The organism is Corynebacterium guangdongense, from assembly GCF_030408915.1.
Lineage (GTDB): Bacteria > Actinomycetota > Actinomycetes > Mycobacteriales > Mycobacteriaceae > Corynebacterium > Corynebacterium guangdongense.
On record NZ_CP047654.1, the window covers coordinates 2,040,772 to 2,096,675 of the forward strand.

At 68.0% G+C, this 55,904-nt stretch carries 54 protein-coding genes, 1 tRNA gene and 1 pseudogene (2 of these 56 only partly in view); 24 read left to right on the plus strand and 32 right to left on the minus strand.

The window, feature by feature from the left end; all coding sequences use genetic code 11:
* On the plus strand, positions 1-252 hold the final stretch of the coding sequence (locus tag CGUA_RS09600; protein ID WP_290195106.1) for a DUF418 domain-containing protein. The gene continues 1,068 nt to the left of window position 1, outside the view; only the last 252 of its 1,320 coding nucleotides appear in the window; its start codon lies beyond the left edge, outside the window; its stop codon occupies positions 250-252.
* Here the strand turns inward: CGUA_RS09600 and CGUA_RS09605 are convergent, their stop codons facing one another.
* From CGUA_RS09605 to CGUA_RS09625, 5 genes are all read right to left on the minus strand, one after another.
* Positions 253-1,818, minus strand: a complete 1,566-nt coding sequence (locus CGUA_RS09605) for an MDR family MFS transporter (protein ID WP_290195108.1) — start codon at positions 1,816-1,818, stop codon at positions 253-255. It abuts the gene before it with no gap.
* 40 nt (positions 1,819-1,858) lie between these two features.
* The gene (locus CGUA_RS09610; protein WP_290195111.1) at positions 1,859-2,536 is read right to left on the minus strand and encodes a TetR/AcrR family transcriptional regulator; all 678 of its coding nucleotides are present in this window, start codon (positions 2,534-2,536) and stop codon (positions 1,859-1,861) included.
* Positions 2,537-2,713: 177 nt separating this feature from the next.
* Entirely contained in the window at positions 2,714-3,322 is a 609-nt protein-coding gene (locus CGUA_RS09615) for an arsenate reductase/protein-tyrosine-phosphatase family protein (protein ID WP_290195113.1), read from the minus strand.
* Complete coding sequence (locus CGUA_RS09620; RefSeq protein ID WP_290195115.1) at positions 3,312-4,760, minus strand: tyrosine-protein kinase domain-containing protein; 1,449 nt, start codon at positions 4,758-4,760, stop codon at positions 3,312-3,314. The genes CGUA_RS09615 and CGUA_RS09620 overlap by 11 nt, the downstream gene beginning before the upstream one ends.
* Before the next feature lie 291 nt (positions 4,761-5,051).
* Entirely contained in the window at positions 5,052-6,122 is a 1,071-nt protein-coding gene (locus tag CGUA_RS09625) for a YihY/virulence factor BrkB family protein (RefSeq protein ID WP_290195118.1), read from the minus strand.
* A gap of 220 nt (positions 6,123-6,342) precedes the next feature.
* Here CGUA_RS09625 and nrdF point away from each other — a divergent pair, with 220 nt between their 5' ends.
* Positions 6,343-7,329 carry a class 1b ribonucleoside-diphosphate reductase subunit beta gene (gene nrdF, locus CGUA_RS09630; RefSeq protein WP_290195120.1) on the plus strand — a complete coding sequence of 329 codons (987 nt, stop codon included), beginning with the start codon at positions 6,343-6,345 and terminating at the stop codon, positions 7,327-7,329.
* Between the two features lie 39 nt (positions 7,330-7,368).
* Here nrdF and CGUA_RS09635 read toward each other — a convergent pair whose 3' ends face one another.
* Positions 7,369-8,400, minus strand: a complete 1,032-nt coding sequence (locus CGUA_RS09635) for a glycosyltransferase (RefSeq protein ID WP_290195121.1) — start codon at positions 8,398-8,400, stop codon at positions 7,369-7,371.
* Between the two features lie 382 nt (positions 8,401-8,782).
* Here CGUA_RS09635 and CGUA_RS09640 point away from each other — a divergent pair, with 382 nt between their 5' ends.
* Positions 8,783-9,790 (plus strand): hypothetical protein, encoded by a 1,008-nt coding sequence (locus tag CGUA_RS09640; protein ID WP_290195123.1) that lies wholly within the window; start codon positions 8,783-8,785, stop codon positions 9,788-9,790.
* Between the two features lie 44 nt (positions 9,791-9,834).
* Here the strand turns inward: CGUA_RS09640 and CGUA_RS09645 are convergent, their stop codons facing one another.
* The 4 genes from CGUA_RS09645 to paaZ all read right to left on the minus strand — a co-directional run bounded on the left by CGUA_RS09645 (position 9,835) and on the right by paaZ (position 16,107).
* Positions 9,835-11,139 (minus strand): lipopolysaccharide biosynthesis protein, encoded by a 1,305-nt coding sequence (locus CGUA_RS09645; RefSeq protein ID WP_290195125.1) that lies wholly within the window; start codon positions 11,137-11,139, stop codon positions 9,835-9,837.
* A 189-nt stretch (positions 11,140-11,328) separates the two neighbouring features.
* Entirely contained in the window at positions 11,329-12,522 is a 1,194-nt protein-coding gene (locus tag CGUA_RS09650; protein ID WP_290195127.1) for a glycosyltransferase, read from the minus strand.
* 72 nt (positions 12,523-12,594) lie between these two features.
* Positions 12,595-13,716, minus strand: a complete 1,122-nt coding sequence (locus CGUA_RS09655; RefSeq protein WP_290195129.1) for a glycosyltransferase — start codon at positions 13,714-13,716, stop codon at positions 12,595-12,597.
* A gap of 306 nt (positions 13,717-14,022) precedes the next feature.
* Positions 14,023-16,107 (minus strand): phenylacetic acid degradation bifunctional protein PaaZ, encoded by a 2,085-nt coding sequence (gene paaZ, locus CGUA_RS09660; protein WP_290195131.1) that lies wholly within the window; start codon positions 16,105-16,107, stop codon positions 14,023-14,025.
* A gap of 137 nt (positions 16,108-16,244) precedes the next feature.
* On the opposite strand from paaZ, the gene CGUA_RS09665 reads away from it, so the two are divergent.
* Entirely contained in the window at positions 16,245-16,643 is a 399-nt protein-coding gene (locus CGUA_RS09665) for a PaaI family thioesterase (protein ID WP_290195133.1), read from the plus strand.
* Here CGUA_RS09665 and CGUA_RS09670 read toward each other — a convergent pair.
* From CGUA_RS09670 to paaI, 10 genes are all read right to left on the minus strand, one after another.
* Positions 16,640-17,524, minus strand: coding sequence for a 3-hydroxyacyl-CoA dehydrogenase family protein (locus CGUA_RS09670; protein ID WP_290195136.1), 885 nt, complete (start codon positions 17,522-17,524; stop codon positions 16,640-16,642). The two genes, CGUA_RS09665 and CGUA_RS09670, sit on opposite strands and share 4 nt — an antisense overlap.
* A 12-nt stretch (positions 17,525-17,536) precedes the next feature.
* The gene (locus CGUA_RS09675; protein ID WP_290195138.1) at positions 17,537-18,295 is read right to left on the minus strand and encodes an enoyl-CoA hydratase/isomerase family protein; all 759 of its coding nucleotides are present in this window, start codon (positions 18,293-18,295) and stop codon (positions 17,537-17,539) included.
* A gap of 2 nt (positions 18,296-18,297) precedes the next feature.
* On the minus strand, positions 18,298-19,503 hold the full coding sequence (locus tag CGUA_RS09680) for an acetyl-CoA C-acyltransferase (protein WP_290195140.1): 1,206 nt from the start codon (positions 19,501-19,503) through the stop codon (positions 18,298-18,300).
* A gap of 51 nt (positions 19,504-19,554) precedes the next feature.
* Positions 19,555-20,331, minus strand: a complete 777-nt coding sequence (locus tag CGUA_RS09685; protein WP_290195142.1) for an enoyl-CoA hydratase/isomerase family protein — start codon at positions 20,329-20,331, stop codon at positions 19,555-19,557.
* 20 nt (positions 20,332-20,351) lie between these two features.
* Positions 20,352-21,524 (minus strand): 1,2-phenylacetyl-CoA epoxidase subunit PaaE, encoded by a 1,173-nt coding sequence (gene paaE, locus CGUA_RS09690; protein ID WP_290195143.1) that lies wholly within the window; start codon positions 21,522-21,524, stop codon positions 20,352-20,354.
* Positions 21,521-22,075 carry a 1,2-phenylacetyl-CoA epoxidase subunit PaaD gene (gene paaD, locus CGUA_RS09695; RefSeq protein WP_374725041.1) on the minus strand — a complete coding sequence of 185 codons (555 nt, stop codon included), beginning with the start codon at positions 22,073-22,075 and terminating at the stop codon, positions 21,521-21,523. The genes paaE and paaD overlap by 4 nt, the downstream gene beginning before the upstream one ends.
* Complete coding sequence (gene paaC, locus CGUA_RS09700; protein WP_290195146.1) at positions 22,069-22,896, minus strand: 1,2-phenylacetyl-CoA epoxidase subunit PaaC; 828 nt, start codon at positions 22,894-22,896, stop codon at positions 22,069-22,071. Before paaC ends, paaD begins: the two co-directional genes overlap by 7 nt.
* The gene (gene paaB, locus CGUA_RS09705; protein ID WP_290195148.1) at positions 22,893-23,180 is read right to left on the minus strand and encodes a 1,2-phenylacetyl-CoA epoxidase subunit PaaB; all 288 of its coding nucleotides are present in this window, start codon (positions 23,178-23,180) and stop codon (positions 22,893-22,895) included. Before paaB ends, paaC begins: the two co-directional genes overlap by 4 nt.
* Before the next feature lie 31 nt (positions 23,181-23,211).
* Complete coding sequence (paaA, locus tag CGUA_RS09710; RefSeq protein ID WP_290195149.1) at positions 23,212-24,216, minus strand: 1,2-phenylacetyl-CoA epoxidase subunit PaaA; 1,005 nt, start codon at positions 24,214-24,216, stop codon at positions 23,212-23,214.
* 140 nt (positions 24,217-24,356) lie between these two features.
* A complete protein-coding gene (paaI, locus tag CGUA_RS09715; RefSeq protein ID WP_290195151.1) occupies positions 24,357-24,815 on the minus strand; it encodes a hydroxyphenylacetyl-CoA thioesterase PaaI in 459 nt (152 codons plus the stop codon).
* 155 nt (positions 24,816-24,970) lie between these two features.
* On the opposite strand from paaI, the gene CGUA_RS09720 reads away from it, so the two are divergent.
* The 5 genes from CGUA_RS09720 to CGUA_RS09740 all read left to right on the plus strand — a co-directional run bounded on the left by CGUA_RS09720 (position 24,971) and on the right by CGUA_RS09740 (position 30,048).
* The gene (locus tag CGUA_RS09720) at positions 24,971-25,606 is read left to right on the plus strand and encodes a TetR/AcrR family transcriptional regulator (RefSeq protein ID WP_290195153.1); all 636 of its coding nucleotides are present in this window, start codon (positions 24,971-24,973) and stop codon (positions 25,604-25,606) included.
* A 257-nt stretch (positions 25,607-25,863) separates the two neighbouring features.
* Entirely contained in the window at positions 25,864-27,174 is a 1,311-nt protein-coding gene (locus CGUA_RS09725; RefSeq protein WP_290195155.1) for an AMP-binding protein, read from the plus strand.
* 237 nt (positions 27,175-27,411) lie between these two features.
* Complete coding sequence (locus CGUA_RS09730; protein WP_290195157.1) at positions 27,412-28,779, plus strand: MFS transporter; 1,368 nt, start codon at positions 27,412-27,414, stop codon at positions 28,777-28,779.
* Between the two features lie 305 nt (positions 28,780-29,084).
* The gene (locus CGUA_RS09735) at positions 29,085-29,333 is read left to right on the plus strand and encodes a hypothetical protein (protein WP_290195160.1); all 249 of its coding nucleotides are present in this window, start codon (positions 29,085-29,087) and stop codon (positions 29,331-29,333) included.
* Between the two features lie 7 nt (positions 29,334-29,340).
* On the plus strand, positions 29,341-30,048 hold the full coding sequence (locus CGUA_RS09740) for a DUF981 family protein (protein ID WP_290195162.1): 708 nt from the start codon (positions 29,341-29,343) through the stop codon (positions 30,046-30,048).
* An 87-nt stretch (positions 30,049-30,135) separates the two neighbouring features.
* Here the strand turns inward: CGUA_RS09740 and CGUA_RS09745 are convergent, their stop codons facing one another.
* A complete protein-coding gene (locus CGUA_RS09745; protein ID WP_290195163.1) occupies positions 30,136-31,212 on the minus strand; it encodes a helix-turn-helix domain-containing protein in 1,077 nt (358 codons plus the stop codon).
* Positions 31,213-31,481: 269 nt separating this feature from the next.
* On the opposite strand from CGUA_RS09745, the gene CGUA_RS09750 reads away from it, so the two are divergent.
* The 8 genes from CGUA_RS09750 to CGUA_RS09785 all read left to right on the plus strand — a co-directional run bounded on the left by CGUA_RS09750 (position 31,482) and on the right by CGUA_RS09785 (position 39,489).
* Positions 31,482-32,441: an alpha/beta hydrolase gene (locus CGUA_RS09750; protein WP_290195165.1), complete on the plus strand. Its 960-nt coding sequence runs from the start codon at positions 31,482-31,484 to the stop codon at positions 32,439-32,441.
* 9 nt (positions 32,442-32,450) lie between these two features.
* On the plus strand, positions 32,451-34,097 hold the full coding sequence (locus CGUA_RS09755) for a flavin-containing monooxygenase (RefSeq protein ID WP_290195167.1): 1,647 nt from the start codon (positions 32,451-32,453) through the stop codon (positions 34,095-34,097).
* A 224-nt stretch (positions 34,098-34,321) separates the two neighbouring features.
* On the plus strand, positions 34,322-35,440 hold the full coding sequence (locus tag CGUA_RS09760) for a DUF262 domain-containing protein (RefSeq protein ID WP_290195169.1): 1,119 nt from the start codon (positions 34,322-34,324) through the stop codon (positions 35,438-35,440).
* A gap of 30 nt (positions 35,441-35,470) precedes the next feature.
* Positions 35,471-36,346 (plus strand): hypothetical protein, encoded by an 876-nt coding sequence (locus tag CGUA_RS09765; RefSeq protein WP_290195171.1) that lies wholly within the window; start codon positions 35,471-35,473, stop codon positions 36,344-36,346.
* Between the two features lie 98 nt (positions 36,347-36,444).
* A tRNA-Asn gene (locus CGUA_RS09770) sits at positions 36,445-36,517 on the plus strand.
* A gap of 142 nt (positions 36,518-36,659) precedes the next feature.
* Complete coding sequence (locus CGUA_RS09775; RefSeq protein ID WP_290195173.1) at positions 36,660-37,163, plus strand: TspO/MBR family protein; 504 nt, start codon at positions 36,660-36,662, stop codon at positions 37,161-37,163.
* Positions 37,164-37,359: 196 nt separating this feature from the next.
* Positions 37,360-38,862, plus strand: coding sequence for an FAD-dependent oxidoreductase (locus CGUA_RS09780; RefSeq protein ID WP_290195175.1), 1,503 nt, complete (start codon positions 37,360-37,362; stop codon positions 38,860-38,862).
* A gap of 162 nt (positions 38,863-39,024) precedes the next feature.
* On the plus strand, positions 39,025-39,489 hold the full coding sequence (locus CGUA_RS09785; protein ID WP_290195177.1) for a DUF2231 domain-containing protein: 465 nt from the start codon (positions 39,025-39,027) through the stop codon (positions 39,487-39,489).
* Positions 39,490-39,579: 90 nt separating this feature from the next.
* Here CGUA_RS09785 and wecB read toward each other — a convergent pair whose 3' ends face one another.
* The 4 genes from wecB to CGUA_RS09805 form a co-directional block, all read right to left on the minus strand.
* The gene (gene wecB, locus CGUA_RS09790) at positions 39,580-40,794 is read right to left on the minus strand and encodes a non-hydrolyzing UDP-N-acetylglucosamine 2-epimerase (protein ID WP_290195179.1); all 1,215 of its coding nucleotides are present in this window, start codon (positions 40,792-40,794) and stop codon (positions 39,580-39,582) included.
* Positions 40,795-40,935: 141 nt separating this feature from the next.
* Positions 40,936-41,820 carry a YwiC-like family protein gene (locus tag CGUA_RS09795; protein WP_290195181.1) on the minus strand — a complete coding sequence of 295 codons (885 nt, stop codon included), beginning with the start codon at positions 41,818-41,820 and terminating at the stop codon, positions 40,936-40,938.
* A gap of 119 nt (positions 41,821-41,939) precedes the next feature.
* Positions 41,940-42,131 carry a hypothetical protein gene (locus tag CGUA_RS09800; protein ID WP_290195183.1) on the minus strand — a complete coding sequence of 64 codons (192 nt, stop codon included), beginning with the start codon at positions 42,129-42,131 and terminating at the stop codon, positions 41,940-41,942.
* Between the two features lie 97 nt (positions 42,132-42,228).
* On the minus strand, positions 42,229-43,551 hold the full coding sequence (locus CGUA_RS09805; RefSeq protein WP_290195186.1) for a glucose-6-phosphate dehydrogenase: 1,323 nt from the start codon (positions 43,549-43,551) through the stop codon (positions 42,229-42,231).
* 141 nt (positions 43,552-43,692) lie between these two features.
* Between CGUA_RS09805 and CGUA_RS09810 the strand changes: the two genes are divergently transcribed.
* Both CGUA_RS09810 and CGUA_RS09815 read left to right on the plus strand, forming a co-directional pair.
* Positions 43,693-45,567 carry a glycoside hydrolase family 15 protein gene (locus CGUA_RS09810; protein ID WP_290195188.1) on the plus strand — a complete coding sequence of 625 codons (1,875 nt, stop codon included), beginning with the start codon at positions 43,693-43,695 and terminating at the stop codon, positions 45,565-45,567.
* Positions 45,568-45,608: 41 nt separating this feature from the next.
* Entirely contained in the window at positions 45,609-45,884 is a 276-nt protein-coding gene (locus CGUA_RS09815) for a hypothetical protein (RefSeq protein WP_290195190.1), read from the plus strand.
* On the opposite strand, the gene CGUA_RS09820 is transcribed toward CGUA_RS09815, so the two are convergent.
* The 5 genes from CGUA_RS09820 to dnaG all read right to left on the minus strand — a co-directional run bounded on the left by CGUA_RS09820 (position 45,881) and on the right by dnaG (position 51,319).
* On the minus strand, positions 45,881-46,867 hold the full coding sequence (locus CGUA_RS09820; protein ID WP_290195192.1) for an IS481 family transposase: 987 nt from the start codon (positions 46,865-46,867) through the stop codon (positions 45,881-45,883). The two genes, CGUA_RS09815 and CGUA_RS09820, sit on opposite strands and share 4 nt — an antisense overlap.
* Before the next feature lie 243 nt (positions 46,868-47,110).
* Positions 47,111-47,737, minus strand: a complete 627-nt coding sequence (locus tag CGUA_RS09825) for a DUF3618 domain-containing protein (RefSeq protein WP_290195194.1) — start codon at positions 47,735-47,737, stop codon at positions 47,111-47,113.
* Positions 47,734-48,144 carry a phage holin family protein gene (locus CGUA_RS09830; protein WP_290195196.1) on the minus strand — a complete coding sequence of 137 codons (411 nt, stop codon included), beginning with the start codon at positions 48,142-48,144 and terminating at the stop codon, positions 47,734-47,736. Before CGUA_RS09830 ends, CGUA_RS09825 begins: the two co-directional genes overlap by 4 nt.
* A 65-nt stretch (positions 48,145-48,209) precedes the next feature.
* Positions 48,210-48,968, minus strand: a complete 759-nt coding sequence (locus tag CGUA_RS09835; protein WP_290195198.1) for a hypothetical protein — start codon at positions 48,966-48,968, stop codon at positions 48,210-48,212.
* Positions 48,969-49,405: 437 nt separating this feature from the next.
* On the minus strand, positions 49,406-51,319 hold the full coding sequence (gene dnaG, locus CGUA_RS09840; RefSeq protein WP_290195200.1) for a DNA primase: 1,914 nt from the start codon (positions 51,317-51,319) through the stop codon (positions 49,406-49,408).
* Between the two features lie 119 nt (positions 51,320-51,438).
* Here dnaG and CGUA_RS09845 point away from each other — a divergent pair, with 119 nt between their 5' ends.
* The 4 genes and pseudogenes from CGUA_RS09845 to CGUA_RS09860 all read left to right on the plus strand — a co-directional run bounded on the left by CGUA_RS09845 (position 51,439) and on the right by CGUA_RS09860 (position 53,366).
* Positions 51,439-51,915, plus strand: a complete 477-nt coding sequence (locus CGUA_RS09845) for a guanyl-specific ribonuclease (RefSeq protein ID WP_290195202.1) — start codon at positions 51,439-51,441, stop codon at positions 51,913-51,915.
* Positions 51,905-52,150 carry a hypothetical protein gene (locus CGUA_RS09850; protein WP_290195204.1) on the plus strand — a complete coding sequence of 82 codons (246 nt, stop codon included), beginning with the start codon at positions 51,905-51,907 and terminating at the stop codon, positions 52,148-52,150. The genes CGUA_RS09845 and CGUA_RS09850 overlap by 11 nt, the downstream gene beginning before the upstream one ends.
* A gap of 198 nt (positions 52,151-52,348) precedes the next feature.
* Positions 52,349-52,609, plus strand: a pseudogene (locus CGUA_RS13210) (guanyl-specific ribonuclease); the annotation flags it as partial.
* A 91-nt stretch (positions 52,610-52,700) separates the two neighbouring features.
* On the plus strand, positions 52,701-53,366 hold the full coding sequence (locus CGUA_RS09860; RefSeq protein WP_290195207.1) for a hypothetical protein: 666 nt from the start codon (positions 52,701-52,703) through the stop codon (positions 53,364-53,366).
* Positions 53,367-53,504: 138 nt separating this feature from the next.
* On the opposite strand, the gene CGUA_RS09865 is transcribed toward CGUA_RS09860, so the two are convergent.
* Together CGUA_RS09865 and CGUA_RS09870 are read right to left on the minus strand one after the other, a co-directional pair.
* Entirely contained in the window at positions 53,505-54,779 is a 1,275-nt protein-coding gene (locus tag CGUA_RS09865) for a deoxyguanosinetriphosphate triphosphohydrolase (RefSeq protein WP_290195209.1), read from the minus strand.
* On the minus strand, positions 54,776-55,444 hold the full coding sequence (locus CGUA_RS09870) for a YdcF family protein (RefSeq protein WP_290195211.1): 669 nt from the start codon (positions 55,442-55,444) through the stop codon (positions 54,776-54,778). Before CGUA_RS09870 ends, CGUA_RS09865 begins: the two co-directional genes overlap by 4 nt.
* A 37-nt stretch (positions 55,445-55,481) precedes the next feature.
* Here CGUA_RS09870 and CGUA_RS09875 point away from each other — a divergent pair, with 37 nt between their 5' ends.
* Positions 55,482-55,904, plus strand: the 5' end (the start) of a protein-coding gene (locus tag CGUA_RS09875; RefSeq protein WP_290195213.1) for a TPM domain-containing protein. It continues 1,632 nt past the right edge of the window; 423 of the gene's 2,055 nt are visible here — the first part of the coding sequence; it begins with the start codon at positions 55,482-55,484; its stop codon lies beyond the right edge, outside the window.

The following is a 55,904-nucleotide window of genomic DNA, read 5'->3' on the forward strand; positions in this document are numbered from 1 at the left end:
GTCGGCAAGGAGATCGGGGCCTTCGGCCAGTTCCTGCTGGCCCTGTCGGTGTGGTCGGTGACGCTGGGGCTGGCGTGGGCCCTGGAGCTGGCGGGCCGGCCCGGCCCCTTCGAGCAGCTGCACCGTCGTCTGTCCTACGGGCGTGACGGCCTGCCGCAGCAGTGGCCGGAGCGCGAGATCATCGAGGAGCGGCTGCCGGCGCCGGCGCAGCGGGCGTCGGCAAGCATGGTGCCCGAGCGGCCGGAACGCTAGCTACTTCAGCTTCTCGACGTCCTCCGGCGCGAGCGGGTCCAGCGCCCGGGCGGTCGTGGCATCGGTGGGGGCCTCGACGGAGGACTCCGTGATGACTGCCGCGTTGGGGGTCTCCGTGCGCGGGGGCTCGACCTTGGTCTTCACGTTGCCCTCGGTCTCCTCGCCGTGGGAGTTGCGGATGAAGAACCCGCCCACGAAACCGAGCGCGGCGACGGCGGTGGCGACCCAGAAGGCGGTGTTCGCGCCCTGGATGCCACCCTCGAGGCCGGGGCCGGCGGACATGGTCATTACGCTGACCAGGACCGCGGTGCCGACGGAGGCGGCGACCTGGCGGATGGTGTTGTTGACGGCGGTGCCGTGCGGGATCATCCGCGGCGGCAGCTGGTTCAGGGCGGCGGTGGTCGCCGGCATCATCACCATGGAGGTGCCGATCATGCGCAGCGCGTTGACGACGGCGATGTAGGTGAAGGTGGTCCCGGTGGAGAGGTTGGCGAAGGCCGCGCCGGTGCCGGTGATCAGGGCGAAACCGACGACGACCAGCCAGCGGCCGCCGAACCTGTCGAAGAGTCGGCCGGTGATCGGGCTGATCAGGCCCATGATCAGGGCGCCCGGCAGCAGTGCCAGGCCGGACTCGAGGGCGCTGAAGCCGAGCATGGTCTGCATGACCACCGGCAGGATGATCATGCCGCCGATCATCGCGATGAACACGAGCGCGCCGAGGACGGTGTTCAGGGTGAACTGGCGGTTGCGCAGGACGCGCAGCTGCAGCATCGGCTCGTCCAGGCGCAGCTGGCGGCGGATGAACCACACCAGGGCGACCAGGCCGACGGCGAGGGAGACCAGGGTGGCCGGGGCGGTCCAGCCGGCGGTGCCGACCATGGAGAAGCCGAAGAGCAGGCCGCCGAAGCCGAGGGTGGACAGGACGACCGAGAGGACGTCGAGGGTCGGGTCGGTGCGCTCGGTGACGTTCTTGAGCAGGACGGCGGCGATGGTCGCCGAGACCAGGGAGAACGGCAGCATCAGCCAGAACAGGGCGTGCCACGGGTAGTGGTCGACGATCCAGCCGGACAGGGAGGGGCCGATCGCCGGGGCGAAGCCGATGATGAGGCCGAACACACCCATCGCGGAGCCGCGCTTGTTGCGCGGGAAGATGGCGAAGAGGATGGTCTGCATCAGCGGCATGATGATGCCGCCGGCCGCGGCCTGGAGGACACGGCCCAGCAGCAGGATCCAGTAGGCCGGGGCGAGCGCGGCGACCAGCGTGCCCACGGAGAACAGGATCATCGCGCCGATGAAGAGCTGGCGGGTGGAGAACTTGCCGATGAGAAACGCCGTCACCGGAATCATGATGCCGTTGACCAGCATAAACAGCGTGGTCACCCACTGCGCCTCGCCGGCGGTGATGTCGAAGTAGTCCATCAGGTGCGGCAGCGCGGTGTTGAGCAGCGTCTGGTTGAGGATCAGCACAAAGGCGCCGACCAGCAGGACGAAGAGCAGCACGTTGCGCTGCGCCGTGCTCTCGTACATGGATTTCGGCTGGTCGCCGGGGGGCGGTGTCTGGGTCATTGTCGTCCTTGAGTTGGTGGGTTCGTGATCGCTGAAGTTTCTATGTGGCGGGCGGGGGTTCCAGCTCGGCGCGCAGGGCGTCGAAGGCCTCGGCGACCAGCTCGCTGAGCACGGTGTCCTCGTTGCGGGCCCAGTGCCTGACGGCGACCCGGAAATTGGAGCTGACGGCGCTGGCCAGCACCATCGGGCGGAGGTCGGTGACCGGGTCCAGGCCCATGCGCTCGGCGATGACCCCGGCCAGCTCGCGGGTGGCCTGGGCGTCGGCGGCCAGCTGGCGGGCCAGGAGCAGCGGATGTTCCCAGACCAGCTGCTGGCGGGCCCGGGCCCGGGCGCGGTTGGCGCCGGTGAGCTGGAAGAGGTCGTTCTCGGTGAGGATGACCCGCAGGCTGTGTAGGACGGGTTCGCCGGTGGGGCGGGCGTCGAGAAGCGGGCGGATCCTGTCGCCGAGGCCGGCGCTGTCGGTGACCAGCGCGTCCTCCTTGGTTGCGAAGTAGTTGAAGAAGGTGCGCCGGGAGAGGTCGACCTTGTCGGCGATCATCTCGACGGTGAGCTGCTCGAGTCCGTGCTCCATCGCCAGGTCGAGGGCCGCGTGCCGGATGCGCCGGCGCGTCTCGATCTTCTTGCGCTCCCGCAGCCCCGGCGCGGCAGGGTCGTTCTGCGGCGCCGGGCCCGGGGCGGTGCTCGGCGGGATCGCCGAGGGATCAGGGGTTGAGGTCACCTCACTACATTTACTGCAATATTGCACGGCGTGCAAACTTGCGTGAGGCGCGCGGAGGGCGGGGCTTGGGGTGGTGTGGGCCACACGCCCGGAGCGGGGCCCGCCCGGTGCTGGCGGTTCCCGTGGGGGTGGACGGCGCTGCGCCCTCAGGCGGTGGCGGCGGGGCCGGGCCGAGGGTCAGGGCGCCACGCGCAGGGCGCGGGAGAACAGGTCGACCACGGCGTTGGTGGCCTCGACGATCTGCTGGGCGGAGACCGCGTGCACGTCCATCGCTTGCCGGTAAGGATCGACCACGTCGAGCTCCGACGCACGGGTGAGCGGGGTGAGCGCGCCCCGGGCCAGCGCGACCGCCCGCACGACGCCGCGCAGTTTCTCGGCGTCCGACACGTCCGGCCCGCCGATCTCCATCCTGAGGTCCCCGTCGGAGGTCACCGCGGCGAGGCGGGCGAACTCACGCAGCGTGAACACCCGACGGGTGGTGCGGGGGCTGAGTTCCACGACCTGTTTACGTTGCTCCGCGGTCATGACCAGAATGAGATCCGCGGCCTCCAGGTCCGCGGCCGTCAACTGGCGCGCCTTATGCTCCCCGCTGTCCGCCAAGCCATAACGTGCCGCCGTCAGGCGGGTGGCCTCGAACATCCCCTCCCCCACCAGCGCATCGGTGCCGGCGGAGACGAAGCGGATCTCCTGCGTGTCCCGGAACCGGTCCCGGAAGAGGGCTTCGGCGAAGGGCGAGCGGCAGACGTTGCCGGTGCAGACGAGGAGGAGCTGAAAGTCAGTCGACATCTGACACCCCGGTCCCGGCGCGACTCGCCCGCGTGCTGCCCGCGGAGATTTCGGCGAACTCACCGTGCTGGTCCGGGGTCTGCGCCCGGTAGGAGTACCGGCCGTAGGAGTAGGAATTGGGTCCCTTGGCCGGCAGCATCGTCGCCACCACGCCGAGCACGTTGACCCCCGCGGTCTCCAGGGCCTGCAGGGAACCGGTGACGTCCTGCCTGGTGGTGGAACCGGCCGCCACGATCAGCAGCACGCCGGCGCTCTCCTTGCCCAGCACGGCCGCATCGGTCACGGCGAGCACCGGCGGGGCGTCGACGATCACGTAGTCGAACTGCGAGCTGAGCTCCTCCAGCAGGTCGCTCATCTGCTGCGAGCCGAGCAGCTCGCTCGGGTTGGGCGGGATCCTGCCGCCCGGCAGCACGTAGAACTGGGTCCGCCCCCACCGCTGCAGCACGTCGAGGGGCTCGGCGCGCCCGATGAGGACGTCGGTCAGCCCCGCGCCCCCCTCAATACCGAGGTACTCTGAGATCCTGGGTTTGCGCAGGTCGCCCTCCACCACCACCACCCTCGATCCCGTCTGCGACAGGGTCAGCGCCAGGTTCAGTGCCGTGGTGGTCTTTCCCTCCGCCGGCTTCGGGGAGGTCACGACCATCACCGGCTTGTCCACCCCGACGGTGACGAACTGCAGATTGGTGCGCAGCGAACGATAGGCCTCCGCCCGCGGACTCTGCGGATCGGACTGGGCGACCAACGGATTCTTCTTCGCCCGGGGGTCGTGGACGATGCCGCCCAGGACGGGTTCCTCCGTGAGCAGTTCAATGTCCTCCGCGGAATGAACCCGGTTGTCCAGCATCGACCTGAGCACCGCCAACCCGAAGCCGGCGGCGAAACCCACCAGGGCCCCCAGCAGCAGGTTGAGCATCACGTCCGGGCTGACGGGGCCCTCCGGCTCGAGGCCGACCTGGGTCGTCGTCAGCGCCACCGGGCTGGGGCCGGTGCCGTCCTCCGGCTCCAGCTGGGTGCGGACGACCTCCTTGAAACTCTCCCCCACGGTGTTGGCCAGGAGCGCGGCCTCCTCCGGGCTGTAGCCCCGGGCGAAAATGTCGATCAGCGCCGAATCAGACGGCGAGCTCGCGTCCACCCGCCTGGCCAGCTCGGTGCTGGTGATGGGGAGGTCCAGCTCCTCGACCACCGGGTCGAGCACCAGGCCGCTGGTGATGACGTCGACGTAGCTGTTGACGATCTGGCTGGAGTAGCTCGCGCCCTGCACGAGGTCGCTGGCGCTTTCCGTCCCGGCCCTGACCGAGACGTACAACTGGGTCCGGGATTGATATACCGGCGCCGCGAGGGCGGAGGCCGTCGCACCCACCGCGAGCCCCACCATCGTCAGCAACATGATGAGGATCCAGTTTTTCCGGAGAAGCAGTAGATAATCCCGCAGTTCCATCAGGCGCCAGCCCCTCTATGTGTCTTCGGTAAAGAACATCAATTTGACCTTAACAACTAAATGTGCGACAGGTAACCGTTTCTTTATCCCGCTGGCCCTGCCAGCCCAATATCCCGGGCCAGCATTCCCCCGGGAGCCGGGGCCGGCGCCCGGGACGAGCGCCTGACTATCGCCCCTATCCCCCTGGTGGGCCCACCTCCGGCGGCCGGGGACCCGTGCGCGGCGGTGGGCCGTGCCCGATCGAGGCGGCCCAGCCGCCGGGGCGGCAGGGGCCACCCCGGCGGGGCTGGCCTACCCCCGCGGCTCCCCACCCTCCCGCTTCCCAGCCGGCTGTCCCTCCATCGAGGTGCGGATGTCGCGCGCCTGCTCCACCAGGCTCGTGCGCACGCGGTCCTGGAACTCGACGCCCTTGCGGCCGCGCAGGGGCAGATCGAACTCCGACTCGAAGGCGTGCCCCTGGCGCAGCTGGCGCACCCGCTCGGACTCCACGTCGATCATGAGCCCGAAGACGACGATGATGTTCATCGCCCACAACGTGAAGATGACCGCGAGCACCGAGCCGAGCACCCCGTAGGGGCTCAGCCCCGTGAAGTAGCGCAGGTAGACGAAGAAGACGGCGCCGACGGCGGCGATGCCCGTGGTGGCGAAAGCGGAGCCCGTGGACAGCCACCGGATGCGCGGCGCGCGCAGGTTCGGCGTGAAGAAGTAGAGGACGTCGATGAGCAGCACGATGATCACCACCATGACCGGCCAGCGCAGCCAGGCCCAGACGGGCAGGAAGTTCTCGGTCAGGAAATTCACCGCCCCCTGGATGCCCAGCGGGCCGGCCACCGGCCGCAGGAGCGTCTCCACCAGCGGCTCGTTGACGGTGAGCGCGGCGATGACGGCGACCACGCCGATGATCTGCACGGCGGTGACCAGGACCATGCTCCCCCACAGCCGCACCGGGTTGCGGCCCTCGGTAACGCCATAGGCCTGGTTGGCGGTGCGGGCGAAGGCGCGCACGTAACCCGAGGCGGAGAACAGCGACACCGCCACGGAAATGACGAGGCTGATCAGGCCCTCGGTGCGGGTGCCGACCACCATCTCGACGACGTCGCCGGCCAGGTTCCGGTAGTCGGGCGGGACGTAGGTGGCGATGAAGTCCCCGGTGGTCTGGATGACCAGCGCCCAGTTGTTGGCGAGGATGAGCGTGCCGATGGCGTAGATCGCCAGAATCGTCGGCGCGAACGCAAGGATGGAGAAAAACGTCAGCTTCGCCCCGTTGTCGATGCCCGGCCCCAGCCAGAACGACAAAAACGCCCGGCGGAGGATGTACCGGCGGTCCCCGAACGTGAGGCGGGTCTTCTTGCGAACGGTCACCCTCCCAGTCTGGCATATCGGCGGGGTCCCGGACCGCCGCCCGGAAACGGGACGCCGAGCCGGCGCGGGCGGCGCCGGTGAGCACACAGGTTCGCCGAGCGGGCTCTTGGTGGGTAGCATGAGCGGGACAATAATTGGGCGGCGGACGTGCACGGCTGCGGCGATCAGGCGTCGGCAAGCAGGCCCCGCCCTGTCAGGAAGAGGAGAGCAGGACACCCCCATGACTCAGGCCAAGCAGATCAATTCCCCCGCCGACTACCACGACGGCGACGTCGTCGACTCCATCAACTGGAACGAGATCCGCGACGAGGTCGACCTCGACATCTGGAACCGTCTCACGACGAACTTCTGGCTGCCCGAGGCCATCCCGGTGTCCAACGACAAGCAGTCCTGGGAGCGCATCACCGAGGCCCAGCGCGAGGCCACCATGAAGGTCTTCACCGGCCTGACCATGCTGGACACGCTGCAGGGCACCGTCGGCGCGGTCTCGCTCATCCCGGACGCCGCCACCATGCACGAGGAGGCCGTCTACACCAACATCTCCTTCATGGAGTCGGTGCACGCGAAGTCCTACTCCAACATCTTCATGACCCTGGCCTCGACCCCGCGCATCAACAACGCCTTCCGCTGGGGCCGCGAGTCCGAACAGCTGCAGTACAAGGCCCGCCGCATCCTGGCCTACTACCAGGGCGAGGACCCGCTGAAGAAGAAGGTCGCCTCCGTCATGCTGGAGTCCTTCCTCTTCTACTCCGGCTTCTACCTGCCGCTGCGCTTCTCCTCCATGGGCGAGCTGACCAACACAGCCGACATCATCCGCCTGATCATCCGCGACGAGGCCGTCCACGGCTACTACATCGGCTACAAGTTCCAGAAGCAGGCCGGCGAGAAGCACCCGGAGATGCTCGACGAGATCATCGAGCTGCTCATGGACCTCTACGAGAACGAGGCCGCCTACACTGCCGAGATCTACGATCCGATCGGCTGGACCGAGGACGTCCTGGCCTTCCTGCGCTACAACGCCAACAAGGCCCTGATGAACCTCGGCTACGAGGCCCTCTTCCCCGTCGACGACACCAAGTTCAACCCGGGCGTCATGACCTCCCTGGACCCTTCGGCCAACGAGAACCACGACTTCTTCTCCGGCTCGGGCTCCTCCTACGTCATCGGCAAGGTCGAGGAGACCGACGACGACGACTGGGACTTCTAGGACCCGTCTGCTTGCCGGGCATCGCGCCGCTCGCCGGCGTCAGCGCCCCACGAGGGAGGCCGCGACCTCGAGGATCGCGTCAGCGGAGTGGTTCGGGCTGAGCTCCTCGGCCTCGATCAGCGCGACAGCCTCGGGGTCCCCGAACGGGTGCCGGGCGATGAGCTCGGCCAGCGCCCTCGGGGAATCGCCCGGGGCGAGGTTGACCACGGGCAGGCTGCGGGTGCCCTTCACGTCGAAGGCGAACACCGGGCGACCGATCGCCAGGGATTCCAGCCCCACCCGGGGCAGGCCCTCCCAGGTCGAGGTCAACAACAGGGCATGGGAGCGGGCGATGTAGTCGTCGAACCGGGGAACCCGTCCGGCCAGGGTGATGTCCTCGCCCAGTCCCAGTTCCTCGATCTGCTCCTCGGTCTGCGTCAGCAGCGGGCCGTCTCCGCACATGGTCAGGTGGCACGGGGTTCCCAGGCTTCTGAGCTCCGCCATGACCTGGACGGCCAGCTGGGGCCTCTTGCGGTGCGAGAATTCCCCGCCCCAGGCCAGCCGGATCCCGTCTGTGACGGGCGGCATCGGGCTGCGGGGAAATTCGTCCAGGGGGACGCCGACTCCGCTCGGCAGCCGGTGCACCCGCTCCGGGTCGAAATTACGCCGGAACCACTGTTCGTCGTCGTGGTTGATCACCACGACGGCGTCGGTGTTGCGCAGGACCGCCTTCTCCGCCAGCTGCCACATCCGGCTGCTGATCCCCTTGGGGCTGTCCCAGTGCAGGCCGTGGCAGAAGTAGATGACCGGGACACCCACCGGGCGGACCCTGGCGATGAACGACGCCGTCGCCGTGTTCGTGATGACGACGTCCAGATCCCTGGACTTCACCCACCGTGCGACGTCGCGATGTCCCCGCAGGTTCTTGAGGGAGGGCCTGCGCGACAGGTTCTTCAGAATGTCGTGGTTGCCCTGCGCCGGGGTTTCCGCCGCGGTGACGACCTCATGCCCCTTTTCTTCCCACCTGACGATCAACGGGGGGAAGAAAGCGTCGATTGTGGAACCGATGCTGGCTAAGACTCCGATTCTCATGTCAGCGTACTTCCTTAACTCGAAGGTCCCGGACGTAACAGCAATACTAGCTGGATAAGTACGCCCTGAGGGCGGAAACGGATCCAACCTAATAGTGTCCTGAGATTCAGCGCCGTACGGTCGAGGTCCCCCTCGTAGCGCGGGCTCCTTTGATGCAGGACCCGGGACATACGCCCCGGCGGCACCCGTTTTCGGGAATACTGTGCCGCATAACCCCGAAATCGGCTCCCACGGCGGCCGGAAGAAGGAATAGTGGAGCCATGTACCGGCACCGGCCTGAGATGAAGTCACCCGTGACTCGCCTCAGTCCGCCAACTCTCGAAGCCGAGCAGAAGACCCGACCGATTGTCGTCAATGAGTTGCGCGAAGGTGGAGCACGATGGTGACCCTCTCGAAACTGCAGGCCGCTACGGACGCCCCCGGCCCCCGGCCGATCCGCTCCGTGCCGGAGACCGTCGTCGTCTCCGCCGTGTTCACGGTGCTCCTCACCGCCTTTCCCTGGCCGAAAATTTTCGAGTCCATGCAGGGCGCCCCACTCTACGACCGCGGCAACTACCTGGAGCAGATCGAGGACGGCTACCTCACCTACGACTGGTTTTCCTATGACTCGGTCCTGGAATACTTCACCTACGAATACCTCTGGGGGTGGGCCCTGCGCCAGCTGGCGGATCTGGGGATCCCCGGGGAGACCATCCTCAATGCGGTGGCGGTGGCCTTCCTCTTCAGCCTCAGCTGCACCGTGGCGTATTACCTGCCCGTCCCCTACCTGCTGCTGCTGGTCAATCCGCTGGTCCTCACGATGGCGTATTCGCAGTCGCGCTCCGCCACGATGGCCACGCTGCTCTTCCTGGCGGCGATCACGTTCCGGCGCCACAGGATCCTCGCCGTCGCGCTCGTCCTCGTCGCCACCTTCGTGCACACGTCGACGCCGCTGTTTCTGCTGCTCTTCTTTTCCGCGTACTACAAGCGCGACTCCTGGGGACAGCCCAATTCCGTCGTGCCGCCGATCCTCGGCGGCGCCGTCGTCAGTCTGCTGACCGGCCCCCTGATGGGTGACGTCCTCAGCGTCCTGAACGATCGCCGTGCCGAGGAATACGACATGGCCGCGGGATGGCTGTTCCTTTCCTTCTGGGCGTACTGCCTGGTGTTCTGCGTCCTCATGTGGCGGAGGATGGGCCAGCTCCTGCCCGTCCGGCTGGCGGTCGCCGTCTTCTCGCTCGCCGCCTTCAGCATCATCTTCGGCGGCTACCCCTCGCGGTTCATCTCCGTGTTCTTCGCCTGCGTCGTGGTGGCCCTCGCCATCGACTTCGCGACGTACCGGCGCAGCGCTCTCACGCTGAGCCTCTTCACGGTGTATTCGCTGCTCCTGTGGTACCTGCAGATGCGCTGACGCCGGGGCATCCGGCAGGCACCTGACTCAGCGCGCCGGCCGGGTCAGGGCGACTCCTGGTTGGCCCCGTCCGCCCGCTTGGCCGCGATCAACAGCCCCAGTCCGAGAATCAGGTTGCACACCGCCGAGGACACCGCGAAGGCGGCCACCGACGCCTGGGGCTCGCCCCAGATGGTGGCGGAGACGAAGACCGCACCCAGGCTGACCGCCAGCGCGATGATGTTGCCCACCAGGAGGAAATCCTGCCGCCCGATGACGGGGGCCAGTCTGACCGCCGGCACCTGGGCGAAGATGACGGTGGTGGGAATCGCCAGCCACCTGACGTATTCACCGGCCTCGCGCCACTCCTGGCCGAAGAAGAACCCGAACAGGGCCGGCGCGAACATGCTGCCCAGGATGAGCACCGCCCCGGGTCCCACCAGCAGCAGGGTGGACTTGAGGGCGCCCCGGAACACCGGCTCCCTCTGCCTCCAGCGTTCGGCGTAATGGGAGTAGAGCACATTGCCCACGGCGCCACCGACGACGTTGGAGGGAAGCGTCATCGCGGTCAGCGCCAGGGTGAACCAGCCCGCCACCGCCGTCCCGAACGATGAACTCAGCAGAATCACCGGGGCGCCCTGGCCCGCGGCGTAGATGAGGTCGGTGGGCGTGCGCAACAGGGGGAAGTCCTTCCTCGACTTCGCCTCCCGCAGCAGCGCCTTCCAGGACATGTCCCCCTTCCCGGGCTTCTCGTCTGCCGGGACCTTCCGCCTCCGCAGTGACAGCATCGCCGCGTAGAGGCCGGGCCCGAAGGTCGAGATCACCGCCAGGGTGACACCCGTCGGCGAGAATCTTCCCGCTATCGCCCTCGACCCGTTGAGCAGGAGGGCATGCACCGTCGCCACCATGCTCAGGGAACGGAACTGGTTGGCACGGATGGCGCCGTACACCGCGATTTCCTGGCACGCCGTCAGCAGCACCGCGATCGGCAACAGGAGCACCAGCCAGCCCAGTTCCGCCAGGCCGAGCCGGCTCAGTAACTGCTCCGGAGCCAGCACGATGATGAGACCCAGCACGAAGGAGTTGGCTCCGGCCACCAGCAGCGAGAGCCGCCGCACCCGGAAGGCTTCCTGCTCGTCCTCGGCGATGACGATGGCCATGGGATAACGGAACGCGACGATCGGCGAGAGCACGCTGATGGCGGCGAGAAACACCCCCTGGATGCCGTACTGTTCCGGCGAGTAGATACGCGTGATGATGGGGGCGAACGCGATGGTGACCAGCTGCGCCAGGGTGTTTCCGCCCGCCACCATGGCGATCCGGCGCATCAGGGTGTTCTGGATGATTCCGGCGACACTCGGTTTCCTCACTGCTCGTCCGTTCCTTCCCTCGGCCCCCGGGCAGACAACGGCAGGCGATTGCTGGTCCTGTGCCGGGGCACGGGCCCGCCCGGCGGGGAGAACGCACCAGAGTCGGGGCCGGCCGGCGACCCGGACACGTCGCACCTGCCCCCCGCCGAGGGGATCCCCGCCTGCGCCCCCGTGAGGGGAGATCGAGCGTCACTCACCGAAGATGGCGGCTTCATAGCGGGCGGACACACTGTGCAGGGAGTAGCCCTCCACGACGATCTCGCGGAGAGTCTTTCCCTCGCGGTCCAGCTGGGGCTGCGTGGCGCTCAGCTGGCGCAGCATCTCCTGCGCCAGCTGCTCGGCGTCGCCGGGCGGGACCGGGGTGACCGCGCCATTGGTCAGCTGGGCCACGACGCCCACGTCGGTGCTGGCCACCCGGGTCCCCGCCGCCATGGCCTGGATCATCACGTTCGGAAAGGCTTCCGCCTTGGAATGCAGCACGAAAAGGTCGGAGGTGGCCATCAGCTGGGCCAGGTCGTCTCTCGGGCCCAGCAGGAGGACGTCCCTGCCCACCTCGAGTCCGGCGGTCTCGACCTCGTCGACGAGAAGCTCGTTGTCGGCGGTGACGTTGGGGCCGCACAGCAGCGCCACGACGGGCGATTCCAGTTCCCTACGGACGGTGGCGAAGGCGCGCAGGAGGGTCCGGTGGTCCTTGATCGGGTCCCAGCGCCCGGCGGAAATCACCGTCTTCTGCTCCGCCACGTCCACGCCGGTCTGCTCCTTGAGGTACTCGGGGGAACGGGCCTGCGGCGTGTAGACCTCCGTGTCGCACCCGGTCGGGGCGATGCCCTGCGCCCGGGGTCGGAAACCTATGCCCAGGTGCTTCTCCTGGGAGGCCTCGCCGTTGAAGGCGATGGCGTCGGGGACCCGGCTCGCGGCCGCGCACAGACGCATGATCAGCCAGGTCAACGGCTTGTTTGTTTTCCAGGCCAGGTCGGCGTGGTTGATGATCCAGGACAGGCGGGTGGCCCGGCGCAGTTTCGTGAACAGCGAGAGGATGTTCGTGTGGTAGGACCAGGAGCACACGGCGTCGGCGTCGCGCGTCACCTTGGCTAGGGTTTTCAGGGCGGACACCGGCGCGGATTTGGGCTGCAGCTCATAGACGCTGTGGCCGTTGCGGCGCAGCCTCTCGACGAAGTAGTCGCCCTGGCCGAGGGTGACGACGACGTTCTCCGCCTTCCTGCTCTTCTCCCCCTGCGTGACGATGTTGAACAGCATCGTTTCCGCCCCGCCCATACCCAGGCCGTTGATCAGATGGACTACCTTCATCGGACGCTCCTCCTCGCCGCCGGGTGGCATCTGAAGCTCCAGGCCAGCTCGCCAGCGGCGGTCATTGTTCTTCATGAATGTTTCGGGCTACTGCACTCACGCGTATTCGCCGGCGCCGCGACCACCGGGCGCCGGCCGGGACCAGGCTCACAGGGCACGTTCCTCACCCCCGCCCGCCGTGAGCAGGCTCCGGTATTTCCCGACCGCGATCGCGGAGTCGAAGTCGGCGGCGCGCGCCTTCGTGGGAATCCGGTCGTCCCGGGACAACGTCTCCACGATCGCCTCCGCCAGCGCCTCGTGATCGCCGACGTCCACGAGCTTGCCCCACTTCCCGTCCTCCAGGATTTCTCTCGGCCCCGTCTCACAGTCCGTCGACACCACCTGGGTGTCGCAGGCCAGGGCCTCCAGGAGGACGCCGGGCAGCCCCTCCGAGCGGGAGGAGAGCACGAAGACGGCGGCCTTGCCCAGGTAGGCCGGGACGTTGGAGACGAAACCGGGGAAGGAGACGCACTCCTCCAGCCCCAGGGAGGCGACCAGGTCTGTCAGGCGGGAGGACTCCTCCCCCTCGCCCAGGATGACCAGGCGCGCCGGCTGCTTGTCGACGACCAGCGCGAAGGCACGGATCAGGGTCTCGAAGTCCTTGACCGGGACCAGTCGGCCCACCCCCACGATGACGGGCGGGCCGGGCTCGTCGAGCCAGGGATGATGGGCAGGATCGGCCGACCTTCTCGAGATTTCCGCCACCTCCAGCGGGTTGAGGACGGCGCTCACCCGGGCGGGGTCCAGCCCCAGGGAGGTCACCAGCTGGTCTCTGATCCCCTCCGAGACGGTGACCGTGTGGTCGGCCATCATCAGCGCCCGCCGCTCCAGCCGGAGCAGGAACTTTCCGCGGGCGCCGGCATGGGCCGAGGCGGCCATGGAATTGTGCACCGTGAGCACCACCCGGCTGTGTGGGGAGAACAGCCGGGCCAACCAGGCGGTGGCGATGTTCGCGTGACCGAGGGCGGACATCACGCTCCGGGGGCGCCGCCGGTACAGGTAGCGCGCGTACCCGGGGATCGCCGTGAGCAACCGCGAGGATTTGAGGTCCACCACGTTCACGCCGTCCGCCACCAGCTCCCTGTTCGGTCCCGCGGCGTTGACGACCACCAGGTCCACCTGTTCCCCGGCCTCGGCCAGCCCGTTGGCGATCATGACCATGATCCGCTCCGCCCCTCCGCCCTGCAGGTTGGGGACGAACAACGAGATTCGCGAATTGTGCTCAGTCATAGCTTCTCTATCCTGACCTCTGCGAAAATTGATCTGACGGACCATCGTTCTCACGCCCGGAAAGGGTGTTCCGGAGAGCCGGTCGCCTGGCCCCGGATGAACTCCCTGGTGAACGGCTATTTTTGGATGTGTAACCTACATTACATAATGGGAGGGGCCCGCCGCGGGCACTTTCCGCAGATTCGTCCTGGCGCACGCGAATTCTCGGCGCCCTGGCCGGTCCCCGCTACCGCCCATCCCCGGAAACCGGTGACGCCCCCGCCGGAGTCCACCGGTGGGGGCGTGCCGTGCGTGCGCTGTCCGGGCCTACTTGCCCCAGTTGACGTAGGTCTCGCTGACCTGCTCGTTCATGGTGAGCACGTCGTAGGTGGCGACGAGTTCGTCGTCCTGGTTGAACAGGGCGGCGTCCCAGCAGACCTCGGCGTAGTTGTCGGTCACGCGCGGGGTGATGCGCTTGGCGGTCAGTTCGATGCGGACGGTGTCGCCGTAGGTGACCGGCTTGACGAAGCGCAGGTTCTCCAGGCCGTAGTTGGCCAGGACCGGGCCCGGCTCCGGGGAGACGAAGAGTCCGGCGGCCCAGGAGACCAGCAGGTAGCCGTGGGCGACGCGCGCCGGGAAGAAGGGGTTGGCCTGGGCGGCTTCCTCGTCGACGTGGGCGTAGAACTTGTCGCCGGTGGTCTCGGCGAAGTCGAGGATTTCCTCGATGGTGACCTCGCGCGGATCGGAGGCGAACTGGTCACCGATGCGCAGGCTGGTGCCGTCCTTGCGGAAGGGGTGCTCGGCGGTGCCGGCGGTGACCTCGGCGCGGGTGACGCGGTTGACGTCGGCGCCGCGGTACCACTGGCCGGTGATGGCGGTCAGGTGGTTCGGGGTGCCCTGCAGGGCGGTGCGCTGCATGTAGTGCTTGATGGCGCGGACGCCGCCGAGCTCCTCGCCGCCGCCGGCGCGGCCCGGGCCGCCGTGGACCAGGTGCGGCAGCGGGGAGCCGTGGCCGGTGGAGGTCCTGGCGTCGTCGCGGTCGAGGAAGTGCAGGCGGCCGTGGTGGACGGCGATGCCGCGGCCGATCTCGCCGGCGATCTCGTTGTCGTGGGTGATGACGGAGGCGACCAGCGAGCCCTCGCCGCGGGCGGCCAGGCGGACGGCGTCGGCGGTGTCGGTGTAGCCGATGACGGAGACGACCGGGCCGAAGGCCTCGACCGAGTGGACGGCGTCGGTGTCGGCGTCGTCGAAGACCAGGACGGTCGGCTGGAAGAAGGCGCCGTCGGTGGCGGCGCCGCCGGTGATCACGCGGCCGCCGGCGTCGATGAGTTTCTGGGTGGCCTCGGCGACGTCGCGCGCCTGCTCGGTGGAGACCAGCGGGCCCATGGTGGTGCCCTCGGCGCGGGGGTCGCCGGCGGTGACCTTCTCGTTGAGGCGCTGGGCCAGGGCCTCGGCGACGGCGTCGACAAGCGGCGCCGGGACGATGGCGCGGCGCACGGCGGTGCACTTCTGCCCGGCCTTGGCGGTGACCTCGTTGAAGACGGCCTTGACGTAGATGTCGAACTCCGGGGTCTCCGGGGTGACGTCGGCGCCGAGGATGGCGGCGTTGAGGGAGTCGGCCTCGGCGGTGAAGCGCAGGCCGCGCAGGCGCACGGCGTCGTGGGAGCGCAGGGTGGCGGCGGTCCGGGCGGAGCCGGTGAAGGCGACGTGGTCGCGGTAGTCGAGGTGGTCGAGCAGGTCGTGGGCGGAGCCGGAGATCAGCTGCAGGGAGCCCTCCGGGAGCAGGCCGGACTCGAGCATGATGCGCACGCAGGCCTGGGTGATGTAGCCGGTCGGCGTGGCCGGCTTGACCACCGAGGGCATGCCGGCGATGAAGGCGGGGGCGAATTTCTCGAGCATGCCCCAGACCGGGAAGTTGAAGGCGTTGATCTGCACGGCCGCGCCGGTCATGGTGGTGTAGACGTGGGTGCCGAGGAAGCTGCCGTCGCGGGAGAGGATCTCGGTGTTGCCGTCGATGATGACGGTGGAGTTCGGCAGCTCCCGGCGCGCCTTGGAGGAGAAGACGAACATCGTGGTGATGCCGCCGTCGACGTCGACGCCGTTGTCGCGGCCGGTGGCGCCGGCCTTGGCGGCGAGCTCGTAGAGCTCCTCCTTGTGGTCGTTGAGGTGGGCGGCGAGCTGCTTGATGATGCCGGCGCGCTGGTGGATGGTGAGCTCGCGCAGGTTGGCCTGGCCGACGGTGCGGGCGTAGTCGATGGCGCCGGCGATGTCGAGGCCCTCGGCGCTGACGCGGGCGACGACCTCACCGGTGCTGGCGTCGAGCACCTCCTTGGCGCGGACGTCCTCGGCCGGGCTGATCCACTGGCCGCTGAGGAAGGAGGGGGTGATGGTGTCGATGAGCGAGGCGGTCATGGCGGGTCCTTTTCAAGTAGTGGTTCCTGCCGGGCCGATTAAGTGACCGACCGGACGGTAAGGAATTGTGGTTAGTATAAGGCTCTGGGGAATTAATGGAACCCCCTGAGCGAAACAACGATGAAGGGGTGGTCCTAATGACTGATATGTGGAAGATCGTGCTGGGCGAGCTCGACAAGAAGATGGGCGTGGAGATCGTGGAGGAGTCGGCCGAGCGGGTCGTGGCCACCATGCCCGTCGACGGCAACCGGCAGTCCCTGGGGCTGCTGCACGGCGGGGCGATGGTGTGCCTGGCCGAGGCCGTCGGATCCTGGGCCGCGGTGATTCACGCCAGCACCCTGGGCAAGGTGGCCGTGGGCGTGGACATCAACGCCACCCACCACTCCTCCGGCCTGCAGGGCCAGGTTACCGCCACCGCCACGGCCATCAGGCTGGGGCGGACGCTGACCAGCCACGAGGTGCTCATCACCGACGACGCCGGCAAGCGCCTGTGCACCGCGCGCATCACCAACGCCATCGTCGACAAGCGCGGCTAGCTGTAGTCGTAGAAGCCCTTGCCGGCCTTGCGGCCCAGCTCGCCGCGCTCGACCATGTCGCGCATCAGCTGCGGCGGGGCGAAGCGCTGACCGAGGGTGGACTCGAGGTACTCGGCGATGCCCAGGCGCACGTCGAGGCCGACGATGTCGGTCAGTGCCAGCGGCCCGACCGGGAACTTGTAGCCCAGGACCATCGCGTTGTCGATGTCGCGCGGGCTGGCCACGCCCTCCTCCACCATGCGGATGGCCTCCAGCGCGATGGCCACGCCCAGGCGCGAGGAGGCGAAGCCCGGGGCGTCGTTGACGACGATGGGGGTCTTGCCCAGGCCGCTGACCCACTCGCGGGCCTGCTCGACCAGGCCGGCCGGGGTGGACTCGGCGACGACGATCTCGACCAGCTTGGAGGCCGGGACCGGGTTGAAGAAGTGCAGGCCGATGACGTCGTTGTCGACGCTCAGCGCCAGGTCGGAGACCGAGAGCGAGGAGGTGTTGGTCGCGATGACCGCCTCCGGGGCGAACTCGGCGATGGTGGCGAAGGAGGCGGCCTTGAGCTCCAGGGACTCCGGCACCGCCTCCACCACCAGCGGCAGGCCGGCGAAGGCGGCGTGGTCGGTGGTGACGCTCAGGCGGGAGAGCCACTCGTCGAGGCTGCCCTGCGCGCCGCGCTTGAAGGAGCCCTCGGAGTCGCGGGTGATGCGCTCGCGGGCCGCCTCGATGGCGGCGTCGTTGATGTCGACGACGGTGACGTGCGCTCCGGCGGCAAGGAAGGAGTGGGCGATGCCGGCGCCCATGCGGCCGCCGCCGAGGACGCCGACGCGGGCGGGGACGGAGCCCTCGTTGGCCTGGATGAGGTTCTGGGACTGGGTCTGGGTCTGAGGCATGATTGCGATGTCCTATCGGTTCTTCTTGCGGTCGAGGAAGGCCTGCATGCGGTCGAACTTGGCCTCGGACTCGAAGAGCACGGCCTGGGCGATGTTGTCGACCGAGGGGTGGGCGGATTCGGGCAGGGCCATGACGGCCTTGGAGATGCGCACGGCCAGCGGGTCCTGCGCGGCGATGCGGTCGGCGAAGGCCTGCGCGGCGTCGTCAAGCTGCTCGGGCGCGTGCAGCTCGTTGATGAGGCTGGCCTCGCGCGCCTCGGCGCCGTCGAGGATCCGCCCGGCCAGGAGGATCTCCTTGGCCAGGGACTCCCCGACGAGCTTGCGCAGGCGCCAGAGGCCGCCGGCGGCGGCGATGATGCCCAGGCCGGTCTCCGGCTGGCCGAACTTGGCGCGTTCGGTGGCCACCCGGAAGTCGGCGGCCAGGGCCAGCTCCAGTCCCCCGCCGAGGGCGTAGCCGTCGATGGCGGCGATGACCGGGGCCGGGAGGGTGGCGATGCGGTTGAAGATGGTGTTGTTGATGCCGCGCAGGGCGTCGTCTCGGCGGCGCTGGCGCAGCTGGCCGATGTCGGCGCCGGAGACGAAGATGCCCCTGCCCTCATGCTCGCAGCCGGTGAGGATGAGGATCTTCGGGTCGTTCTCCAGGCGGGCGCAGACCTCGTGGAGCTCGGCGACCATGGTCTCGTCGATGGCGTTGCGCACCTCGGGGCGGTTGAGGCGGACGGTGACGCGGTCCCCGCTCTCCTCCCAGATCAGGGTGGTGAATTCTGACATCACTACACCCTCTCGATCGCGATGGCGGAGCCCTGGCCGACGCCGACGCACATGGTCGCCAGGCCCTTCGTGCCGCCCTCGGCTTCCAGGCGGTTGAGCAGGGTGATGGTGATGCGCGAGCCCGAGGAGCCCAGCGGGTGGCCCAGGGCGATGGCCCCGCCCCAGGCGTTGACCTTCTCCGGGTCCAGCTCCAGCTCGCGCATGCAGGCCAGGGACTGGGTGGCGAAGGCCTCGTTGAGCTCGACGGCGTCGAAGTCCCTGATGCTCCAGCCGATACGCTCGGTGAGCTTGCGGGTGGCCGGGACCGGGCCCAGACCCATGACCTCCGGGGCCAGGCCGGCGTTGGCGGCGCCGACGACCCGGGCCCGGGGCTTCAGTCCGTAGCGCTCGACCGCGGCCTCGGAGACCACGAGGATGGCCGAGGCGCCGTCGTTGAGCGAGGAGGAGTTGCCGGCGGTGACGACCTCTCCCCCGGCCACGACCGGGCGCAATTTGCCGAGCACCTCGGTGGTGGTGCCCGGGCGCGGACCCTCGTCGGTGTCGACGATGGTGACGTTGCCCTTGCGGTCGGTGAACTCGACGGGCACGATCTCGGCGTCGAAGCGCCCGGCCTCGATGGCGGCCCGGGCCCGGGCCTGGGACTGCGCGGCGAAGGCGTCGGCGTCGGCGCGGTTGATGTCGCGCACGCGTGCGACCTCCTCGGCGGTCTCCGGCATGGAGTAGGTGGTCTTCTCCTGGTCCTGGAAGATCGGGTTGGTGAAGCGCCAGCCGATGGAGGTGTCGAAGGCCTCCCCCGGCTTGGCGAAGGCCGTGGTCGGCTTCGCCGTCACCCACGGGGCCCGGGACATGGACTCCACGCCGCCGGCGAGGACCACGTCGGCCTCGCCGGACTTGATCATGGCGGCGGCCTGGGCGATCGCGCTCATGCCGGAGGCGCACAGGCGGTTGACGGTGATGCCCGGGACGGTGTCGGGGTAGCCGGCCAGCAGCCAGGCCATGCGGGCGACGTTGCGGTTCTCCTCGCCGGCGCCGTTGGCGTTGCCGAGGATGACCTCATCCACGGCCGCCGGGTCGACGCCGGATTCCTCGATGACCGCGCGGATGGTCAGCGCGGCCAGGTCGTCGGGGCGGACGGAGGACAATGCGCCCCCGTAGCGGCCGACCGGGGTGCGGCGGCCGGACACCAGATAAGCGTTCGGGTTACTCATGAACGGAAACTCTCCTCGCTCGAAAAATCGGACTCTCGAAATGATTGGGGGTCAGCGGCCGGCGAAGGCCGGGGTGCGCTTCTCGTTGAAGGCGGCGAAGCCTTCGGCGTAGTCCTCGGTGCCGCACAGCCGGCCCTGCTCGACGTTCTCGACGTCGATGCTCTCCCACATGCCGGTGGAGCGGTCGCGCAGGTCATGGACCAGGGCGCGGCTGGTGAGGAAGGCCTGGGTGGCGCCGCGGGCGGCGCGGGCGGCGCGCTCGCGGGTGAACTCGAGCAGCTGATCGGCCGGGAGCGCGCGGGAGAAGAGCCCGGCGCGGGCGGCCTCGGCGCCGGACATGAGCTCGCCGGTGATGATCAGGTCCATGGTGCGGTGCGCGCCGAGGCGCTCGTAGAACAGGTGGTGGCCGCCGGAGTCGAGGGTGGCGCCCAGGTTGGCGAAGGGGGAACCGATCTTGGCGTCCTCGGCGACGTAGACGACGTCGGTGGCGATGGCCAGACCCAGGCCCACGCCCAGGCAGGGCCCCTGGACGGCGGCGAAGGTCGGGGCCGGGAACCGGCTCATCTGCTTGAGCACCGGGGTGACCTTGTTGGCCAGGTAGTCGGTGGCGTCGTCGTCGGCGGGCACCACGCCCTTGATGTTGCGGCCGGCGCAGAAGCCCTTGCCCTCGCCGCGCAGGAGGAGGGCGCGGACGCCGGCGCGCTCGGCCTCCATGTAGGCGTCGGCAAGCTCGCTCAGGTCGGCCTCGCTCAGGGCGTTGCGGGCGGCCGGGTTGTTGAGGACGATCTCGGCGACGTTGGTCTCGGTGTCGATGTGGACGTCGATCATGGGCACGGCTCCAATAACTCTTAGGCGTCGTAGTCGACGGTGAGGGTGTCGGTGGTCGGGCGGGTCTGGCAGGTCAGGACGTAACCGGCCTCGACCTCCTCGGGCTCGAGGGCGTAGTTCTCGTCCATCTCGACCTCGCCGGTGATGACCTTGGCGCGGCAGGTGCCGCACACGCCGCCGGCGCAGGCGTAGGGGACGTCCGGGCGCGAGCGCAGGGCCGCGTTGAGGATGGTCTCGTTGGCCGAGACCGGGGACTCGCTGGTGGAGTCGGTGCCGTCGAGGTGGAAGTTGATCGTGTAGGTCTTCTCGTTCGAGTCGATCTGGATCTGGCGGCCGCGCGCCGGGGAGGGCCCGTCGGCCGGGTCGCCGGTGGTGAAGAGCTCGAAGCGGACCTTCTCGGCGGCCACGCCACGGGCGGCGAGGGTGTCGCGAATCATCTGGACGAACTCGAAGGGGCCGCACAGGAACCACTCGTCGACGCGCTCGACGTCGATGACGCGGTCGAGCAGCAGGTCGAGCTTCTCCTGGTCGAGACGGCCGGAGTAGAGCGGGTTGGGGCGGTTCTCCCGGGTGAGGATGTGGTGGGCGGCCAGGCGGGTCGGGTACTTGTCCTTGAGGTCGCCGATCTCCTCGGCGAACATGACGTCGTTCTGGCCCTTGTTTGAGTAGACCAGCTCGACGTCGGCGTCATTGGTGCGCTCCAGGAAGGCCTTGGAGATGGCCATGACCGGGGTGATGCCGGAGCCGGCGGCGAAGGAGACGATGTGCGGCTTGGCGGTGCGCGCACTCTCGGCGTCGACCAGCGCCTCCGGGTTGTTCATGCTGGTCACGTGCACCTTGGAGGTGAACGCGCCCTGCGGGTTCATGACCTCGATGGTCATGCCGGGGGCGAGTTCCTCGTTGGCCCAGGTGGAGAAGAGGCCGCCGAGGTCCTTCTTGATGCCGACGCTGATCGTGCCCGGGTCGGAGACGTCGCAGATGGAGTAGGAGCGGCGCACCTCCTGGCCGTCGAAGTCGCGGCGCAGGGCAACGTACTGGCCGGGCAGGTAGTTGTAGTCCTCGCGCAGCTCCTCCGGGACGTCGAAGGTGACCTCGACGGAGTTCTCGGTCAGCGGGCGGACCGAGGCGACGGTCAGCGCGTGGAACTTCGCGCGGCGGCGGGCCGGGGCGGGGGTCTGGGTTGGGGAGGTCATCGCAGCACCTTGAAGTAGTCGAAGGGCTCATGGCACTCGTTGCAGGAGTACAGGGACTTGCACGAGGTTGAGCCGAAATGGCTGAGTTTGCGGGTGTTGAGCGAGCGGCAGCGCGGGCACGCCACCGGCGGGCTGAGGGTGAGCGGGATCGGGCCGGCCCCACGCCGGGTCTGCTCGGAGGGTGGGGCGATTCCGTACTCCTGGAGCGCGTCGCGCCCCACCGGGGTCATCCAGTCGGTGGTCCATGCCTCGTCGAGGCGCAGTTCCACGACGGCCTCCGGCCAGCCGGCGTCGGCCAGGGCCACCTTCACGTCGGTGGTGATGGTCTCCATCGCCGGGCAGCCGGAGTAGGTCGGGGTGATGGTGAGGACGGGGATTCCCGACTCCATTCGCACGGCGCGGAGGATGCCGAGGTCAGCGATGGAGATCACGGGAATCTCCGGGTCCGGGACGCCGGCGGCGACGTCCCACACCTTCTGCAGCTGCGGCTCGGTGGGTCGGAGCGGGTGCTCCAGGTTCGGCGCCAGCAGCGGATGGGGTTCGGTCACCATGTCGCCCCCGGGTGGCGGCGGGCCAGGGACTGCATCTCGGCGAGGATGTAGCCGCGGTTCTCGCTGTAGACGCCGGTGCGGCGGCCGGACATGACCGGCTTGGTGGTCGGAACCTGCAGGCCGGCCTGGGCGATGATGTCGGTGATGCGCCGGTCGAACTCGGGGCGCAGGCTGGACGGGAGGACGGCGACGCCGGTCAGGGCGGTGTGGACGTCCAGGTCCTCGAAGAGCTCGTCGACGTAGGGCCACATGACGTCGAGGCCGTTCTGCATTCGGGCGTGGGACTCCTCGGTGCCCAGGCCCAGGCGCAGCAGCCACTGGGAGGCGTGGTCGACGTGGTACTCGAGTTCCTTGACCACCTTGGCGGCGATGTTGGCCAGCGTCCGGTCCTCGGAGTCCAGCAGCGCGGTGTAGAGGCCGTAGGCGTAGTAGGAGTAGATCAGGCCGCGGGCGATGGTATGGGCGAAGTCGCCGTTGGGCTGCTCGACCAGCGCCGCGGAGCGGAACTCCTCCTCGTCGCGGAAGTAGGCCAGCTCATCCTCGGTCTTGCCCCAGGCGCTGCCGGCGTAGGTGTAGAGGAAGCGGGCGTGGCCGATCATGTCGAGCGCGATGTTGGCCAGGGCGATGTCCTCCTCCATCTCCGGGGCGCGCGAGATCCACCAGCTCAGGCGCTGGGCGTGCATGAGGGAGTCGTCGGCCAGCGTGAGGGCGTAGTCGGCGACGGCCTCCGGGGCGCGCACGCCCGAGGCGGCGATGTCCTCGGCGGTGATGCCGTCGCCCATCTTCTGCTTGGTCGCGGAGTCGTTGGTCGTGATGCTCACAGGTGCTTCACTCCTTCTGCCTGGCTGTAGTAGGTGGCGTGGCGGTAGTTCTTGCCGGAGGCGGACTCGAAGAAGCCGCCCTTGGAGTCAGGGTCGGAGGAGGTGATGGTCTCGGTCGGGACGACCCAGACGCTCGAGCCCTCGTTGCGGCGGGTGTAGAGGTCGCGGGCGTTGCGCAGGGCCATGGTGTCGTCCGGGGCGTGCAGGGAGCCGGCGTGGACGTGGGAGAGGCCGCGGCCGGTACGGACGAAGACCTCGTAGAGGGGCCAGGTGTTCTCGCTCATGGGTGGGTGCTCCTACTTCTTGGTGGTGGGGTTAGGCGATCAGGGCGCCGGGTTCGGACTGCTCTGCTTGACGACGCACGTAGGCCGCCGCCGCCTCGCGCACCCAGGCGCCCTCCTCGTGGGCCTGGCGGCGGTGCTTCATGCGCTGCTCGTTGCACGGGCCGTTGCCGGAGACGACGGACTTGAACTCGGACCAGTCCAGCTCGCCGAAGTCGTAGTGGCCGCGTTCCTCGTTCCACTTCAGGTCCGGGTCCTCGAAGTGCAGGCCCAGGGCCTCGGCCTGCGGGACGATCATGTCGACGAAGCGCTGGCGCAGCTCGTCGTTGGAGAAGCGCTTGATGTTCCAGGCCATGGACTGCCTCGAGTTCGGGGACTCGTCGTCCGGCGGGCCGAACATCTGCAGGGCCGGGCCGTAGAAGCGGTTGATGGCTTCCTGGGCCATCTGCTTCTGCTCCGGGGTGCCGTTGGCCAGCTCGTAGAGGATTTCCCAGCCCTGGCGCTGGTGGAAGGACTCCTCCTTGCAGATGCGGACCATGGAGCGGGCGTAGGGGCCGTAGGAGGCGCGGCACAGCGGGACCTGGTTGGCGATGGCCGCGCCGTCGACCAGCCAGCCGATGGCGCCGACGTCGGCCCAGGTCCGCGCCGGGTAGTTGAAGATGGAGGAGTACTTCGCCTTGCCGCTGAGCAGCTGCTCGACCAGCTCTTCACGGTCGGTGCCGAGGGTCTCGGCCGCGGAGTACAGGTAGAGGCCGTGGCCGGCCTCGTCCTGGACCTTGGCGATGAGGATGGCCTTGCGCTTGAGGCTCGGGGCGCGGCTGATCCAGTTGGCCTCCGGCTGCATGCCGATGATCTCGGAGTGGGCGTGCTGGGAGACCTGACGGGTCAGGGTCTTCCGGTAGCCCTCGGGCATCCAGTCGGTCGGCTCGACGCGACTGTCGTCGGCGATGAGCTGGTCGAAGTGCTTCTGTCCTGACACGTCGGCGTCCAGGTGCGCTGCGCGCTGGCCGGTGATGTCGGAAGCGAATGTGGTGGTCATCGTTCCTCCTGCGGTCTATCGGTGGGCGGTGTCTGATCGTCGGGCTGAATTACTAACCGATTGGTCGGTCAGTTTATGGATGCGAGCTGGGTCACGTCAAGGGCTGCGACGTGAGGCCGGTGGACCGGGGGTGATTCGGGTTACACCGAAGGGACTACCCGGGAAGTGCCGCGAAACTCCGCCACCAGCTTCCCGCCGCAGGTCACGGCCACATCCGTGACGCCGTTGCGGCCCCACGTCGCGCGGTTGACAGCATGCCCCTCCACGGTGTCGCCCACGCGGGCCGGGGAGACGAAGTGCACCGACAGCTGCGCCGCGACGGCCGGCTGGCCCGGCGCGTTGCACACGCCGGCGAAGAGCGCGTCGGCGAAGGTGGTGATGACCCCGCCCTGGGCGGTGCCGTGCCCGTTGCACATCCACTCCTCGACGACAAAGCGCCCACGCACCTCGGTCTCGCTGAGCTCGGTGACGGAGAGCCCGAGGGACTGGGACATGCGGTCGGACTCGTACATGGCGCGGACGTGGTCGAAGCGCTCCCCCTCCGCGACCCCGGGGGCGAGAATGGCGTGGGCGGTGCCGGTGGCTGCTGTCTCGGTCATGGTTCTCACTTCTCTCTCAGGTGAAGGTAATTACCCACCGCTCGGAAGGTAATGTCGTCAGAGACTACGTTGTCCCGCCCCCGGCGGGGAGGACCTTTCGGACCATTCACCCCCACCGGCGGCCCACCCCGACCCGCCTTAGAGAGGTATCTCCAGTGGCAGCCACACCCCCGCCGACCACCCACTCATCTACCGCCCGGGAGAGCGGCGCGCGCGGGCGCCCCGGCTATTCACGGGAGCAGATCATCCGCATCGCCGTCGCCGAATTCAACGCCCACGGCTACGAGGCGACGTCGATGGGCAAGCTGGCCGACCGCCTCGGCATCTCGAAATCGGCCATCTACCACCACGTTTCCTCCAAGGAGGAGATCCTGGTCGAGGCCACCGACCACGCGCTGAGCGAACTGACCGCCGCGCTTGACGACGCCGCCACCGCCGACGGCGACTCCCGGGAGCAGCTGCGCGCCGCCATCTTCGGCGCCACCACCGTCCTGTGCGCCAACCCCGACGAGGTCACGCTGCTGATTCGCCTGCGCGGCAACACCGAGGTCGAGCAGGAGATCATGGAGCGCCGCCGCAGCATCACCAGAGACTTCATCTCCCACGTCAAGGCCGCCCAGCAGGACGAACTCCTGCGCACCGACATCGACGCCGCCCTGGCCGGCCGACTCACCCTCGGCACGATCAACTCGATCACCGAGTGGTACCGCCCGACGGGACTGCTCCAGCCGGAGGAGCTGGCGACCGCCGTGACCTCGATGGTGATGGAGGGTCTGGCCAATCGCCCCTGACCTGGCGCTTCCTTCGATTGATCACACTAAGTTACGGGTCCGTAAGGGGTGATCGGCAGGGGTGACCGCCGCCCGATATCGAATGAGACCCTTGACCTTCGGCGAGTTCGTTGTAGCCTGTGTCACAACGAACTGACCGATCGGTTGGTTTTGTTCATAAAGTCTCCCCAGCCACGACACACGCTGAACTTCCCGGGTTCCCCACCACCGTCCCGCGGAGCTTCACCAGTCGCCACGGTGCTCAACGAAGGAAAAACATGACTGCCGCAACCGTCACCTCCACCCATCACGGCCCCCAGACCGGCATCGAGTACGCCTCCCGCGACGAAATCACCGCGCTGCAGACCGAGCGCGCCAAGAGCACCCTGCGCCACGCGTACTACAACGTCGAGCACTACCGCCGCGAGTTCGACAAGCTCGGCGTCCACCCGGACGACTTCCGTGACCTCAGCGACCTGTCGAAGTTCCCCTTCACGGAGAAGGAGGACCTCCGCCGCGAGTACCCCTTCGGCATGTTCGCCGTCCCCAGCGACAAGCTGGTCCGCATCCACGCCTCCTCCGGCACCACCGGCCGCCCGACCGTCGTCGGCTACACCCGCAACGACATCGAGATCTGGTCCGACCTCGTCGCCCGCTCCCTGCGCTACGGCGGCGTCCGCGCCGGCGACAAGGTCCAGGTCACCTTCGGTTACGGACTGTTCACCGGCGGCCTGGGCGCCCACTACGGCGTCGAGAAGCTCGGCGCCATCGCCATCCCCACCTCCGGCGGCCAGACCGAGCGCCAGCTCCAGGTCATGCGCGACTTCCAGCCGGATGCCATCCTGGGCACCCCCTCCTACATGCTCAACGTCCTCGACCGCATGCGCGCCGAGGGCCAGGACCCGCGCGACTGCTCGCTGCGCGTCGGCATCATGGGCTCCGAGCCGTGGTCCGAGGGCATGCGCCGCGATCTCGAGCAGGGCTTCGGCATCGACGCCACCGACATCTACGGCCTCTCCGAGGTGCTCGGCCCGGGCGTGGCCCAGGAGTCGGTGGAAACCAAGGACGGCCTGACCTTCTGGGAGGACCACTTCTACCCGGAGATCGTCAACCCGGAGACCGGCGAGCCGGTCCCGGACGGAGAGTACGGCGAGCTCGTCATCTCCTCCCTGACCAAGGAGGCCTTCCCGGTCATCCGCTACCGCACCCACGACCTGACCCGCCTGCTGCCGGGCTCGGCCTGTTCCATGCGCCGCATCGAGCGCATCAGCGCCCGCAACGACGACATGATCATCCTGCGTGGCGTCAACTGCTTCCCGAGCCAGTTCGAGGAGCTCATCGTCAAGGACCCGACCCTGCGCCCGCGCTACCAGTGCGTCCTGTCCAAGAAGGGCCGCATGGACCACCTGACCCTCGTGGTCGAGCAGGCCCCGGGCTTCGCGCAGGCCGACGCCGACATCTCCGCCAACCGCCTGCGCAAGGCCATCAAGGACAACATCGGCGTCAGCGTGGACGTGGAAATCCGCGACTATGTCGACTCCGGTGAAGGCAAGGCCAAGCGCATCGTCGACAACCGACCGCGCGCCTAGCCACACCCCAGGTTCTCCCCCGGCACCAGTACCACCGCCACGTCTCGCGCGTGGTCTGGTGCCGTTGTCGTCCCCATTTACTTTTCACCCTGTTGTTCTGATTGCTTCGCTGATTGCTTCGCCCCTCATTTCTTTGAAACGTCACGTTTCAGCACCCCAAATAGCACCGCCCCCCCTTTGTCCCGCACCATTCCGGCCTGACCCGCCCCAAGGGTCCCCAACAGAAAGTTCACACCGATGACCACTGAAATTGCCTCTGGCCACCGTGTAACTGACACGCCGACTCCCCCGGCCCCGCACGGCGCCCCGGAGTCCGGCACCGTCACCAGCGAGCACCGGAAAGTCCTGGCTGGCGCGCTCGTCGGCACCACCATCGAGTGGTTCGACTTCTTCATCTACGCGCAGGCCGCGGGAATGATCTTCGCCGCCCAGTTCTTCAACCCGGCCACGAACTCCAGCCCCAACCTGGCCCTCATCATTTCCTGGGCGTCGCTGGGCATCAGCTTCCTCTTCCGGCCGCTCGGCGCCATCATCGCCGGCCACCTCGGTGACCGCCTGGGCCGCAAGCCCGTCCTCGTCCTCACCCTGGTCGGCATGGGCGGCGCCACCGCGCTCATCGGCCTCCTGCCGACCTACGCGACCATCGGCATCGCCGCCCCCATCCTGCTGGTGGCGCTGCGCATCCTCCAGGGCCTGTCCGCCGGTGGCGAGTGGGGCGGCGCCGCGCTGATCGCCGTCGAGCACGCACCGACCTCCCGCCGCGGCTTCTTCGGCGCCTTCCCGCAGGTCGGCGTCCCCGCCGGCATGCTGCTGGCCACGCTGTTCATGCTGGTGATGACCACCACCCTCACCCCGGCGCAGTTCGAGGCCTGGGGCTGGCGCGTCCCCTTCCTCTTCAGCATCGTCCTCATCGGCATCGGCTACCTCATCCGCCGCCTGGTCGAGGAGTCCCCCGTCTTCGCCGAGATGGAGCAGCTGAAGAAGAAGTCCTCCGCCCCGCTCTCCGAGCTCTTCCGCAACCACTGGCGCAAGGTCGTCATCGCCGCCGTCATCTTCGCCGGCGTCAACGCCGCCGGTTACCTGGCCATCGCCTACTTCCTGTCCTACGGCACCAAGGTCCTCGAGATGGACCGCACCCTGCTGCTCGGCCTGACCAGCCTCACCGCCGCCGCCTGGATCATCGCCACCCTCTTCTTCGGCGCCGTCTCCGACAAGCTCGGCCGCAAGCGCACCTTCGCCCTCGGCTACCTGGCCATGATCGCCTGGGCCATCCCGACCTGGCTGCTCATCGACACCGCCAACCCGCTCTGGTTCGGCCTCGCCGTCGTCGTCCTCGGCGTCCTGCTCGGCGTCACCTACGGCCCGCAGCCGGCCCTCTACGCCGAGATGTTCCCGGTCGAAATCCGCCTCTCCGGCGTCTCCATCTCCTACGCCATCGGCTCCATCATCGGCGGCGCCTTCGCCCCGATGATCGCCCAGATGCTGCTCGCCGAGACGGGCACCTCCCTGTCCATCGGCGTCTACATCGCCGTCATCTCCCTGCTCTCCCTGCTCGCCGTCCTGGCCGTTCCGGCCGGCATCCAGGGCCGCGACCTGAACAAGTAGCACCGCCCCCGGGCACCGACCCGACCCGGCCTCCACCATCGCGTGGGGGCCGGGTCTTGTTTTCCCCTCATGCATGGCGACCTGGGGACCTCGGCACAAGCGCCCGCGTCATCGCTCGGCCACCATATCCCGCCGAGAAACGCCGGGAGAAAAGAACGAAACATCCAGCTTACCAGGCGTTTTCCCCTTCCGTTCGCTAAGCGCACAAATGTTGACAAACCCCCAAAATAGTCCGATCATCATATTTGGGAGTTGCCTGTACGTCAGGTGAACACTCCCTCCGCAACTCGATAGGAAAGAGTTATATGAGTATTCAAGGAAATGCTGGCGCCACGCGCGCGGGCATCGACAGCGGGACCGCCCGATGGTCGTCCCTGCTGCCCAAAATCACTGCGGCACTCATCGTCGTCGGCCTCATCCTCGGCGCCATCGTGTTCTGGACCGTCGGGACCACCGCCGGCCAGGACGTCGGCGCGCTGATCTGGGTCGCCACCTTCGCCGGCGCCGTCGCCCTGATGTCCATCCGTCAGCTCATGCTGGCAGAGCGGGAGTGACGCCACCATGCTGATGCAAGGAATTACCTACAACACGATGATGGGCCTGGTCGTCGGCGTCATCATCCTCATGGTCCCGCTGTTCATGCGCTCCCTCGACGTCAACCCCGGACGCAGCGTGAGCGGTTTCGGCTGGGGATTCATCGCCGCCGGCGGCTTCCTGGCTTTCACCGGCATGCACATGACCCTGACCTGGCCGCTGGAGCAGATCGAGGGCGTCTTCTGCTGTGCCGTGGACAACGTCACCTTCGGTGAACCCGCCGCCATCTACGGCCTCCTCACCCTGATCGCCGGTTTCGCCATCCTGCGCGCGGAGGATCGTGCGGAACGCGGCCTCCGCGAGCTGGACATGGTCGCCACCCTGCGGCCCATCCTCTACATCGCCGCCGTCGCCGGTTTCGCCATCGTGCTCTTCGGCATCGCCGGCCTGCACTTCGGCCAGTGGCGCCCGCCCACCGTCGAACCGATCGCCCGCCTCCTGGCCGGGAACATGATCGAACCGCTCATGGTGTTCTCCATGTACGTGATCACCGGTGTCGCGGCCATCCTCTCGCCCTTCGCGCTGACGAACAGGACCGTGGCCAAGGTGTTCGGCGTCCTCGCCTGGATTGCCGGCATGGCCTGGATCTTCCTCGCCTTCACCCTGTTCTACAGCCACGTCGGATTCTTCCCGTGGCCCTTCAACAACCCCGAGGTGATGCACCCCGAGCTCTAGGCCCGACCTGCCGACGGCGCACCCCGGTTGACACACCGGGATGCGCCGACGGCCCTTTCCGCTCAGCGCAGCGGGCGCCGCCGAGCCCTATAAATTCCCCACCGCCACCCGGTAGAGAATCAGCCCGACCATCAGTCGGGTGCGCCCGTAGGGCACGGTCAGCGAGAAACCGAGGACGTTCTCCACGTCCCTGACCCGGTGCGCCACGGTGTTGTGGTGGAGATGGACCAGCTGCGCGGCCTGGCGGATCGAGTCGGTGGCCGCGACCGCCTCCATCACGGCCAGCGAATCCTCCGGGCCGTTCTCCGCCAGCTGCGTGATGCCCTGCACGTCGGCAAGCGCGGTGACGTCCGAGGCCGCCACCGATTCCGCCAGCACCCGGAGGACGCCGACGTTGGCGATGTCCACGATCACGGCGTCGAACAGCCGGTAAGGGCCCCTGTCGCGCCTGCTGGGCATGGAGAAACGCAGCGCGGTCAGCGCGGAGGCCCAGGAGGTGTGCAGGGACTGCGCCGGCACGGTTTCCCCGACGCCGACCGACATGCCGGTGGGCACGTCGATTTCCCGGTTCGGGACTCCCCGGACCACCACCGCCAGCAGCTCGCCGACCCTGGTCACCAGCACGGGCTCCGGGGAGGTGCGGGCGGCGAGGCCTTCGGCCGCCGCGCGGTCCTCGCCGGCCCCGGCCACGGCCAGGACCGTCACCGGCTCCTCGTCCCGGAGCGCGAGCGCCTCCCGGATGGCGTGGCGCTCCTCGGCCGTGACCACCGCGCTCAGCAGCCAGCGCAGTTTCTCGCCGTCGTCGGTCGAGGGCGCGGGTTCCTGGTGCAGCAGCATGCGGGTCGCGTGGACCAGGCGCTGGGTGACGAGCTTGCCCGCCCGCTCCGGCAGCGGCGGGTCGATGGTCACCGTGATGTTGGAGCTGGCGAGCCGGCCCGTGTGGGGCTCCCCCAGCCCCTTGGCGGGTGGTTCGGTGGGCAGGAAATGCACCACCCGACCGAACGCGTTGACCCGCACGCTGCGTTTGAGCCGCTCGACCACCCCGGCCACCAGCCCGTCCAGGCCGACGCGCTCCTCCACCAGCCGGTCGATCACCGTCGACAGGGAAAAGACGTCGTCCGCGAACTCAGCGTCGGCGGTGAACAGAGGTCGCCGTGACTCCATGAAAAGACCTCCAGCAGGACAAATGGCGTGTGACGACGATCCTAGGCGCTGCCGGGGCCGCAGTTGGCGATTTTCCCGAACCCGCCCCCACCGGTGGGTGCACCCTCCCCACCTGCGCCTTCGCCAGATGTCACAGACGGGCGGGAAAATGACCGCCACTTGCCCGATGACCGGCCCTCCCGTCCGGGGATACCGTGAGGACACCCCACCGGATATGACCTGCACCACATTCCCATGTCAGGTCATCGAAGATCACAGGAGAAGTTCTCATGGCGCTCGATCGACACTCACTCGACTTCCTCACCGCCGCAGCGGCGGCCGCTGGCCCGGACGCGACGCCGATGCACCTGCAGACCCCGGAGGAGGCCCGTGTCGCCGCTCTGGGCAGCATCGATCTCATCGGCCCCGGGCCCGAGGTCCACTCCGTCGAGGACGTCCAGCTGCGCTCCGCCGACGAGGCCGAGGAGTTCACCGTCCGCGTGCTCAAGCCCTCGGCGAACCCGGAGGGTGTGTTCCTCTACATCCACGGCGGCGGCTGGGTGGTCAGCGACATCGCCGCCTACGACGCGGTCGGGCGCCAGCTCGCCGTCGACACCGGCTACACCGTCGTCCTGGTCAACTACCGCAAGGCGCCGGAGGCGCCCTTCCCGGGGCCGGTCGATGACTGCTGGACCGCACTGAACTGGATTGAGGACAACCGCGCCGAGCTCGCGGCCGACGGCACCCCGCTGGTCGTCGGCGGCGACAGCGCCGGCGGCAACCTCACCGCAGCGCTGACCCTGCGCGCCCGCGACGCCGGCGGCCCGACCATCGACCTGCAGGTGCTGATCTACCCGGTCACCGACGCCGATTTCTCCCGCCCCAGCTACCTCGCCGCGGAGAACCAGACCCTGCTGACCACCGAGGCCATGCAGTGGTTCTGGGACCACTACATCCCGGAAGACCAGCGCGACCACCACGAGGCCGCCCCGCTGCGCGCCGAGTCCCTGGCCGGGCTTCCCGACGCCTACCTCGTCGTCGCCGAGCACGACGTCCTGCGCGACGAGGGCGAGGCCTACGGCCAGCGCCTGACCGAGGCCGGCGTCACGGTCGACTCCCACATGTACCCCGGCCAGATGCACGGGTTCATCTCCTTCTTCAACATCCTCCCGTCGGGCAACAAGCTGGTCGAGATGATCGCCGAGAAGGTCCGAACCCACGCCGCCGAGTACGCCACCGCAGGAAAGTAGGAGAACACCATGAGCACCCAGCACAACATTGACGTGGACGTTGTCGTCGTCGGCGCCGGTTTCGCCGGCATCTACGCCACCCACCTCCTGCGCACCAAGAACAACCTCACGGTCCAGGGCTTCGAGAAGGGCTCCGGAGTCGGCGGCACCTGGTTCTGGAACCGCTACCCCGGCGCGCGCTGCGACGCCGAGTCCATCGTCTACTCCTACGGCTTCGACGACGAGATCCAGCAGGAGTGGACCTGGTCCGAGCGCTGGGCCACCCAGCCGGAGATCCTCGAGTACGCCAACTTCGTCGCCGACAAGCTCGACATCCGCCAGTACTACCGATTCAACACCGAGGTCGCCTCCATCACCTGGGACGAGGAGACCGCCACCTGGACCACGACCACGGCCGACGGCGCGACCACCGTGTCCAAGTACGTCATCACCGCAGTCGGCTGCCTCTCGGCCTCCCAGGTCCCGAACTTCCCGGGCCTGGCCGACTACCGCGGCGAGGTCCACCACACCGGCGCCTGGCCGCACGAGGGCGTCGACTTCACCGGCAAGAAGGTCTGCGTCATCGGCACCGGCTCCTCCGCCATCCAGTCCATCCCCAAGATCGCCGAGCAGGCCGAGCACGTCACCGTCTTCCAGCGCACCGCCACCTTCACCGTGCCGGCGCGCAACCGCCCCCTCGGCGTCGACGAGATGGCGCTGGTCAAGGCCGCCTACCCGGCGCTGCGCGAGCACGCCAAGACCACCGTCGCCGGCGTCATCGTCAAGCAGCCCATCGGCAGCGCCCTCGAGCTTGACGACGCCACCGTCCGCGCCGAGCTCGACGCCCGCTGGGCCTCCGGCGGACCCTCCGTCATGAACGCCTTCACCGACACCATGACCGACATGGAGGCCAACCAGATCACCGCCGAGTACGTCCGCGAGCAGATCAGGGCCACCGTCAAGGACCCGGCCACCGCGGCGCTGCTCACCCCGGACGCCTACCCGATCGGCACCAAGCGCATCTGCGTCGACACCGACTACTACGAGACCTACAACCGCGACAACGTCGCGCTGGTCTCCGTCCGCGAGCACCCCATCGAGCGCATCGGCTCCCGTGGCCCGGTGGTCGACGGCGTCGAGCACGACTGCGACATCCTGGTCATGGCCACCGGCTTCGACGCCATCACCGGCCCCCTGCTGCGCCTCAACATCACCGGCAGGGAAGGTCTGCCGCTGTCGGAGGCATGGGCAGAGGGCGGCAAGTCCTACCTCGGCCTCAGTGTCGCCGGCTTCCCCAACATGTTCACCATCACCGGGCCGGGCAGCCCCTCGGTGCTGACCAACATGATCGTCTCCATCGAACAGCACGCAGAGTGGATCACCGACGCACTCCTGGCGTTGGAGGAGCAGGGCATCGACACCATCGAGGCGACTCCGGAAGCCCAGGAGGGGTGGGTCTCCTACGTCAACGAGGTCGCCAACACGACCCTCTACCCGCAGGCCGCCTCCTGGTACATGGGCGACAACATCCCCGGCAAGGCCCGTGTGTTCATGCCCTACGCCGGCGGCGCCCACACCTACCGGTCGATTTGTGAGGATGTTGCCGGTGCGGGATACCGCGGCTTCGCCCTCAGCTCGAGGGACCGTGCCCCGAAGGTACGGGTGCCGGTCGCCTAGGTGTTGTGGTGCCCGCGCCGCCAGCTCCGGGATCGGTTCCGGAGCTGGCGGCGTGGGGTTTTTCGACCATTCGTATTGTTTTTTCAGCCTCGCAACAATCTCCCTATGCCTCGAAGAGCTGATACCGCTACTCCTTAGAGGCACAATGCGTAGTGTCAAGAGATCATCAAATCAAGATGGATTCGTCGGCACGAGTTCCAAGCATTCAGCTACGATCATCCTTCATGTCTGATAAAAGCGAGACCGTCAACAAGATACTTAAGGAAATTGCCGTTCATGGAGCTTCCTTTGATAGCAAAACCTCGGATCTGAATCCAAAATCGGTAGCAGATTGGGTCGACGAAAATGTGATCGATCTCGGCCCCAATTTTCAACGCCGAGACCGCTGGGATGAGACTCGTCAATCCAGGTTAATCGAATCCGTTATTTTAGGTATCCCAATTCCTCCCGCTTACTTAAGCAGCGAACCGAATCAGCCGTACGGTGTAATTGACGGGAAACAAAGAATCACCGCAATTCACAAATTCATGAGTAATGAACTCGTATTGACTGACTTGGAGCTGATTCCATCATTGAATGGGCTGAAGTACGAAGATCTCCCGTTTGATGTGACCAGCCGCCTTCGAGTCGAACCTGCCATCCGTGCAGTGATCATTATTCCAAAGCCGTCTCAAGACGAAGAGTTAACATCTGACGGCGAAGCCAAGTACGAAGTCTTTCACCGGCTAAACACAGGAGGGATCCAATTGGAACCTCAGGAGATCCGGAACAACAACTACCGTGGCCCATTCAATGAGCTGCTAATTGAACTAGCTGAAGACAGTTATATGCAGAAACAGCTAAAGGTCCGGGAAACTGACGAAGCATATAAGAAGATGGACGACATAGAGTACGTGCTTCGCTTCTTCACCCTTGCCGAACGATGGAGTGTTGAATCAGGGTTCGGCCAATTGCGCAATGAGCTAGATGACTACATGCGCCAGCACCGCTTTGCTGATGATAGCGAGCTGCAAGCATTCAGAAAAAAATACTCTACAATGCGTGACCGGGCTGAAAGCCTTTTCGGAGAGTACGCATTTCGCAGATGGACTGCCTCTAACGGTATCTGGAGGGACCAGCAAAACATTGCTGTCTACGATGCAGAGAGCATCGCCCTTTCCGAACTTTCTGATACCAATTTCGAGGCACTTTCCGAGAAGAAGTCAGAGGTACTAAAAAAAGTAAAGCAACTTTTCACAAAGGATCAAGCTTTTTCCAAAGCTATACAAGGCTCAACGGGCTCTCTAACATCAATCCATACCCGAGTCAATGCCGTCAAAGATGTCTTCGAAGGGTGTCTTTGATGTCACCTCACGGCTTAGTGGATCTTATAAATGTCGAAATTTGAAGAAGAACTAGATTCTCTCGGCAAACATTTGAAAGCAACGTACTCCATTGCAACTTCTTCAACGGAGACGCCGCCATCATGGCTGCAGAACTCGCTTTCGGATGAAACTGCCGATCTACTTGCGTCCAAACTTCGCAATGGCATCTTCCTGTCAAATTTCACTGCTTTTGAAGCTTTCGTAAAGGCTGGTTGCGACGAGCTTCTTAGGAAAATTGACGATGCCAACTCCTCACATGACTCCATGTCGGAATCCCAAATATCTGAGGCGGTACACAGACTAAGCGACGCCATCAAAAGCATCCCTAAATGGCTTTCTAGAAATGAACGAGAGCGGGAAGTTTATCAACTAAGCAAAATCCTTAACGAGGGATTCGAAACTCGAGTTTTTAAGCTTCCCAGTTCAGTCTATTTCCTTGGAAGCAACGTCACCTTCACAAATTTGAAAGATTTCGCAACCTCCGTGAAGAGAATCTCGCCGATCAAACCCCCACTGAAAGGCTTGCAGCTAGGAGATGTCACTTCCGCAACACTCCGGCTGATCACCCCCTATCGGCTGGCGCCGACTACCAAACGAGATCAGTTCGAACGATGCATGGATGAATTAGGCGCAATTCGGAACAAGGTCGCACATGACGCCGACTTTTCGCTTCAAATCTCAGATCTCTTAACGCAAACAAGACTCTTGGAAGCTGTCGCGAAAGCGTGGCACGTTTGGATTTCATTTGAAATCTGGAGGCTACAGCTGGATATGGAAAACTCAATCTTCTCTACGACTATCGAATTCGAAGGCAATAACCTGCGCCTAAGTCTCGACTATTCCAGGGGAAGCTCAGAACGAATGAGCATCGAGCATGTCGCCTGACCAGCTGATTTGTAACTTTCCATGCCCTTGCCTAAAGTTATGTCTCGTTGCAGAGAGCAACGGCCACAAGCCGAGGCGAACAGCAGCGAACAACTTAATCCCCTATAGCTCAGTTGGCAGAGCATTCGACTGTTAATCGAAAGGTCACTGGTTCGAGCCCAGTTGGGGGAGCAGATCACAGAACGGCCACCGGTTCACTCCGGTGGCCGTTCTGATTTCCAGCCGCAGACCCCGCCAGTCCTGGAAAGCACAGGCGGTCCACCGAACCGTCATCTCCCGAAACCGCCCCGCCCCGCTCACGTAGCCTTGATTCATGACGAATCTGAAGACGCAAAGACCGTATCTGAACAAGATTCTCGCGGGAACCAGCGCAGCGGTCCTCGTCTGCGCCACCGTCGGGTCGATCCTGACCAAGCCGGACAGCCCCAGCTACCGGGCTCTGAAGAAGCCGACCTGGCAGCCCCCGGCACCGGTCTTCCCCGTCGCCTGGACCGCCCTCTACGCGGACATCGCGGTGGTCAACGGCCTGGTCCTCACCGATCTGGTCGCCGAGAAGCGCAACCGCGAGGCACGCTCCCTGGCCACCGCCCTCGGCGTCAACCTGGCGCTCAACGCCGGGTGGTCCGGGGTGTTCTTCCGCGCCAACCGTTTCTGGCTGTCGGCCGTGTGGGCGGGGGTGCTCGCCGGTAGCTCTTGGGATCTGGTCCGACGCGCGGCGGCGTCCTCCCCCGCCCGAGGAGCCGCCCTGGCCCCGTACGGGCTGTGGACGACTTTCGCCACCGCCCTGTCGACCCGCATCGCCCAGCTCAACAGATAGGGCGTCCCCGCGGGACTTCGTCGTCGCCAAGCCCCGCACCGGGGCCAGCGGACAAAACTGACCGGAGCCAGACTCCAAGTGTGACCTACGGCACCATCGGCGGGGCCGGACTATGCTCGGGCCCATAACCCATCTCCGCCACGGAACCGGTCGAGCGCCGTTGTCGCCGGTCGAGCCACTGAAGGAGCCGATCCCCATGAGCCCTCTCATTTCCGGCAATTCCTACTGGATGGAGTCCGTCCCCGGCACTCCCCTACCCGCGCTCTCCGGCGACGCACACGCACACGTGTGCGTCATCGGCGGCGGCATCACGGGACTGCTCTGCGCCTATGAGCTGGCGGAGGCCGGTCAGGACGTGGTCCTGGTCGAAGGAGAGCGCCTGGCCTCCGTGGTCACCGGGTACACGACGGCGAAGCTGACCTCCCAGCACTCCCTGCGCTACGCCGCGTTGAAGGAGGAGCGGGGGCGCGAGGCCGCGGAAACCTACGGCCGGGTCAACGAAGCCGCCCTCACAAGGATCCGGCAGATCGCCGCCGAGCTGGGCGTCGACGGGGCCGTCGAGACCCGCCACGCCTACGTCTACGGCACCTCCGCGGAGACGCTGGAGCCGATCAGGAAGGAGGCCGAGGTCGCCCGCGAGCTCGGGTTGCCGGCCTCCTTCACCACCTCGGTGCCGCTGCCCTTCGACACGGTCGGGGCGGTGCGCTTCACCGGCCAGGCCCAGATCCATCCCCGCAGCCTGCTGCTGCCGCTGGCCCACGTGCTCATCGAGCGCGGGGTGAAGATCTTCGAGTCCACCCAGGTCACGGCACTGGAGCACGATGAGCACTGGACGGTGACCACCGAGGGCGGGACCGTGCGGGCCGAGCACGTGGTGCTGGCCACGGGCACCCCGATCGCCGGGGTCGGCGACGAGCTGTGGGAGCGGCTCTACTGCCATCAGGGCTACGCCGTGGCGATGCCGCTGAGCGGCGAGCGCCCGGACGGGGTGCTCATCTCCCATGACCGGCCGATGCGCTCCATCCGGACGATTCTCGACGGGGATCGCCGGCTGCTCCAGGTCGGCGGCGGTGCCTTCGTCCACGACTCGAACTCCGGGGCCACCCCCTTCGACGACCTCGAGGAGTGGGCGCGCGAGCACTTCGATGTCGGCCCGGCCGAGTACCGGTGGAGCACCCAGGACAACTCGACCACCGACCGGGTGCCGATGATCGGGGCACTCGAGCAGCCGAACCTCTACATCGCCACCGGTTTCGGCGGCTGGGGCCTGACCACCGCCGGGGTGGCCGCCGCCCTCATCCGGGACCTCGTCACCGGCGCAGCCGGCGATCCGGCCCGCGACCGGCTCTTCGACCCGACCCGGCCGCTGCCCGCCGCCGACGCCGCCCTGATCTCCGCGCGCACCAGCAGCGGCACCGACGAGGATCCCGGCGGGATCGTGGCCGCACTGCAGCCCGGCGAGGCGGCGGTGGTCCGCCACGCCGGGCGCCAGGTCGGCGTCCACCGCGCCGCCGACGGTGCGCTGCAGGCGGTCTCGGCGGTCTGCACCCACGCCGGCGGCGTAATCCTGTGGGACCGGGAGGACGGCCAGTGGCACTGCCCCTGCCACGGTTCGCGCTTCGCCCCGGATGGGGCGGTGACGCGCGGCCCGGCCCGGGAGGCGCTGCCTGAGATGGGCGAGTTTCTCGACGCCAACTGACGGGGATGGCCACGCCGGGCCTCCCCTGCTGCGAGTTGCCTGTGGAGGAGCCACCAGTTCGGCACAACTCCCACGGGGACCGCCCTGACCTGCAATTTCGGGGTGGCAGGCCAGGCTAACCACCGTTGCGCCCCCGGCATCTGCAGGAGTTAAGTTTCCGTCATGTTCTCCACCGTCGCCGGCCTTCCGGCCCACCCACTCTTCGTCCACGGCGCCGTCGTCCTGGGCCCGCTCGCCGCTGTTCTCCTCATCGCCTGGGCGCTGCTCCCCCGCGCCAACCGCCACCTCTTCTGGCCCTCCCTGGTCGCCGCCGTCGCGGCGGTGCCGGCCACGCTCGTCGCCAAGGCCTCCGGGGAGGCGCTGCTGGAGGCCGAAGGCTTCAGCGAGGACAACCCCGGCCGCTTCGCCGAGCACGTGCAGTACGCCGACATGCTCACCGTGGCGGTCATCGGCGCCGCGGTCCTGGCCCTCGGCTACGCGTTCGTGGTCCACCGCGGCATCGCAAACCCGGGCGTCCGGTGGCTGCTGCGCATCCTCCTGGTCCTGGCGGCCGTGGCGGTGCTGGTGACGGCGGCGCTGACCGGTCACGAGGGCGCCAGCCTGGTCTGGGCCGGGTCCGGGTCTTGACCCCGGCCACATAAACCCGCCGCCCCGCACCCGGGGCAGTCTCCGGGTGCGGGGCGGCGGGCGTCGACAAGCGGGCCAGGCAGCAGGCGCCTACACCTTGGCCTCGGCCAGCTGCTCCGACAGGCGCGGTTCATCCGCGCCCGGGTCTGCCGGACGCGCCTGCGGCTCAAAGTCCGGCAACCGCTCACCCACACCCAGCATCGCCGCGATCGCCGCGACCACCCGCTGGGCGGCCTGACCGTCACCATAGGGGTTGACGGCCTGCGCCATCGCGTCGTAGGCGACCTTGCTGTCCAGCAGCAGCTGGGTCTCCATGACGATCCGGTTCTTGTCCGTGCCGATGAGCTTGACCGTCCCGGCCACCACCGCCTCCGGGCGCTCGGTGTTCTCCCGCATCACCAGCACCGGCTTGCCCAACGAGGGAGCCTCCTCCTGCACCCCGCCGGAATCGGTGAGCACCAGCGCCGAGCGCGCCATCAGCTTGGTGAACTGGTCATAGGGCAGCGGGTCGGTGATGACCACGTTGTCCAGCTGGTCGACCTTGGGCAGCACCACGTCGCGCACCCTCGGGTTCAGGTGCAGCGGCAGCACGAAGATCACCTCGGGGTTGGCGCACGCCAGCTCCTGGACCGCGCCACCGATCTCGGTCATCGCGTCCAGGTTCTCCCGGCGGTGCGTGGTCACCGTGACGATGCGCTGATCCCCCGCGGCCGCCTCGGCCAGGGCCGGATCACAGAATTCGGTGTCCCACTCGGCGGCCTGCAGCAGCGAGTCGATGACGGTGTTGCCGGTGACGACGATGCCGCTGGAGCGGAAGTTCTCCCGACGAAGGTTCTCGCGCGACTCCTCCGTCGGGGCCAGGTGCAGCTGCGCGATCTGGCTGATGATGCGCCGGTTGGCCTCCTCCGGGAACGGGGAGTTGATGTTGCCGGTGCGCAGACCCGCCTCGACGTGGACGACCTTGACCTCCCGGTAGAACCCGGCCAGGGCGGCGACCATCGCGGTGGTGGTGTCGCCCTGGGAGATGATGACGTCGGGGCGCTCGGCGAGGATGACCTCGTCGAGGCCGGCGATGGCGCGTGAGACCAGTTCGTTGAGGGACTGGCCCGGCTTCATCAGGCCCAGGTCATGCGCCGGGGTGATCTCGAACATGGTGCTGACCTGGTCGAGCATCTCCTTGTGCTGGCCGGTGGACACGGCGATCGACTCGAAACGACCGTCGGCCTCGATGGCCTTGACCACCGGGGCCATCTTGATGGCCTCGGGACGGGTGCCGGCGATGGACATGATTTTCGGCTTACTCACGCGAAGAACTCCTAGTGCTGAACCGCGGTCGTGCCCGGGCATGGCCGACCGCCGGTCCTGGGGAATGTTTGAGACTATGTTTACCGCATCCTGGCAGATGCGTCAGAACTCATTCAATCACCCACATGCCCCCGATGCATGTTAAGTCAACGCCAGCACCACCGTCGCGGCCGCCAGGAGCAGCAGCGGGATCTCCGCCAGGCCGATCTGCCGGGCCGTCCACCCGCGCCCGCGGCGCGCGGAGAGCGGGAACCACACCGACCGGGCCAGCGCCAGCGCCAGCACCGCGGCCATGAGCAGCCCCGCCCACGACCGCCCCGGCGCGGCCAGGACCGGCACGCCCAGCCCCAGCACCGCCACGAGGTGGTAGAGCACCGAGCCCACCAGAAAGCCCGTATTGCCGCGTTCCCGGATCATGGTCTTGACGAAGGGGATGGTGCCGGTGAAGTACAGGGCCAGGAACACCCCCGACACGGCGACCGGCCCGGTCCAGGTCAGCGGCCACCCGCCGACGTCGGCGAGCACCGGCAGCAGCAGCGCGGAGGCCAGCGTCGTGGAGGTGCCGGAGACCAGGGACCGTGGTCGGCGCCGGTGGGTCTCCCACACCGCCACGGCCACCAGCGGCAGGTATGGCAGGGCCCAGACCGCGGTCGCCGGACGCAGGAGGAGCACCCCGACCAGGGCGGCGGCGCAGAGCGCGCCGTACACGCCGACCGGGGGCAGGTAATCCCGGCGCCGCCGGGCGGTGCGGGCGCGGGCGACCAGCCCAAAGGCGAAGAAGGCGGCGTAGCCGGTGAACCAGGCGAACACGATCAGGCCCACGGTGAGCAGGTCACCGACGCTGCGCTGCCCCGGCGCGGTGCGCGCCCACCCCAGGGCGGCGGCCAGCACGCCGAGCACGGCCGGGGTGATGAGCATGGCCCAGGCCCCGTGCTGGTTGGGGATCCAGGGCGAGATCCCCTTGCGCCGGCCACTGGGCCGGGGCCGGGTGGCGGGTGAGCGATCCTGGGGAATCGTGGTTGCCATGGCGCGCGGGAGCCTCCTGGAGAATCAAGGATTGCGATGATGCGCCTCCAACCCTAACCCAGGCATCATCCGAAAGTTTGATATCGCGCTCCGGTGGGTGCGACCTCACTCCCGCCGATTCACTCCGGCCGCCCCGTTTCTGCGGACTCGACGGCCGCGGATTCGACGGCGCCGCGCTCCCCCGAGGAGAGATCCGCCTCGACGCCGGCCGCGATCACCGCCGTGGCCAGGGCGCTGCGGGCGAGGGCGCCCGAGGCGCGGCTGGACAGGGAGCGCCCCCGCCGGTGCGCGCCGGAACGACTGCCGCCCATCCCCCGCACCTCCCACCGTCACCCGCCGGACAATTCCTCCTGACAAGAAACTTAAACCCCCGGCGCGTTCTAGGCGAGCGTTCAGAGCAAATAGATGTCAGTCAGCGAAGAAGGACTCCGGGCCGTGGGAGCCGGCGGGGTACTCCACCATCGCGATCCGGCCGGAGTCGAAGGCGTCGATGACCGGCTGCAGCACCGACCAGGCCAGCGCCGGGGCGCCGGCGGGCACCTCGAGGGAGTCGTCGCCTTCGACCAGCGCGCGCACCACGCGGGCGTAGGGCGTCAGGCGGGACGGCGAGAGCTCCCCGCTCAGGCGGGTCTGGCGCAGCTGCTCCCGGTCCGAGTGATCGGCGACGTTGAGGTCGACGTGCAGCTCGTCGCCGAAGGGCACGACCAGGCGGGTCGTCGGCGCTTCCGGATCCTGCTCGGTGGGCCGGTAGGTCACGGTGATCGCGGCGAGGGGGTCGCCGATGGCCTTGCCGGAGCGCAGCGTGACGGGAACGCCGCGCCAGCGCTCGGTGTCGACGTGGAGGCGGACCTGGGCCAGCGTCTCGGTGTCGCGGGCCGGGTCGACGCCCTCCTCGTCGACGTAGGCGGGCAGCTCCTCCCCCGCCACGGTCCCGGCGGTGTAGCGCGCCCGGTGGGAGTGCTCCACGTCGGCGTTCATCGCCGCCAGGATGGAGGTGATCGTGTCCTGGCCCGGGCCGGCGGCCAGGATGCTGGCGGCGGTGAGGATGAGGTGGGACTGCAGCATGTCCTCCAGCGCCCCGGTGGCGTCGTAGAACTCGGCGCGGCCCTCCAGGCCGAGGGATTCGTCGTGGACGACCTCGATCGACTCGACCGCCTCGGCGGACCAGCCTGCCTGGAAGATGCGGTTGGCGTCGAGGACGCCGACGAGGTTGAGGGTGGCGGACTCCGCCAGGAAGTGGTCGACGCGGAAGAGGTTCTTCTCCTCCACCACCCGCAGCAGCTTCTCCTCCAGTTCGGCGGCGGAGGCGGCGTCGGTGCCGAAGGGCTTCTCCATCGCCAGGACGGTGCCCTCGGGGAGGTCGACCTCGCGCAGGGTCTGCACCGACTCCTCCGTGACCGTCGGGGCCAGCGCGTAGTAGAGGATGAGCGGCCCACCGTCGGCGCCGGCCTTCGCCACTGCCCGGGACATGTCCTCGGCGCTGGTGGCGTCGGCGGTGATCCACGTGGCGGCGTCGGCAAGCGCGGTCACCACCGACTCGTCGAGTCCCCCGACGTCGCTGTCCCGCACCGCGTCACGGACGTAGCCCGGGTAGTCCTCGACCTCGCTGCGACCGGAACCCACGATGCGGATCTCCGCGTCGGGGACCTGGCTGAGGTAGTCGGCGATGCCCGGGATGAGCAGGCGGCCGGCGAGATCGGACTGGCCGCCGAGAATGAGGAAAGTCGTCATGACCCACACGCTAGCGAGCCGTTTCCGGCGACGCGCGGGCCGGGACTTTTCCCTACGCTGGACGGGACCGCCGACCAGGGCCGCCGGCCGGGACCGGCGAGCGCAGACTTCGAGGCAGACTTCACCACCAGGAGACCGACCGTGACCGATCCGACGCACCTTTCCGCCCCCGCCACCCCGAAGGGCTCGGCGGGCACGTGGCTCGAGGACTACGCGCTGGTCTCGGACACGCACACCGGGGCGCTGGTCTCGCGGGAGGGCTCCATCGACTGGCTGTGCCTGCCGCGCTTCGACTCCCCCGCGATGTTCGCCAAGCTGCTCGGCGACGACTCCCACGGCCACTGGACCATCAGCGTCGACGGGGGCGAGGTCACCGAGCACGGCTACATCCGCCACTCCATGGTGCTGCGCACGCTGTGGACCTCCCCGACCGGCACGGCCGAGGTCATCGACTTCATGCCCACCGACAAGGAGGTCAGCCAGACCGGCCACGGCCATCCCCGCCACCGCCACGACCTCATGCGCCAGGTCCGCTGCCTCGAGGGCCACGTCGACGTGGACGTGGCCCTGCGCCTGCGCTTCGACTACGGCGACGCCACCCCCTTCTTCACCTACTCCCACAACGGCTTCGTCCCCGTCATCCGCGCCGTCTCCGGGCCGGACGCCGTGCACGTCGCCGGCCCCGCCCTGACGATGCAGCCCGACGGCGCCTGCCACGCCGGCCGGTTGACGCTGCGGGAGGGCGAGCAGGCCACCTGGGTCCTGACCTGGTTCCTGTCCTACGCCGACGCCCCGGCGACCCCGGACTACTCCAGCGCGCTCGACGATGCCCTCGAGTTCTGGGACGAGTGGGCCATCCGCCCGCAGATCAACGGCCCCTACGAGCACGCCGTGCGCCGCTCGCTGGTCGTGCTGCGAGCGCTGACCGACTCCACCACCGGCGGCATCGTCGCCGCGCCCACCACCTCGCTGCCCGAGGAATTCGGCGGCGAACGTAACTGGGACTACCGCTACGTCTGGCTGCGCGACTCCGCCCTGAGCATCGAGACGCTTGTCGACGTCGGCTTCGTCGACCGCGCCAAGGAGTGGCGGGCGTGGCTGCTGCGCGCCATCGCCGGCGACGTCAACCGCCTGCGCATCATGTACGGCCTCGGCGGCGAACGCCACCTCCCGGAATTCGAGCTGGCCCATCTGCCCGGCTACGAGAACTCCATCCCGGTGCGCATCGGCAACGGCGCCGCCGACCAGTACCAGGCCGACGTCGTCGGCGAGGTGATGATCGCCCTCGACACCCTCCGCGACGCCGGCCTGGACGAGGACGAGCACTCGTGGAACCTCCAGCGCGGCATGCTCGCCTTCCAGTCCGAGCGTTTCCACGACAAGGACCACGGCATCTGGGAGATGCGCGGCGCACCGAGGCACTTCACCCACGGCCGCGCCATGATGTGGGCCGCCTTCGACCGCGGCATCCACGCCGTCGAGGAGCACGGCCTCGAGGCCGGGGAGGCCGAACTGGCGCGGTGGCGCACGCACCGCGAGCAGCTGCGCCGCGAGATCATGACCTGCGGCTGGAACGAGGACATCCGCTCCTTCACCCAGTCCTACGAGAGCACCGAAGTCGACGCCTCACTCCTCCAGCTCGCCCAGATCGGCTTCCTCCCCTACGACCACCCGAGGATGCTCGCCACCGTCGCTCGAATCGAGACCGAGCTCATCGACGACCACGGCTTCCTCCACCGCTACCGCACCACCGGCGCCGACGGCCTGTCCGGCAACGAGTACCCCTTCCTCCTGTGCTCCTTCTGGCTGGTCCAGCAGTACGCCTACTCCGGCCGCCTCGACGACGCCCGCACCGAGATGGACCGCCTCCTGTCCGTGCGCTCCGACACCGGCCTGCTCGCCGAGGAGTACTCCACCGAGCACCGGCGCCTGGCCGGCAACTACCCGCAGGCCTTCAGCCACCTCGGACTGGTACGTGCCGCACAGGCAATCGAGGACGCGCAACGGGTACGCTAGATCGCCGTACACCCCATGCCCCTTCCGAAAGGCTGACGCACATGTTCCGCATCATGATCGGTGCCGCCGCAGGCTACGTCCTCGGCACCCGCGCCGGCCGTAAGCGCTTCTACCAGATCAAGGACGGCTACGAGGCCGTCATCAACTCACCCGTGACCAGGAACGCCATCAGCTCGACGCGCAAGGCCATCGCCAACCGCCTCGACCCGGATCCGCGAATGCGCGAAGTCAAGAACCTCCGGAAGACCTCGCGGGTGGAGGGCCAGGACATCCTGGAACCGGACAACCTGGACGAGGATCCGCGCGACCGGCGCTAGGTGTACTGATCGGGGAGGTTGGTTAACCGTGTGATCGGTGGCTTGCCTCCCACCGCGGAATGGGCTCGGTGATGATTGTAGTGGTGGATCCAGCCCGGTAGGGCAGCTCGACGGGCAGCCTCCGAGTCATAACAAGTCGCGTAGGCCCACCCGTCCGCCAACGTCCGATGGAAGCGCTCGATCTTGCCGTTGGTCTGCGGCCGGTACGGCCGGGTCCGTTTCGGTGCCACTCCAAGATCAGCGCAGGTCCGTGCCCACAGATGTGATCGATAGGCCGACCCGTTGTCGCTGAGCACCCGGCTGACCGTCACCCCACGCCATCCAAACCAGGCCACCGCACGTTCCAGCACCCCCACCGCGGTCAGGGCCGTCTCATCGCCATGGATCTCCGCGTAGGCCACCCGGGAGTGATCATCGATGACGGTGTGGACGAAGCAGTGCCCCAGCTTCGGGTTGTGGTGCTGATTTCGGGGTTTACCCGGTGTGGCGGCCCGGTTCTTCTTGCCTTGGGCGCGCCCGACGAAGCGCCAGCCCCCGCCGTCGGGGATCTGGCCGAACTTGGTGACGTCGACGTGGATGAGATCGCCGGGGTGGGGGTACTCGTAGCGGCGGACGGGTTCACCGCTGTCGCGGTCCAGGCAGGACAGCCGGTTGAGGCGCCCGGCTGCCAGGATGCGGTGCACCGTTGAGGAGGAGACACCGCACATCAGCGACAGTTGGACCGGTCCGATCCGTTTGCGCAGGCGCAGCGACACGATGCGTTTGGCCACGGCCTTCGGGGTTGTGGTGGGGCTGGTGGCCGGGCGGGAGGAGCGGTCCTGCATGGACTGGCCGCCCCGGTAGCGCTCGGCCCAGCGTTTGACGGTCGGCCAGGAGCACTGGAACCTCGCGGCGACTTCGGCGATGGGCCAGCCGTCGTCGACGACGAGTTGGGCGACCTTGAGACGGTGTTTCGGGGTCAGTGCTGCGTTAGGGTGGACCACAGGAGACCTTTCGTGTGGGTGGTTTGGATTAAGGCACTTTCCATTCCACACGAGAGGTCTTCGCTACGTCAGTAGTTCACACTGATTCGACCAACCTGTCCGATCAGTACAGCTAGGTCAACCACGGCGCCGAACCGCGGCGCGGGCCCGGTTTCCGCGCAACCCCTCCTGCCGTAGCCGCCGGGCACGGCGAAACCGCCCGGTGACCGGATCGGTCACCGGGCGGCTGACGGGAAACAGAGATCAGGAGTCGCGGGCGGTGTCCTGAACCCGCCGGGCCGCCTCACGGGAATCGTCCCGCAGCGCCTCGGCCCGGTGCTGCCCCTCATCCTTCACGTGCTGGGCGCCGGTGGCGGCGGAGTCCTTGACGGAGGCCACAGCCTCCTGCGCCTGCGGCTGGAGGGTCTCCCCCATCTCCTGGGCCACGGACTTCGCCTCCTCCACCAGCGGCTCGGCCTTCTCCTTCACCGTGGCGGCGACGTCCTGCTCGGCGCGGGTGGCGGGCATCAGCGAACCGACCAGCCACCCCGCGCCCAGGGCGATCAGCCCGGCCGCGAGGGGATTGCCCCGGGTGCGGCGCTTGACCTGCCCGGGCACGTCCCTGACGGTCTGGGAGGCCTGCTCCGTCATCTCCCCGGCACGGTCCCGGGCCTGCTGCATCGTGCCCTGGCCGCCGTGGTGCCCGTGGTCGTCGTCGGGGCTGCCCATCACGGACTCCCGCAGGTCGGTCCACCTGCCGCGAATCTTGTCGGTCTGGCGCTCCATCGCCTTGTTGGGGTCCACCTTCTCGGCCAGCGCGTCGACGTCCCGGCCGAGCTCGCTGCGGGTGCGTTCGATGTCGGCGCGGATGTCATCAGGGTTGTTGCTCATGGTGTCTCCTTGTTGGGATTCAGGGTCGGGGGAATCTCCTGGACGGTTTCCCGGGTCTGGGGCAGACCCTTCATGTCGTTGAGGCGGTTCTTTCCGATCACAGCGAGTGCGGCGGCGATGACGGCCCAGATCACGGCCACGATCAGCGCCGACCAGCCCCAGTGCATCAGGCTGCCGAGCGCCCACATCAGGGCCAGGGAAAGGAACAGCAGCACGAACAGCCCCGCGACGCCGGCGCCGGCGAGCATGCCTGCCCCGGTGCCGGCCTTCTTCGCCGAGTCGGTGGCCTCCACCTTCGCCAGCTGAATCTCCTGGCGTACCAGGGTGGAGAGGTTCTCGGTGAAGCTGGAGAACATGCTGCCCAGCGACTCATTGCGCGCGCGGATCTCCGCCTCAGTGTCGGGCACGCGGCTGGAGCCGACGGCGGAATCACCCCCCGCGGTACTTCCGGCCCGATCGTCGAAGGGGGCGCTCATCGCTGTTCCCCCCAGTCGGCGGCGTCGTCACGGTAGCCGCCGGGGCGCTGCCCGGTGCCGTCCGAGGGGAGCCCGCCCAGCGAATCACCGATGGGGGTGTCCGAGTACCCGACGGGCGGCGTGCCGGGCATGTGCCCCGGGTAACCGCCGAGGCCGGTCTCGGGGACCTCGCCCACCGGAGTGTGGGGCGGCGTCACGGGCGGAGGGGTGATGGTCGGCTGGGGCGCCCCCGTCGGCGCGGCGACGGCCCCGGCACTCGGCTTCGTCTGCTCGCCGTCGGCGAGACCGCGCGTGAGACGGCCGGCGACCAGGCCCACGCCGGCTGCGATGGCCAGGAAGGTGCCGGGGCGGCGGGCGGCGAAGCGGCGGACGTCGTCGAGCAGTTCGGCGGGCTGCTTGGTGTCCAGCTCGGTGGTGAACTTCTCGGCGCGCTCCGCGAGCATGGCCACGATCTGACCGACCATCGGCGACTCGGGACGCTCTCCCCGGGCCAGCCGGTGCAGATCGTCGGTGACGGTGCGGGATTGTTCGGCGAGCCGTTTCTGCTGGGTCTCGGCCTGGGAGTAGAACTCGTCCTGGGCGGAGGAGGCGAGGGTACGGAACTGATCGGTGGCCTCCGCGGTGACCTGCCGGACCTCCTCGCGGGCGGTGGCGGCCACGTCCTGGGCCGCCCCCTGAGCCTTGTCCTTGACCTGGGCGGCTTCCTGCCGGGCGGCGTCCTGAGTGGAGCCAGTGTGATCCGGGGTGGGTGTCATTGGAACGTCCTTCCGGTTCTGCGCCTGGCCGTGTTCGGCCAGAGGGTTGGGATGTCGGATACTGAGATATTCTTCCATCAATGTCAGAGCATTCCTAGGAACCTCTGGACCCAACGATGCCACAATCCCCGGCGCCCCGTCCGCATTCCGGGACCCACCGCCCCACTCCCCGCCAGACGGAAAGCCGTCGCCCTACCGAACGTTCCCCCTGGTAGAGCAGGTTTCCCGAACCGTCCGAAGGTCGTCAGGGAGTCTTCTGCCGGGCGGTTGACACGCAACTCCCCCGGACCTGAAAGCCGGTCCACAGCCGCAGAAATATTTTCTCAGCCTAACGCCAGTAATTTGTTTGTTTGCGTGCAGCAAACACCGCCGCGGGAGGAGAACACCCCCTCCATCACTTCCGGAAGTAGACGGTCCCGTCCGGGCCGCCCCGGGCCCTAGCGGTACCCGCCGCCCCGGAAGGCCCGGTCGTTGAGCTCCCGGCGCGCGGCCTCCAGCGCCACGATGTCTGCGAATAGCGCCGAGTAGGCCTGCTCGTCGTCGGAGGGCCGCATGCGCTGCAGCTGCGCCTTGAGCTGCGCGATCTGGTTGCCGACCTCCTGCTCCTGCAACCGGGAGAGCACCGAATCGGTGTACTCCTCGAAGCGGTCCCCGTCGACGATGATGGCTTCCACGGCCAGCTCGCTGACGAGGTTGCGCCCGGAATTGTCCGCCATCTGCTCGGCGACGCGCGGAATCCACTCCACGCCCGACGCGGTGGCGGCACCGCCGGCGGCGTCGATCGCCGTCCGCACCGCGCGGTAGGCGTCGTTGGTCCAGGTCTCCTCCCCCAGCCCGTCGAAGTAGGTGCCCGCGTGCTCGGGGTACTGCAGGGCGATCTTCAGGGCCTCGCGCTCCGGCCACAGACGCGGGTCCTTGGGGTTGGGGGCGATGACCATCGGCGTCGTCTCCACGGCCGGGGACTGCCCGGTGTCGAAACGGGTGGCGCGGTGGCGGCGGTCGTCGACGCGCCGGGGCTTCTTGGCCTCGGCGCGGACCTGGCGGATGACCTCGTCGACGTTGGGCCAGCCGACCCAGCCGGCGAGCTGGCGGGCATACTCGATGCGCAGCGTCTCGTCCCGGATGCCCGCGACGACGGGGATGGCGCGTCGCAGGGCCTGCAGGCGGCCCTCCGCGGACTCGAGGGGGTAGTCGGCGATGAGCGACTCGATGACGAACTCGAACATGGGGATGCGGCTGGCGACCAGGTCGCGCACGGCGGCGTCGCCGCGCTCCAGACGCAGATCGCAGGGGTCCAGCCCCTCCGGAGCGACGGCGACGTAGGACTGGCCGGTGAAGTTCTGGTCGCCGTCGAAGGCCCGCAGGGCGGCCTGCTGACCGGCCTCGTCGCCGTCGAAGGTGTAGATGAGCTCGCCGCGGAAGTAGTTGTCGTCGAGCATGAGTCGACGGATGACCTGCAGGTGCTCGCCGCCGAAGGCGGTGCCGCAGGAGGCGACGGCGGTGTCGACGCCGGCCGCGTGCATGGCCATGACGTCCGTGTAGCCCTCCACGACGACGGTCTGGTGCTTCTTGGCGATGTTGCGCTTGGCCATGTCCAGGCCGAAGAGCACCTTCGACTTGTCGTAGAGCATGGTCTGCTTGGTGTTCATGTACTTGCCCATCGGATCGTCGTCGAAGAGCTTGCGCGCGCCGAAGCCGATGACGTTGCCGGCCAGATCCTTGATGGGCCACAGCAGGCGGCGTCGAAAAGCGTCGATCGGCCCTCGCTTGCCCATCTTCGCCAGGCCCGCCGCGTCGAGCTCCTCGACGGTGAAGCCCTTGCGCAGCAGGTGCTTGGTCAGCGTGTCCCAGCCGTCCGGGGCGTAGCCGATCTCGAACTGGTAGATGATCTCGCGCCCGAAACCGCGGTCAAGCAGGAAGTCGCGCCCCGTGGCGGCTTCCGGGGTCTCCAGCTGCTGTCGGTAAAAGTCGTGGGCCAGCTTGTTGGCCTGGATCAGGCGCTTGCGGGTGCCGGGCTTCTCGTCGCGGGCGCCGGTGGAGCCGCCCTGGTAGTTGATCTGGTAGCCGATGCGCTGGGCGACGGTCTCGACCGCCTCCGGAAAGGAGAGCTGCTCCATCTCCATGAGGAAGTTGAAGACGTCGCCGCCCTTGCCGGTGGAGAAGCAATGGTAGTAGCCGCGCGCCGGCCGCACGTGGAAGGAAGGGGTCTTCTCGTCCTTGAAGGGGCTCAGCCCCTTGAGCGAGTCGCTGCCACCCGGGGTGAGCTGGACGTATTCGCCGACGATCTCCTCGATGTGTGCGCGCTCGCGAATCGCCTCGATGTCGCTCTGCGGAATCCTGCCCCGTGCCATGGGTGACAGCCTACCTCTGCGGGCAAATCGCAATTTGGTCTAGTTTACGCCCAGCACATTTGATAATTTTGTCCAGGCTAATTTCAGGTTCCACCCCCGTTTGTGGGAAGATATTCCGCATGGTCGAGCCCTCTCCCACGAAGCGGAATTCCGTGATCGCCACCGTCGGCGCGGCAATTCTGGCTCTGGTCGCCGTCTACTTCGGCGTCGACCTCGAGGGGAACTCCTCGGCCGGCCCCGCGACCCCGGCCACCGCCACGGCCGCCCCCACCACGGTGGCGGACACGGCCCCTGCAGGCGGACTCCCCGCCTGCGGCGACCTTCCGGCCGAGGCCCAGGACACCGCCGCGGACATCGTGGCCGGCGGCCCCTACGCCTACCCGGACAACGACAACCGCCACTTCGGCAACTACGAGGACGCCCTCCCCGAGGAACCCTCCGACTACTACCGCGAGTACACCGTCGAGACGCCCGGACTCACCCACCGCGGCGCCCGCCGCATCGTGACCGGCGGCGGCACCGACACCAGCCCCGATGTCTGGTACTACACCGACGATCACTACGAAACCTTCTGCGAGATCACGGATGCCCTTTAGAGATCAGCCCATCCTGCTCACCTGCCCGCTGCACAGCCGCGAGGACCTCTTCGCCGCGCTCAGCGACATCGAGCCAGGCAAGCACCAGTCGCCGACCAACCTCGACGGTCTGGCCGATTTCCTCCGCGAGGTCAACGCCTTCCGGATCATCGTCTCCGACTGGCGCATCGACGCCGAGGAGACCGCGCGCATCGTCCAGGTGCTCACGGACCTCGGGGTGGGCCTGGTGCGGTAGCGCCCGGGAACCTCACCCTGGTGGGCGGCCGAGCCTTAATGGATAATCTCCCGCACCTGGCTCTCCCCGCTCGGCACCGTCCTGACGCTGCTCCTGACCCTCGTCCTCGGCTCCGGCTCCGGCGAGGTCCGCTCCTCGTCGACCGCCTACCCCGAACCCGCCCCGACTAGAGTCACCCCGCCCTCCACGACGGGCGGCATCGAGGCCGGCGATCAGGACGGGCTCCCGGCGGAGGTGTGGACGACCCTCGACGCCATTGCGGCCGGCTGCCCCTACGCCTACCCGGACAACGACAACCGCCACTTCGGCAACTACGAGGACGCCCTCCCCGAGAAGCGCTCCGACTACTACCGCGAGTACACCGTCGAGACCCCCGGACTCACCCACCGCGGCGCCCGCCGCATCGTGACCGGCGGCGGCACCGATGTCTGGTACTACACCGCCGACCACCACGACAGCTTCTGCCGGATCGCGGCCCAAAGGCCCATCCTCCGCCCGGCCCTCCCTAGACTGGTGGCCGTCCACCCCGCCCGGCCCAAGGAGCAGCCCCGTGACCCACCCCGCTTTCCGAGGTTCCGAGTCCCAGGCGAACACGCAGGTCAACGCCTACTTCGACGCTTTGGGCCGCTCGGACGCCGAGTTCCTCGACACGACGAACGAGGCGGTGGCGCACGGCGCCGCCCTCTTCCCCTCCGGCGCGAACCGCTTCCGGGCGGTGCGCACCCCGCAGTCGCTCATCCTCGCCACCGAGGGGCTGGCCGGGCACGGTGTCGAGCTCTATCTCGAGATCATGCACGGCCACGGCTGGATGTACGAGCAGATCAAGCTCAACTGGCAGTACCGCGTCCTCCAGGAGGCGGCGGGCGCGGTGAACCTGCTCGGTGGCCTGCCGGTGGAGAATTTCCCGGTGGTGCTGCCCGTGGCCGCGGTGAACGCGGCCCCGATGCAGCTCTATTTCCAGGAGGGCGGCGCCGGCGGCCTCGCGCTGCTGGCCGGGATGGCCGTCCCCGGCCGCCCGGCGACGACCGCCGACGGCACCGTCACCATGGTTGCGCTGACCCCGATCACCCCGGCCGAGTACCGGCGGGTCCAGGACAGCGGCTCCGCGGAGGCCGTCGCGGCGAACCGGGCCGAGATGGGATTCCACCACGTCGTCGTCGACTCGGCGGAAGTCACCGGGATGATCGACGAACGTCTGGCGCAGCGCCCCGACTGATCGGCCAAAGGAAGCGGGGCAGAGGCGTCGATTCTGCGTTCTGTATGGCCAAAGGAGTCGCCCTTTAGCCAGTGGCCTTTGCCCAGACGCCGACGCCGACGCAGACGCCACGCCACCGCCATGCCACCGCCCGCACCCCTACCCCATGAACCCGGCCAGCCCGGCGGCGTTGTGGGCGATGCGCTCGAGGCGGGACTCGGTCATCGAGGCGATCTGGTCGATGATGACGCGGTGGCGCTCCTGCTCCGAGTCGGCCTCCCCCCACCACAGCCGGAACGTCGCGTCGAGGGTGCCGGGGGCGCCGGCCAGCAGGTAGTCGTGGACGCGGTAGATGCGCTCGCGCTGGCGGTTCTGGCGGGCCAGGTGCGCCGGCTTGTCCATGACGTAGAGCACCGCGATGGTCTTGAGCAGCGTGACCTCGTGCTGGGCCTCGGCGGGGACGATGAGGCGGCCGTGCTGGCGCCCGAGCGGGCCGGCGGTGCCGGCGGAGGTGGCGGTGACGGCGGCGCCGACGTAGCGCCCGACCAGCTCACTGGTCATCCTCTTGAGGTCGACGAAACCGCGCAGCGAGCGCGAGAAGTCCGCCCCGATCTGCACGACCTCCAGCTGGCGCAGCCGGTCGGCGGCGGCGAGCATGTCGTCGGCGCTCCCGCCGAAGGCCTGGGCGCCGGCCTCGGCGAGCCAGGCCAGCTCCACGAGATCCCACAGGACCTGGAGGCTGACGCGCTGGGAGACGATGCCGTCCTCGACGTCGTGGACGGAGTAGGCGATGTCGTCGGACCAGTCCATGACCTGCGCCTCCATCGGCGGCAGATCGCTGGTGTGGCCGCGGCGCACCCACTCGAGCACGTGGGCCTCGGAGTCGTAGGCGGAGTACTTGCGGTTGAGCGTGCCGTCCGGGTTGGTCCGGGTCCGCGGGTACTTGCACGTGGCGTCCAGGGCCGCGCGGGTGAGGTTGAGCCCGATGGAGCTGCCCTCGTCGTCGAGGACCTTGGGCTCGAGCTTGGTGAGGATGCGCAGGTTCTGGGCGTTGCCCTCGAATCCGCCGCAGTCCTGGGCGAGCTCGTTGAGCGCGGTCTCGCCGTTGTGGCCGTAGGGCGGGTGGCCGATGTCGTGGACCAGTCCGGCCAGTTCGCACAGGTCCTGGTCCAGCCCCAGCTCGGAGCCGATGCCGCGGGCGATCTGGGCGACCTCGGTGGAGTGCGTCAGGCGGTTGCGCGGGGTGTCGCCGTCGCGGGGGCCGACGACCTGGGTCTTGTCGGCGAGGCGGCGCAGGGCGGCGGCGTGCTGCACGCGGGCCCGGTCACGGGCGAATTCGCCGCGGTGGTCGGGTTGGGCGCCCCGGTAGAGGCTGCCCTTGGGGGCTTCGGTGTACAGACGCTCAGCGTCGGCGGCGGTGTAGTCGTAGGTCATCGGTTCTCCAGCTGTTCCAGCCTCGAGCGGTCGGAGGGTTTGAACAGAAGTTGGACGCGGCGCAGGAACGCCTCCAGCCTATCGGCCGGCCCGCGCCCGAGAGTGGCCGACACATCGGCGACGAGGAGCCCGCCGACCTCGTGGCGCAGCAGCACCCACCAGCTGCGCTTCGGGAAGCGGATGCGTTCGTCCGGCGCCCCGGAGACCCGGGCGTCCAGGCCGATCTGCCGGGCGATGGATTCCGTGCGCGCCGCGTGCAGCGCCGTCGTCACGATGACCCACCGCTCCTGCCCGGGCAGCGCCTCGAGCGACTCCCACGTGGAGTTTCCCACCGGCACGGGGCGGGGCTTGTCGACGCCCGCCCGTTCCAGGTACTCCGCGGCCACGCCCGCCTCCGTGAAACGGTCGCCGGGCAGGTTCCCGCCGAGGGTGACCACCGTCAGCGAGGGATCGGCCCGGGCGATGTCGGCGGCGTGGTCGATGCGGGCCTGCAGCACCGGCGAGGGCCGGCCGTCGTACTGCGTCGTGCCCAGGACCGCCACGGCGGTGGCGCCGGGCTGGGGGCCGGCGGCGTGGCGTCGGCAGGCGAGCCCCGTCACGCGCAGCACGGGGAGCGACCCGGCCACGACCAGCAGCGGGAACAGGGCACGGGCTAAGCAGTTCATGAAGCGAGTCTTGCATATTCACAGGTAGCATATGGGCATGACTGATAAGCGTGTTCGACCTGACCGTGCATCATCCCGCGCCGCGGGTGCCGCCGCCCTGGCCGCGCTGAGCGCACTTCTGTTCTCCCCGCTCGCCGGTGGCGCTGAACCGGGGCCCCAGGTCCTCGCCCAGGCCCCGGCCGCGACGAGTCTGGCGCCGACGCAGTTTTCCTCCCCCGTCACGGACGCCTCGGGGGTGCTCAGCACCGCGGAACTGAGCGACCTGGAGGCGGAGGTCAACCAGTTCAAGATCGACCACCAGAAGTCGCTGTTCATCGTCTACCTGCCCAGCTTCGGCGGGCAGGATCCGCAGTCCTGGACGCAGCAGGCCGTCACCGCCAACGGCGGGGGCAACACCGCCGTCATCGCCATCGCCACCGAGGACCGCGTCTTTGACGTCGCCGCCTCGGATGAGGGCTAC

What these genes read in the sequence shown, in the direction of transcription:
- CGUA_RS09735 (WP_290195160.1), top strand. Translation starts at nt 29,085, where the DNA reads ATGAGTATTCAAGGAAATGCTGGCGCCACGCGCGCGGGCATCGACAGC.
- CGUA_RS09825 (WP_290195194.1), bottom strand. Translation starts at nt 47,737, where the DNA reads ATGAGCAACAACCCTGATGACATCCGCGCCGACATCGAACGCACCCGC.
- paaA (WP_290195149.1), bottom strand. Translation starts at nt 24,216, where the DNA reads ATGACCACCACATTCGCTTCCGACATCACCGGCCAGCGCGCAGCGCAC.
- paaZ (WP_290195131.1), bottom strand. Translation starts at nt 16,107, where the DNA reads ATGACCGCCTCGCTCATCGACACCATCACCCCCTCCTTCCTCAGCGGC.
- CGUA_RS09785 (WP_290195177.1), top strand. Translation starts at nt 39,025, where the DNA reads ATGTTCTCCACCGTCGCCGGCCTTCCGGCCCACCCACTCTTCGTCCAC.
- CGUA_RS09780 (WP_290195175.1), top strand. Translation starts at nt 37,360, where the DNA reads ATGAGCCCTCTCATTTCCGGCAATTCCTACTGGATGGAGTCCGTCCCC.
- CGUA_RS09670 (WP_290195136.1), bottom strand. Translation starts at nt 17,524, where the DNA reads ATGCCTCAGACCCAGACCCAGTCCCAGAACCTCATCCAGGCCAACGAG.
- paaD (WP_374725041.1), bottom strand. Translation starts at nt 22,075, where the DNA reads ATGGTGACCGAACCCCATCCGCTGCTGGCGCCGAACCTGGAGCACCCG.
- paaB (WP_290195148.1), bottom strand. Translation starts at nt 23,180, where the DNA reads ATGAGCGAGAACACCTGGCCCCTCTACGAGGTCTTCGTCCGTACCGGC.
- CGUA_RS09755 (WP_290195167.1), top strand. Translation starts at nt 32,451, where the DNA reads ATGAGCACCCAGCACAACATTGACGTGGACGTTGTCGTCGTCGGCGCC.
- CGUA_RS09760 (WP_290195169.1), top strand. Translation starts at nt 34,322, where the DNA reads ATGTCTGATAAAAGCGAGACCGTCAACAAGATACTTAAGGAAATTGCC.
- CGUA_RS09635 (WP_290195121.1), bottom strand. Translation starts at nt 8,400, where the DNA reads ATGAGAATCGGAGTCTTAGCCAGCATCGGTTCCACAATCGACGCTTTC.
- CGUA_RS09795 (WP_290195181.1), bottom strand. Translation starts at nt 41,820, where the DNA reads ATGGCAACCACGATTCCCCAGGATCGCTCACCCGCCACCCGGCCCCGG.
- paaI (WP_290195151.1), bottom strand. Translation starts at nt 24,815, where the DNA reads ATGACCGAGACAGCAGCCACCGGCACCGCCCACGCCATTCTCGCCCCC.
- CGUA_RS09680 (WP_290195140.1), bottom strand. Translation starts at nt 19,503, where the DNA reads ATGAGTAACCCGAACGCTTATCTGGTGTCCGGCCGCCGCACCCCGGTC.
- CGUA_RS09800 (WP_290195183.1), bottom strand. Translation starts at nt 42,131, where the DNA reads ATGGGCGGCAGTCGTTCCGGCGCGCACCGGCGGGGGCGCTCCCTGTCC.
- CGUA_RS09615 (WP_290195113.1), bottom strand. Translation starts at nt 3,322, where the DNA reads ATGTCGACTGACTTTCAGCTCCTCCTCGTCTGCACCGGCAACGTCTGC.
- CGUA_RS09750 (WP_290195165.1), top strand. Translation starts at nt 31,482, where the DNA reads ATGGCGCTCGATCGACACTCACTCGACTTCCTCACCGCCGCAGCGGCG.
- CGUA_RS09650 (WP_290195127.1), bottom strand. Translation starts at nt 12,522, where the DNA reads ATGAAGAACAATGACCGCCGCTGGCGAGCTGGCCTGGAGCTTCAGATG.
- CGUA_RS09745 (WP_290195163.1), bottom strand. Translation starts at nt 31,212, where the DNA reads ATGGAGTCACGGCGACCTCTGTTCACCGCCGACGCTGAGTTCGCGGAC.
- CGUA_RS09765 (WP_290195171.1), top strand. Translation starts at nt 35,471, where the DNA reads ATGTCGAAATTTGAAGAAGAACTAGATTCTCTCGGCAAACATTTGAAA.
- CGUA_RS09605 (WP_290195108.1), bottom strand. Translation starts at nt 1,818, where the DNA reads ATGACCCAGACACCGCCCCCCGGCGACCAGCCGAAATCCATGTACGAG.
- CGUA_RS09725 (WP_290195155.1), top strand. Translation starts at nt 25,864, where the DNA reads ATGACTGCCGCAACCGTCACCTCCACCCATCACGGCCCCCAGACCGGC.
- CGUA_RS09665 (WP_290195133.1), top strand. Translation starts at nt 16,245, where the DNA reads ATGACTGATATGTGGAAGATCGTGCTGGGCGAGCTCGACAAGAAGATG.
- CGUA_RS09740 (WP_290195162.1), top strand. Translation starts at nt 29,341, where the DNA reads ATGCTGATGCAAGGAATTACCTACAACACGATGATGGGCCTGGTCGTC.
- CGUA_RS09620 (WP_290195115.1), bottom strand. Translation starts at nt 4,760, where the DNA reads ATGGAACTGCGGGATTATCTACTGCTTCTCCGGAAAAACTGGATCCTC.
- CGUA_RS09865 (WP_290195209.1), bottom strand. Translation starts at nt 54,779, where the DNA reads ATGACCTACGACTACACCGCCGCCGACGCTGAGCGTCTGTACACCGAA.
- dnaG (WP_290195200.1), bottom strand. Translation starts at nt 51,319, where the DNA reads ATGGCACGGGGCAGGATTCCGCAGAGCGACATCGAGGCGATTCGCGAG.
- CGUA_RS09835 (WP_290195198.1), bottom strand. Translation starts at nt 48,968, where the DNA reads ATGACACCCACCCCGGATCACACTGGCTCCACTCAGGACGCCGCCCGG.
- CGUA_RS09815 (WP_290195190.1), top strand. Translation starts at nt 45,609, where the DNA reads ATGTTCCGCATCATGATCGGTGCCGCCGCAGGCTACGTCCTCGGCACC.
- CGUA_RS09805 (WP_290195186.1), bottom strand. Translation starts at nt 43,551, where the DNA reads ATGACGACTTTCCTCATTCTCGGCGGCCAGTCCGATCTCGCCGGCCGC.
- CGUA_RS09655 (WP_290195129.1), bottom strand. Translation starts at nt 13,716, where the DNA reads ATGACTGAGCACAATTCGCGAATCTCGTTGTTCGTCCCCAACCTGCAG.
- CGUA_RS09730 (WP_290195157.1), top strand. Translation starts at nt 27,412, where the DNA reads ATGACCACTGAAATTGCCTCTGGCCACCGTGTAACTGACACGCCGACT.
- CGUA_RS09685 (WP_290195142.1), bottom strand. Translation starts at nt 20,331, where the DNA reads ATGATCGACGTCCACATCGACACCGAGACCAACGTCGCCGAGATCGTC.
- CGUA_RS09845 (WP_290195202.1), top strand. Translation starts at nt 51,439, where the DNA reads ATGGTCGAGCCCTCTCCCACGAAGCGGAATTCCGTGATCGCCACCGTC.
- CGUA_RS09775 (WP_290195173.1), top strand. Translation starts at nt 36,660, where the DNA reads ATGACGAATCTGAAGACGCAAAGACCGTATCTGAACAAGATTCTCGCG.
- CGUA_RS09870 (WP_290195211.1), bottom strand. Translation starts at nt 55,444, where the DNA reads ATGAACTGCTTAGCCCGTGCCCTGTTCCCGCTGCTGGTCGTGGCCGGG.
- CGUA_RS09850 (WP_290195204.1), top strand. Translation starts at nt 51,905, where the DNA reads ATGCCCTTTAGAGATCAGCCCATCCTGCTCACCTGCCCGCTGCACAGC.
- CGUA_RS09675 (WP_290195138.1), bottom strand. Translation starts at nt 18,295, where the DNA reads ATGTCAGAATTCACCACCCTGATCTGGGAGGAGAGCGGGGACCGCGTC.
- paaE (WP_290195143.1), bottom strand. Translation starts at nt 21,524, where the DNA reads ATGACCTCCCCAACCCAGACCCCCGCCCCGGCCCGCCGCCGCGCGAAG.
- nrdF (WP_290195120.1), top strand. Translation starts at nt 6,343, where the DNA reads ATGACTCAGGCCAAGCAGATCAATTCCCCCGCCGACTACCACGACGGC.